54 protein-coding genes (1 of these 54 running past the window's edge) are annotated in these 57,671 nt (G+C 56.0%); 46 read left to right on the forward strand and 8 right to left on the reverse strand.

The window, feature by feature from the left end; all coding sequences use genetic code 11:
* Positions 1-90: 90 nt before the first annotated feature.
* Positions 91-1,116 carry a GNAT family N-acetyltransferase gene (locus tag KCG46_RS11395; protein WP_369410213.1) on the reverse strand — a complete coding sequence of 342 codons (1,026 nt, stop codon included), beginning with the start codon at positions 1,114-1,116 and terminating at the stop codon, positions 91-93.
* Positions 1,117-1,139: 23 nt separating this feature from the next.
* Here KCG46_RS11395 and KCG46_RS11400 point away from each other — a divergent pair, with 23 nt between their 5' ends.
* The 13 genes from KCG46_RS11400 (at position 1,140) to KCG46_RS11460 (ending at position 17,418) form a co-directional block, all read left to right on the forward strand.
* Positions 1,140-2,708, forward strand: coding sequence for an acyl-CoA ligase (AMP-forming), exosortase A system-associated (locus KCG46_RS11400; RefSeq protein ID WP_218405562.1), 1,569 nt, complete (start codon positions 1,140-1,142; stop codon positions 2,706-2,708).
* On the forward strand, positions 2,705-3,937 hold the full coding sequence (locus tag KCG46_RS11405) for a pyridoxal-dependent decarboxylase, exosortase A system-associated (protein WP_218405563.1): 1,233 nt from the start codon (positions 2,705-2,707) through the stop codon (positions 3,935-3,937). The genes KCG46_RS11400 and KCG46_RS11405 overlap by 4 nt, the downstream gene beginning before the upstream one ends.
* A gap of 187 nt (positions 3,938-4,124) precedes the next feature.
* Entirely contained in the window at positions 4,125-4,772 is a 648-nt protein-coding gene (locus tag KCG46_RS11410) for an XrtA/PEP-CTERM system exopolysaccharide export protein (RefSeq protein WP_218405564.1), read from the forward strand.
* Positions 4,773-4,787: 15 nt separating this feature from the next.
* Complete coding sequence (locus KCG46_RS11415; protein ID WP_218405565.1) at positions 4,788-6,311, forward strand: XrtA system polysaccharide chain length determinant; 1,524 nt, start codon at positions 4,788-4,790, stop codon at positions 6,309-6,311.
* A gap of 22 nt (positions 6,312-6,333) precedes the next feature.
* Complete coding sequence (locus KCG46_RS11420; RefSeq protein WP_218405566.1) at positions 6,334-7,326, forward strand: AAA family ATPase; 993 nt, start codon at positions 6,334-6,336, stop codon at positions 7,324-7,326.
* Between the two features lie 2 nt (positions 7,327-7,328).
* A complete protein-coding gene (locus KCG46_RS11425; RefSeq protein ID WP_255551982.1) occupies positions 7,329-8,945 on the forward strand; it encodes a preprotein translocase subunit YajC in 1,617 nt (538 codons plus the stop codon).
* A gap of 19 nt (positions 8,946-8,964) precedes the next feature.
* Positions 8,965-10,134, forward strand: a complete 1,170-nt coding sequence (locus KCG46_RS11430; RefSeq protein WP_218405568.1) for an XrtA/PEP-CTERM system-associated ATPase — start codon at positions 8,965-8,967, stop codon at positions 10,132-10,134.
* Positions 10,135-10,136: 2 nt separating this feature from the next.
* Positions 10,137-11,060 carry an XrtA system polysaccharide deacetylase gene (locus KCG46_RS11435; RefSeq protein WP_218405569.1) on the forward strand — a complete coding sequence of 308 codons (924 nt, stop codon included), beginning with the start codon at positions 10,137-10,139 and terminating at the stop codon, positions 11,058-11,060.
* A complete protein-coding gene (locus tag KCG46_RS11440) occupies positions 11,057-12,118 on the forward strand; it encodes a FemAB family XrtA/PEP-CTERM system-associated protein (protein WP_218405570.1) in 1,062 nt (353 codons plus the stop codon). The genes KCG46_RS11435 and KCG46_RS11440 overlap by 4 nt, the downstream gene beginning before the upstream one ends.
* Positions 12,119-12,129: 11 nt before the next feature.
* A complete protein-coding gene (locus KCG46_RS11445; RefSeq protein ID WP_218405571.1) occupies positions 12,130-13,356 on the forward strand; it encodes a TIGR03087 family PEP-CTERM/XrtA system glycosyltransferase in 1,227 nt (408 codons plus the stop codon).
* Positions 13,346-14,383: an exosortase A gene (gene xrtA / locus KCG46_RS11450; protein ID WP_218405572.1), complete on the forward strand. Its 1,038-nt coding sequence runs from the start codon at positions 13,346-13,348 to the stop codon at positions 14,381-14,383. Before KCG46_RS11445 ends, xrtA begins: the two co-directional genes overlap by 11 nt.
* A gap of 13 nt (positions 14,384-14,396) precedes the next feature.
* Positions 14,397-16,295, forward strand: coding sequence for an XrtA/PEP-CTERM system amidotransferase (locus tag KCG46_RS11455; RefSeq protein ID WP_218405662.1), 1,899 nt, complete (start codon positions 14,397-14,399; stop codon positions 16,293-16,295).
* 199 nt (positions 16,296-16,494) lie between these two features.
* Entirely contained in the window at positions 16,495-17,418 is a 924-nt protein-coding gene (locus KCG46_RS11460) for a crotonase/enoyl-CoA hydratase family protein (RefSeq protein ID WP_218405573.1), read from the forward strand.
* A 3-nt stretch (positions 17,419-17,421) separates the two neighbouring features.
* Here the strand turns inward: KCG46_RS11460 and zapE are convergent, their stop codons facing one another.
* The 3 genes from zapE to KCG46_RS11475 are packed head-to-tail and all read right to left on the reverse strand — an operon-like array spanning position 17,422 to position 19,787.
* On the reverse strand, positions 17,422-18,537 hold the full coding sequence (gene zapE / locus KCG46_RS11465; protein ID WP_218405574.1) for a cell division protein ZapE: 1,116 nt from the start codon (positions 18,535-18,537) through the stop codon (positions 17,422-17,424).
* Complete coding sequence (locus KCG46_RS11470) at positions 18,538-19,002, reverse strand: PaaI family thioesterase (protein ID WP_218405575.1); 465 nt, start codon at positions 19,000-19,002, stop codon at positions 18,538-18,540. It abuts the gene before it with no gap.
* Positions 19,003-19,004: 2 nt separating this feature from the next.
* Positions 19,005-19,787, reverse strand: coding sequence for a succinate dehydrogenase iron-sulfur subunit (locus tag KCG46_RS11475; RefSeq protein WP_218405576.1), 783 nt, complete (start codon positions 19,785-19,787; stop codon positions 19,005-19,007).
* A gap of 161 nt (positions 19,788-19,948) precedes the next feature.
* Between KCG46_RS11475 and KCG46_RS11480 the strand changes: the two genes are divergently transcribed.
* Together KCG46_RS11480 and KCG46_RS11485 are read left to right on the forward strand one after the other, a co-directional pair.
* Positions 19,949-20,683 (forward strand): SDR family NAD(P)-dependent oxidoreductase, encoded by a 735-nt coding sequence (locus KCG46_RS11480; RefSeq protein WP_218405577.1) that lies wholly within the window; start codon positions 19,949-19,951, stop codon positions 20,681-20,683.
* Positions 20,684-20,812: 129 nt separating this feature from the next.
* On the forward strand, positions 20,813-21,415 hold the full coding sequence (locus KCG46_RS11485) for a class I SAM-dependent methyltransferase (protein ID WP_218405663.1): 603 nt from the start codon (positions 20,813-20,815) through the stop codon (positions 21,413-21,415).
* Between the two features lie 30 nt (positions 21,416-21,445).
* On the opposite strand, the gene KCG46_RS11490 is transcribed toward KCG46_RS11485, so the two are convergent.
* On the reverse strand, positions 21,446-24,100 hold the full coding sequence (locus KCG46_RS11490; RefSeq protein WP_218405578.1) for an Rne/Rng family ribonuclease: 2,655 nt from the start codon (positions 24,098-24,100) through the stop codon (positions 21,446-21,448).
* A gap of 444 nt (positions 24,101-24,544) precedes the next feature.
* Between KCG46_RS11490 and KCG46_RS11495 the strand changes: the two genes are divergently transcribed.
* The 8 genes from KCG46_RS11495 (at position 24,545) to KCG46_RS11530 (ending at position 33,977) form a co-directional block, all read left to right on the forward strand.
* Positions 24,545-25,414: an N-acetylmuramoyl-L-alanine amidase family protein gene (locus KCG46_RS11495; protein WP_218405579.1), complete on the forward strand. Its 870-nt coding sequence runs from the start codon at positions 24,545-24,547 to the stop codon at positions 25,412-25,414.
* A 101-nt stretch (positions 25,415-25,515) separates the two neighbouring features.
* Entirely contained in the window at positions 25,516-28,020 is a 2,505-nt protein-coding gene (locus KCG46_RS11500) for a penicillin-binding protein 1A (RefSeq protein WP_218405580.1), read from the forward strand.
* Between the two features lie 93 nt (positions 28,021-28,113).
* Complete coding sequence (gene prfB / locus KCG46_RS11505; RefSeq protein WP_218405581.1) at positions 28,114-29,241, forward strand: peptide chain release factor 2; 1,128 nt, start codon at positions 28,114-28,116, stop codon at positions 29,239-29,241.
* Positions 29,241-30,530, forward strand: a complete 1,290-nt coding sequence (locus KCG46_RS11510) for a caspase family protein (RefSeq protein WP_218405582.1) — start codon at positions 29,241-29,243, stop codon at positions 30,528-30,530. The genes prfB and KCG46_RS11510 overlap by 1 nt, the downstream gene beginning before the upstream one ends.
* Positions 30,527-31,246, forward strand: coding sequence for a class I SAM-dependent methyltransferase (locus tag KCG46_RS11515; protein WP_218405583.1), 720 nt, complete (start codon positions 30,527-30,529; stop codon positions 31,244-31,246). Before KCG46_RS11510 ends, KCG46_RS11515 begins: the two co-directional genes overlap by 4 nt.
* A 104-nt stretch (positions 31,247-31,350) precedes the next feature.
* On the forward strand, positions 31,351-31,860 hold the full coding sequence (fabA, locus tag KCG46_RS11520; protein WP_218405584.1) for a bifunctional 3-hydroxydecanoyl-ACP dehydratase/trans-2-decenoyl-ACP isomerase: 510 nt from the start codon (positions 31,351-31,353) through the stop codon (positions 31,858-31,860).
* Between the two features lie 42 nt (positions 31,861-31,902).
* Positions 31,903-33,132 carry a beta-ketoacyl-ACP synthase I gene (fabB, locus tag KCG46_RS11525; protein ID WP_218405585.1) on the forward strand — a complete coding sequence of 410 codons (1,230 nt, stop codon included), beginning with the start codon at positions 31,903-31,905 and terminating at the stop codon, positions 33,130-33,132.
* A gap of 44 nt (positions 33,133-33,176) precedes the next feature.
* A complete protein-coding gene (locus KCG46_RS11530) occupies positions 33,177-33,977 on the forward strand; it encodes an enoyl-ACP reductase FabI (protein WP_305040803.1) in 801 nt (266 codons plus the stop codon).
* A gap of 27 nt (positions 33,978-34,004) precedes the next feature.
* On the opposite strand, the gene KCG46_RS11535 is transcribed toward KCG46_RS11530, so the two are convergent.
* Together KCG46_RS11535 and KCG46_RS11540 are read right to left on the reverse strand one after the other, a co-directional pair.
* Entirely contained in the window at positions 34,005-35,252 is a 1,248-nt protein-coding gene (locus KCG46_RS11535; protein WP_218405586.1) for an ammonium transporter, read from the reverse strand.
* Between the two features lie 6 nt (positions 35,253-35,258).
* Complete coding sequence (locus KCG46_RS11540) at positions 35,259-36,275, reverse strand: 2-hydroxyacid dehydrogenase (RefSeq protein ID WP_218405587.1); 1,017 nt, start codon at positions 36,273-36,275, stop codon at positions 35,259-35,261.
* Positions 36,276-36,402: 127 nt separating this feature from the next.
* Here KCG46_RS11540 and KCG46_RS11545 point away from each other — a divergent pair, with 127 nt between their 5' ends.
* Positions 36,403-36,888, forward strand: coding sequence for an SH3 domain-containing protein (locus tag KCG46_RS11545; protein WP_218405588.1), 486 nt, complete (start codon positions 36,403-36,405; stop codon positions 36,886-36,888).
* Positions 36,889-36,907: 19 nt separating this feature from the next.
* Here the strand turns inward: KCG46_RS11545 and KCG46_RS11550 are convergent, their stop codons facing one another.
* Positions 36,908-38,104, reverse strand: coding sequence for a thiolase family protein (locus KCG46_RS11550; protein WP_218405589.1), 1,197 nt, complete (start codon positions 38,102-38,104; stop codon positions 36,908-36,910).
* A gap of 156 nt (positions 38,105-38,260) precedes the next feature.
* Here KCG46_RS11550 and KCG46_RS11555 point away from each other — a divergent pair, with 156 nt between their 5' ends.
* From KCG46_RS11555 to KCG46_RS11660, 22 genes are all read left to right on the forward strand, one after another.
* Positions 38,261-39,691: a coniferyl aldehyde dehydrogenase gene (locus KCG46_RS11555; protein ID WP_218405590.1), complete on the forward strand. Its 1,431-nt coding sequence runs from the start codon at positions 38,261-38,263 to the stop codon at positions 39,689-39,691.
* 149 nt (positions 39,692-39,840) lie between these two features.
* Positions 39,841-40,215, forward strand: coding sequence for an NADH-quinone oxidoreductase subunit A (locus KCG46_RS11560; protein ID WP_142789129.1), 375 nt, complete (start codon positions 39,841-39,843; stop codon positions 40,213-40,215).
* A 65-nt stretch (positions 40,216-40,280) separates the two neighbouring features.
* Positions 40,281-40,817, forward strand: coding sequence for a NuoB/complex I 20 kDa subunit family protein (locus KCG46_RS11565; RefSeq protein WP_218405665.1), 537 nt, complete (start codon positions 40,281-40,283; stop codon positions 40,815-40,817).
* Between the two features lies 1 nt (position 40,818).
* A complete protein-coding gene (locus KCG46_RS11570; RefSeq protein ID WP_218405666.1) occupies positions 40,819-41,592 on the forward strand; it encodes an NADH-quinone oxidoreductase subunit C in 774 nt (257 codons plus the stop codon).
* Positions 41,589-42,806: an NADH-quinone oxidoreductase subunit D gene (locus tag KCG46_RS11575; protein ID WP_218405591.1), complete on the forward strand. Its 1,218-nt coding sequence runs from the start codon at positions 41,589-41,591 to the stop codon at positions 42,804-42,806. The genes KCG46_RS11570 and KCG46_RS11575 overlap by 4 nt, the downstream gene beginning before the upstream one ends.
* Complete coding sequence (locus tag KCG46_RS11580) at positions 42,803-42,994, forward strand: hypothetical protein (RefSeq protein WP_218405592.1); 192 nt, start codon at positions 42,803-42,805, stop codon at positions 42,992-42,994. The genes KCG46_RS11575 and KCG46_RS11580 overlap by 4 nt, the downstream gene beginning before the upstream one ends.
* Positions 42,987-43,655: a complex I 24 kDa subunit family protein gene (locus KCG46_RS11585; RefSeq protein WP_218405593.1), complete on the forward strand. Its 669-nt coding sequence runs from the start codon at positions 42,987-42,989 to the stop codon at positions 43,653-43,655. The genes KCG46_RS11580 and KCG46_RS11585 overlap by 8 nt, the downstream gene beginning before the upstream one ends.
* The gene (locus tag KCG46_RS11590) at positions 43,655-43,822 is read left to right on the forward strand and encodes a hypothetical protein (protein ID WP_218405594.1); all 168 of its coding nucleotides are present in this window, start codon (positions 43,655-43,657) and stop codon (positions 43,820-43,822) included. Before KCG46_RS11585 ends, KCG46_RS11590 begins: the two co-directional genes overlap by 1 nt.
* Positions 43,819-44,007 (forward strand): hypothetical protein, encoded by a 189-nt coding sequence (locus tag KCG46_RS11595; RefSeq protein WP_218405595.1) that lies wholly within the window; start codon positions 43,819-43,821, stop codon positions 44,005-44,007. The genes KCG46_RS11590 and KCG46_RS11595 overlap by 4 nt, the downstream gene beginning before the upstream one ends.
* Positions 43,997-45,289: an NADH-quinone oxidoreductase subunit NuoF gene (gene nuoF, locus KCG46_RS11600; protein WP_218405596.1), complete on the forward strand. Its 1,293-nt coding sequence runs from the start codon at positions 43,997-43,999 to the stop codon at positions 45,287-45,289. The genes KCG46_RS11595 and nuoF overlap by 11 nt, the downstream gene beginning before the upstream one ends.
* Positions 45,286-45,918 (forward strand): hypothetical protein, encoded by a 633-nt coding sequence (locus tag KCG46_RS11605; RefSeq protein WP_218405597.1) that lies wholly within the window; start codon positions 45,286-45,288, stop codon positions 45,916-45,918. Before nuoF ends, KCG46_RS11605 begins: the two co-directional genes overlap by 4 nt.
* Positions 45,911-47,929, forward strand: a complete 2,019-nt coding sequence (gene nuoG / locus KCG46_RS11610; RefSeq protein ID WP_218405598.1) for an NADH-quinone oxidoreductase subunit NuoG — start codon at positions 45,911-45,913, stop codon at positions 47,927-47,929. Before KCG46_RS11605 ends, nuoG begins: the two co-directional genes overlap by 8 nt.
* Entirely contained in the window at positions 47,926-48,972 is a 1,047-nt protein-coding gene (nuoH, locus tag KCG46_RS11615; protein WP_218405599.1) for an NADH-quinone oxidoreductase subunit NuoH, read from the forward strand. Before nuoG ends, nuoH begins: the two co-directional genes overlap by 4 nt.
* On the forward strand, positions 48,969-49,457 hold the full coding sequence (nuoI, locus tag KCG46_RS11620) for an NADH-quinone oxidoreductase subunit NuoI (protein WP_218405600.1): 489 nt from the start codon (positions 48,969-48,971) through the stop codon (positions 49,455-49,457). The genes nuoH and nuoI overlap by 4 nt, the downstream gene beginning before the upstream one ends.
* 30 nt (positions 49,458-49,487) lie before the next feature.
* Positions 49,488-50,111 carry an NADH-quinone oxidoreductase subunit J gene (locus KCG46_RS11625; RefSeq protein ID WP_218405601.1) on the forward strand — a complete coding sequence of 208 codons (624 nt, stop codon included), beginning with the start codon at positions 49,488-49,490 and terminating at the stop codon, positions 50,109-50,111.
* Positions 50,108-50,428 (forward strand): NADH-quinone oxidoreductase subunit NuoK, encoded by a 321-nt coding sequence (nuoK, locus tag KCG46_RS11630; protein ID WP_218405602.1) that lies wholly within the window; start codon positions 50,108-50,110, stop codon positions 50,426-50,428. Before KCG46_RS11625 ends, nuoK begins: the two co-directional genes overlap by 4 nt.
* A gap of 6 nt (positions 50,429-50,434) precedes the next feature.
* Positions 50,435-52,429 carry an NADH-quinone oxidoreductase subunit L gene (gene nuoL / locus KCG46_RS11635; RefSeq protein WP_218405603.1) on the forward strand — a complete coding sequence of 665 codons (1,995 nt, stop codon included), beginning with the start codon at positions 50,435-50,437 and terminating at the stop codon, positions 52,427-52,429.
* Positions 52,429-53,976, forward strand: a complete 1,548-nt coding sequence (locus KCG46_RS11640) for an NADH-quinone oxidoreductase subunit M (protein ID WP_218405604.1) — start codon at positions 52,429-52,431, stop codon at positions 53,974-53,976. The genes nuoL and KCG46_RS11640 overlap by 1 nt, the downstream gene beginning before the upstream one ends.
* Entirely contained in the window at positions 53,976-55,454 is a 1,479-nt protein-coding gene (gene nuoN, locus KCG46_RS11645; RefSeq protein ID WP_218405605.1) for an NADH-quinone oxidoreductase subunit NuoN, read from the forward strand. The genes KCG46_RS11640 and nuoN overlap by 1 nt, the downstream gene beginning before the upstream one ends.
* A complete protein-coding gene (locus tag KCG46_RS11650) occupies positions 55,451-56,176 on the forward strand; it encodes a biotin--[acetyl-CoA-carboxylase] ligase (RefSeq protein WP_218405606.1) in 726 nt (241 codons plus the stop codon). The genes nuoN and KCG46_RS11650 overlap by 4 nt, the downstream gene beginning before the upstream one ends.
* A 3-nt stretch (positions 56,177-56,179) precedes the next feature.
* Complete coding sequence (locus KCG46_RS11655) at positions 56,180-56,977, forward strand: type III pantothenate kinase (protein WP_218405607.1); 798 nt, start codon at positions 56,180-56,182, stop codon at positions 56,975-56,977.
* A gap of 22 nt (positions 56,978-56,999) precedes the next feature.
* On the forward strand, positions 57,000-57,671 hold the start of the coding sequence (locus KCG46_RS11660) for a ribonuclease J (protein WP_218405608.1). Its footprint extends 996 nt past the window's final position; only the first 672 of its 1,668 coding nucleotides appear in the window; its start codon is at positions 57,000-57,002; the stop codon falls past the right edge of the window.

Consider the following 57,671-nt stretch of genomic DNA (forward strand, 5'->3'; position numbering starts at 1 on the left):
CGGGCTCATGCCAGTGTAGATCCCTTGCATTCGGCAATGACCGTAGGAATGACGGCAAAGCGCCAAAACCCCGTCCTCGTGGAGCGCGCCTTAGCCAGAGCGGGGTTCGCGTGCAAGTTCCGGCACCTCTGGCGTTCGTAACCGTCCCAATGCGAGCCGGCCCAAATCGATCCACCCTTTAACCGAACGCATGTTGAGGCAATCGATCCGGTAACGAGGCCGGATGCTGTCCATCCAGTCCGCCTTGTAAGGCTGATCACCTGTTCCGAAGTCGACTAGGGTTACACCGTCTTTGTCTATCACGTGCTCAAAGAGCGCCGCTGAAAGCGTGGTGCCCGCGGACAGGTTCTTGTGACTTTCGAGGTGGGCGAGCTTATGAATGTAGGCGATCCCGTTTTCGACAGTCCAGAACTGTGCGGCGATCGGCTCATCTTCGTAGAAGGCGAGCCCCAATCGCAAACGGCCAGCGTTCGATTCTTGATTTGCAAAGGCTTTCAGCATGGCCGGATTGCCCTCAGCAGGTTTCCAGCTTGCTGCATAAATCCGTTCGTATTGGTCCCATGCTTGGGCATCGAACGTGGTCAATACAGAAACGGAGACCTTCTTGGCCTTACGCTTTAGAGTAGTCCGGAGGCGACCGGGGCGCGATGCCCAGTATTCGGCAAAACTCCGCCTGTTCACGAACAAAATGTGATTGGTGTCGCAAGTGGTCACTTCGACACGCCATCCGGCCGCCGCAAACGATCTGGCGAGGCGCGTTGCCGAACCATCCTCATCGGGGACCTGATCAAGTGTAGTTCGGTGAAAGCGAGCTCTTAGATCACGGGCAATCGCTTGAAGCTTTGCATCCTGCAAAGCGTTGTCTGCGATCAGCGGCCGCCAGGTGAAACTGTACCAGTTCCGCAGCGCTGATGCGCGGCCCTCGGTTGCCTGCAAAACAATCGCTGCCGAACCGGTCCCGTCATGTGCCGATACGACAAGAGGATCAAAACCGATGTCCTTGAGCAAGTCAAACCACTCTGGCCGATCAAACGGTGATGCCGCACACGAAGCCACATCTTGCAAAGACGGGCCTTGCAAGACGTTAACGCTATCGTGATACCTAACTTCAATCACCCAAATGTGCTCCACGGAACTTCATGTCTAATCGACCAAAAACGAACGCTATCGAGCCAGATCCAGCACCGCGGCCACTTGATCACCTGGCCGAGTTGGCGGGCGAGGGTGGTTACGGAGCGCGTCCGGCATTGGTCTTACGCGAAGGTGTGCTTAACCACGATGAGTTAAGACTGCGTGTCGAACGGCTCGCAGGTTGGTTGGCCCGCGAACTGCCAGGCAAAGGCGCGAGGGTCGCGACATGGTCTGCCAAAGGCGAGCTGACGTGTCTGATGCCTCTCGCAGCGGCAAGAGCGGGCTTGGTCCATGTGCCCATCAATCCACTCCTCAAACGCGCCCAAGCGGCCCATATTCTCGCTGATAGCGGCGCGGTCATGCTGGTCGGCACCAAATCACGTATTGCTGCGCTCGAAGAAGGGGACGCACCGCCGAGCTGCGCAGTTTGGGAAGAAAGTGAATGTCTTGAGGCAGCGCAGAACGCAAGCTTGGCACATGGACCCTCAGAACGCGATCCGGGTGAGCTCACCGCGATTCTCTACACCAGTGGTTCTACCGGTCGCCCGAAAGGGGTGATGCTGAGCCACGCAAACCTATGGCTCGGTGCCGTAAGTGTCGCGCATTACCTCGGCATTGCGCAAGACGATGTGACACTGGCCGTCCTGCCGCTGTCATTTGATTACGGTCAGAACCAACTGCTGTCGACATGGTTCGCTGGCGGCAGTGTTGTTCCGCTGGATTTCCTGTTTCCGCGCGATGTTGCAAAGGCGTGCGCGAAACACTCGATTACAACCCTCGCGGCTGTGCCTCCGTTGTGGGTGCAATTGACGGAGATCGATTGGCCCGATGATGCAGTTTCATCGATGCGCCGCATGACCAATAGTGGCGGCGCTTTGACAACAGATCTGGTGCGCGATCTGCGCAAAATTTTTCCTGATTCCGATCTTTATGCGATGTACGGATTAACCGAAGCGTTCCGCTCGACATATCTCGATCCTGCGCTTGTGGAAAAGCATCCAACTTCAATGGGTAGGGCGATTCCTTTCGCAGAGATCCTAGTGATCAATGATAAGGGCGAAATTGCCTCTCCCGGATCCGAGGGTGAATTGGTTCACTGCGGTCCTTTGGTTGCGCAAGGATATTGGCAGGATTCGGAGCGAACAGCACAGCGGTTTAAACCTGCTCCGCTCCAGTCCCAATATGGCGGCACCGCGGTTTGGTCCGGTGATCGGGTTAAACGCGAAGAGAACGGATTGCTGTACTTTGTCGGACGCCGCGATGCGATGATTAAAAGCGCAGGCAACCGTATCAGCCCGCAAGAGATTGAAGAAGCCGCCATCGCAACCGATCTTGTTGCCGAAGCGGTGGCTTTGGGGTTGCCCGATGCCCGTTTGGGTCATGCCGTGCATCTCGTTGTGCGCGGCGCTGAAAGCGCCGAAGAACGGTCCGAACTGCCCAAGATATTAAGACAGGAATTGCCCAACTTTATGCAACCGCAAGCAATTCACTGGCGTGATGCGATGCCTCTCAATCCCAATGGAAAGATTGATCGTACGGCTCTTTATCGTGAACTTTCAGGAGAAGAGGCGGTATGAAGACCAAGCCACTTGGACCTATCCCCGCAGGATACATGGCGATTGACGGCGAGCTTGCGATCGCGGGCCGCAAAGCAAGCGAACTTGTCGAGCAAGCGGGCAGGACGCCGCTATTTGTTTATTCGCGCGAGCACTTGGATGCGCGCGTAGCCGATCTGCGAGCGGCTTTGCCGAGCCGCATCGGCGTAAACTATGCGATCAAAGCAAATCCGCATCCCGATGTCGTCCGTCATATGGAGCCGCTGGTGGATGGCTTCGATATTGCATCGTCGGGCGAGTTGGCGATGACGGAAGCTGCGGGAATTGATGCGAAACGTGTCAGTTTTGCTGGGCCGGGCAAGCGCGATGATGAGTTGGAGGCCGCAATTGCAGCTGGGGTCACGCTCAATTGCGAATCAGAGGGTGAGGCAAAACGCTCGCTGATAATCGCCCATCGCATTGGCAAAACACCAAAGATCGCGATCCGCGTAAATCCGTCTTTCGAGCTTAAAGGTTCGGGGATGAAGATGGGTGGGGGCGCAAAGCAATTTGGCGTGGATGCGGACAAAGTCCCTGCGCTCGCCAAGAAAATCACCGCTCAAGGCGCCGAATGGCGCGGCTTGCATATTTTCACTGGCAGCCAGGCGCTGAATGCAGATGCAATCATAGAAGCGCAGTCTAACGTGCTGAATTTGGCGGTGGAACTTACGCAGGAAATCGGCAAGCCCTTGCCCAAGCTTAATATGGGCGGCGGCCTTGGTATTCCCTATTTCCCAGGCGATGAAGCGGTTGATCTAAAGGCAATCGGTGCTGCGCTGCATGAGCGGGTATCCGAACTTCCAGACGAGTTGGCCAATACGGAGCTGTGTCTTGAGCTAGGACGTTATCTGGTCGGAGAAGCGGGTGTGTATCTGTGCCGCGTGATTGATCGCAAAGAAAGCCACGGCACGACCTATCTCGTCACCGATGGCGGATTGCATCATCAGCTTGCTGCATCGGGGAACTTTGGCACAGTTGTAAGGCGCAATTATCCTGTTGCGATTGCGAGCCATTTTGATGCCGAGCCAGACGATGTAGTTAACGTCGTCGGGTGTCTCTGCACACCGCTGGACCGGCTTGCAGATTTTGCGCACCTTCCGCGTGCGGAGGTTGGCGATCTGGTCGCGGTATTCTGTGCCGGTGCTTATGGAGCGACCGCCTCACCCTCGGCATTTCTGGGGCACGGGCCAGCGGCGGAGCTGCTTACCTAGGTTTACGTTAACGCCTGTTAAACCTTTGTCCCGAAACGGGATAGGAAGCGAAATCGGGCGATATCACTAATATTATGTTCACCATTTTCAGCCAGAGAGATCGGGTCATTCGCGTGCCCCGGTACAGCAGGTCGCTCCTGCATCCACGTATCGAGGGCCGCCGAACCAAGGCCAAGGATACGTATCGATGCTTAATTCGCTGTCTCTCACCCGTCTCGCTGCACTTGTCGCGGCTCCGCTCGCGTTAGCCGCGTGCGCTGGAGGTCCAAGCACCCAACTGCCGCCTGCCACGTTCACAACCGGAACGAATGAAGCCCCGACCGAGAATTACATCCTGGGGCCTCTTGATCAGATCACCGTTCATGTTTGGCGGAATCCGGAACTGTCAGCGGAAGATATTCAAGTCCGGCCTGATGGCCGAATCACGATTCCGTTGGTTCAGGACATGGTCGCCGTGGGCAAGACCCCGACACAGCTTCAGGACGATATTAAGGAAGAGCTGAGCGAGTATATCGAGCAGCCAATCGTTTCTGTCATTGTGAATGAGTTCAACGGCGCCTTGCCGCAGCAAATCCGGATCACTGGTGCCGGTGCAGAGCCTGCCGCTCTTGCTTACCGGGCGAACATGACCGTGCTCGACGCGATGATCGCTGTTGGCGGTTTGGGCGAGTTTGCCGCTGGAAACCGGGCCACTTTGACGCGCTTCGACGCGGAGCTCGACAAGAACGTGACATATCGGCTGCGCCTGAAAGATCTCCTGAACAAAGGTGATCCCAGCGCCAACGTCGCTCTGAAACCGGGCGATACCATTTCTATTCCGGAGAGCCGTTTCTAACGGGCGCGCTGATTTATGAACGAGATTATCGAAGAACTGCGCTCGGCGCTCTATTCGGTCTGGCATCGCCGCTGGATCGCAATTGCTGTTGCGTGGGGCGTTTGCCTGCTGGGCTGGCTGGCGGTTTCGACCATTCCCAATTCCTACGAATCGAAGGCGCGCATCTACGTTGACGAAGAAGATGTGCTTTCGGACCAATTGGACATTGCCGGTGATGGTCGTGATGAAATCATGAAGGTTCGCCAAACTCTGGTCAGCACGAAAAACCTGAAAAAGGTGATCAGCTCGACTAAGCTGGGCGAAGAAATCACTGAAACAACGCAAATGGACGCGGCCGTTGCCGACCTTGCGGAGCGTGTCGAAGTTACGAGCCAGCAGGACAACCTGTTTGAAATCGTCGCGACGGTTGGCGAAGGCCGCTTGTCCGACGCAGAGAACGCGGTGCTCGCGCGCAATGTAGTCCAGAAACTGCTCGATATTTTTCGTGAAGAACACATTTCTGGCAGCCGCGCGAGCATCAACAGCGCGATCGCCGAATTAGACGATCAGCTCGAAGAGCGCAGGGCAGAGCTTGAAGCGGCTGAAGAGCGCCGCTTGGCTTTTGAAGCACAGTATCCTGAATTGATTGGCGGCACCACGACCCTTTCTACGAAGATACAGCAAGCACGAACCGAGCTTCGCGATATCGACGCCAATCTAGCCGCTGCGACCAGCTCTTTGGCCGCGATTAATGGTCAGCTTGGGAACACCCCTCGCACCATTGCGGGCGGACCGAATGCCACCGGACCGCGCGCTGCATTGTTGCAGGCGCAAGGCCAACTTGCAGAATTGCGCGGGCGCGGCCTGAAAGACGGTCACCCTGATGTTATCGCCACAACCAAGCAGGTCGTATTGCTGCGTCAACAGGTTGAAAACGCTGGACCTGATTCAGATGCTGGCACGCCAAATCCCGCATATTCATCGCTGGTGGCGATCCGTTCGGACCGCCAGGCATCGGTCGAATCTCTTCAAGCCCGCCGCGCCGCGTTGCAATCGACGGTTGCAACATTGATGGCGAGTCAGGCGAGTGAGCCAGAAGTCGCTGCCGAAGCGAACCGCATCAGCCGCGACTATGAAGTGCTTCAGAAGAACTACGAAGATCGCCTTCAGGATCGCGAAGAGCTTCGCACGCGCGGCAATGTTGAGGACGAGACCAGCCAGTTCAAATTCGACCTGATTGACCCTCCTGTCGTGCCGCAGAAACCCGCTGCGCCCAACCGCCCTCTATTGCTGCTGGGCGTCTTGATTGTGGGTCTCGGCGCGGGCGGGGCTGTTGCCTATGGGCTCGGCCAGCTGAAATCGAGTTTTGCCACACCGCAAAAGCTTGAACGTACATTCGATATGCCGGTGATCGGGTCCATCTCGCTCACCATTTCCGAAGCCGCGCGCTCGCTTCAAAAGCGGCGTTTCAAACAATTCGCCGGGGCCTGTGCAGGGCTTGTCGGAGTGTTTGTGATTCTGCTCGCGATCGAGGTTGTCTCGGTCGGAACAGTCGCGTGATCGGGCTCGGAGGACACAGAGAATGACCGAACAGAGCAAGATCAATAAAGATACCGCAAAGCGGGCTTCACTGTTGGAGCGTGCAGATCGCGTATTTGGGTTGGACAATCTTGGCCCGGCCAAAGTACCGACCAATTTGCCTAAGCCAAGCAGGCCGCAAGTTAAGCCGCAGCCGGCCCAGGCTCAGCCTGCGCCACCGGCTGCGCGCATTCCAACGGGCATGCAAGCTCCTGTAGAGGTCGCCCCGCAAGTGGCCCCTGAACCGGAGCCAGAACCGGCTGTAAGCCTTTCCGGCCCATATCAGGATATCGAACGCTGGAACCTGCAGGATGCGGGCCTGATCGTTCCGGAAAATCCGGTAACAGCGCTTCTCGAAGAGTTCCGTATCGTGAAGCGGGACATCATTGCTGATGCGCGCGTCAGGCGTGACGCCAAACAGCGCCGCATTCTGGTTTGCTCCCCGCATCAGGGCGAAGGTAAAACCTATTGCGCGATCAATCTCGCAATCGCACTTGCCGCCGAACGCGATGCCGAGGTTTTGCTGGTCGATGCAGATGTGATCCGACCTTCTGTCGCCAAACGTTTGGGGATTGAAGCAGGACGCGGCCTTATGGATGCATTGGCCAATCCGTCACTTCGCCCGGAAAAGCTTGCGATCAAGACCGATATCGAAGGGCTGTTTATTCTGCCAGCCGGCACTACCAGCGCGAACGATTCTGAACTGCTGGCAAGCGAGCACACCGGTGAAATTCTTGACCGTCTAACCCGCGGTGCGCCCAACCGTTACGTCATATTCGATACGCCGCCTGCGCTTGCTGCGTCGGCTGCAGCCGAACTGGCAGCGCATGTGGGCCAAACGGTCCTTGTCGTTCGTGCCGATGAAACAAGTCGCGCTGCGCTTGAAGACGCTCAGCAACTTCTTTCGGCCTGCCCGAATATCAAACTGTTGCTCAACGCAACGCATTTCAGTCCGTCCGGTCGCCGCTTTGGCGATTATGGCGAAAGTGAGGAATGATCATGAAGAACATTCGCACCTGCTTACTCGTTGGCGCTGCAAGCGCTCTTTTTGCTACATCAGCCAATGCTCAGGAAGCAGAAGACGCCCCGCGCGTTGTTTCTGTCCAGCCTTACATTGAGGTCAACCAGATCCTGTCCGCAGAATTGCAGCCGGGTGATGACGTTGTAACCTTCACACAGGTCGCTGCCGGCATCGATGTGAATGCTCAGGGCCGCAACAGCGGCGCCTCGGTATCGGTCCGGTATGAGCGCAATATCGGCTACGGCGATGATGCTGTCGATACCAACACTGTCAGCGGTATTGCGCGGGGCTATGTCTCTTTGATCCCGCGGGCTTTGACATTTGAGGCTGGTGGTTTGGCTAGCCGCACCCGCGTTGATGGCGGCGGAGCTGTTTCGCCGAACCCCCAAGTTAGTGAAGACGCTGCTAGTCAGCTTTACAGTGTATATGCCGGGCCTAGCCTGAGCACTCAGGTCGGCTCGGTTGAAGTCTCTGGCCTTGCACGCGTCGGCTATAACCGGTTCGAAGCCGATAACACGGTGTTCGATCAGAACGGCGATCCGGTCGATGTGTTTGACGACAGTGTTACGTACAATGCCCAATTGCGGGCAGGGACGCGGGCTGGCGATCCATTGCCAGTTGGTGTCGGTGTAACGGGCGGCTTCTATCAGGAAGACATTTCCAACCTCGATCAGCGTGTTCGTGACGTATACGTTCGCGGTGATTTGACCTTGCCGGTAACGGACTCGCTCGCTTTGGTCGGCGGTGTCGGTTACGAAAATGTCGAAGTGTCGAGCCGCGATGCACTGCGCGATGTGAACGGTGATCTGGTTCGCGATGCTGCGGGACGCCTTGTCACAGACGAAGCATCACCGCGTATCCTTGCATTTGATGTGGACGGCTTGCTTTGGGACGTTGGCGTGCTCTGGCGTCCAAGTGCGCGCACATCGCTCGCTGCGAGTGTCGGGCGTCGGTACGATTCAACGACCTACTACGGCAGCTTTGCCTACGCACCAAGCAGCCGCAGTTCCTTCAACGTCAATGTTTACGACGGTGTGAGCGGATTTGGCGGACGTTTGAACAACGCGCTTGCCGATTTGGGCACTGACTTTGATGTCTTGCGCAATCCGGTATCAGGTGACTTTGGCGGACTTGTCAGCGGACAAGAAGGCTCTGGCCTCGTCAATTCGCTCGGTTCGGTCCGTTCGTCCGCATTCCGTGGCCGCGGTGTCAACGCCAGCTATCAACGCAACATTGGCACAGCCACTGCCGTGATCGGCGCAGGCTATGACCGCCGCGAGTTTATCGGCGCAGAAGGCACAGTGCTTGAAGCGGTCGATGGCGTGATCGATGAAAGCTACTACATCGCCGGCGGCATCAACCGTCCGATTGGTCGCAGCGCGACCTTTGCGGCCAATGCGTACGTCAACTGGTTCGATAGCGGCACAGACAATGGCGATGCGACAGGCTTTGGCGCTTCGGCGGCCTATGGCCGTTCGCTGACCAACAAGCTGACCGCCCGCGCGGCGCTCTCTGTTGACTACATCGATAGCGACTTCACCGACGAAGATTTCGCCACCGCAACTGCGCTGCTTGGCCTGCGCTACAACTTCTGATCTTTGGAGCTACACACTCATGTACGATCAATTTTACGGGTTTAGCGGACGGCCATTTCAACTGACTCCCGATCCCGAATTCTATTTCGAGAGTTCAAGCCATAGGAAGGCGATGTCGTATCTTGGATACGGCCTCAATCAGGGCGAAGGGTTCGTTGTGATCACTGGTGAGGTGGGCGCGGGTAAATCAACCTTGGTCGCCCATTTGATGGATCGAACCAATCCAGAAGAGATGACCGTCGCGCAAGTCGTGACGAGCGCCTTGGACGGGAATGAGCTGATCCACGTGGTTGCCCAGGCATTTGGCATCCCGGTCGAAGGTCAGGACAAGGCCGCGGCATTGGGTGCAATCGAGCGATTCCTGCAGGACGAGGCCCGCGAAGGTAAGCGTTGCTTGCTGATCGTGGATGAATGTCAAAGCCTTGATCTCACAGCTCTCGAAGAAATGCGGATGCTGTCAAATTTTCAGCTTGGCTCGCATCCTTTGCTTCAGACTTTGTTGCTGGGTCAGCCGGAGTTTCGCCGCACACTCGCGCAGCACCCCGATCTCGATCAGCTGCGTCAGCGGATCATCGCATCGCACCATCTTGAGGCTCTCGATGCTGAGGAAGTGGAGGATTACATTCTCCACCGTCTGAAACATGTCGGTTGGCAAGGGCGACCAACGCTTCGCCCGGGTTTGCTGCCAGCATTGTTCGAAGCGACAGATGGTATTCCGCGCCGCGTCAATCAGGTGATGAACCGGTTGCTGCTGCTTGGAGCGATTGAAGAGCAAGACGCTCTAACGACTGAAATGCTCGATGCAGTAATCGAAGAGATGGGCACGGATACAGCGCGCGGTTCAAGCTCGCAGCCAAGCCCGCTCAGCATTGAGCCATCGGTGGAAACCGCCGAGCCTGCCGAGGAGCAGGACATAGATAGTGTGCCCGCTACCGAAGTCGCCGCATTGCTCGCGCAAAGAGACGAGCGCACTGCCGAACTCGAAGCGGCTTTAAGCGATCTGCAGGCCGCTGGCATCGCACCGATCGCGGAAGCAGCACCGTTCTCGGATGAACCGTCTGAGGCGGAAGTGAATGCTGCACTCAGCCGCATTGAACAGCGTCTGGAGGAGCAGGAACAGTCGTTCCGGCACGTACTCACCATGCTGATCGAATGGCTTGAGAACGATAAATCGCGCGAGGCAGCGTAACGATGAACGGGACCACTCCCGCTGCAATTCATAGCTCCGCAATCGTCAACGGTCTTTCTGTTGACGTGGAAGACTGGTTTCAGGTCGGTGCGTTCGAAAATGTAATCGAACGCAGCGACTGGGACGGTCTGAAGACGCGGGTCGAGGATAATGTGAGCCGGATCATTGATCTGTTCGACGCAGCTGATGTGAAAGCGACATTCTTTACGCTTGGCTGGATCGCAGAGCGCCATCCAGCGCTAATTCGCCGGATCGCGGATGCGGGTCACGAAGTCGCTAGCCATGGTTACGATCACGCTCGGGTGTTCACCTTTGATCAGCCAGCTTTTGGTGCTGACCTCGCGAAGGCGCAGGCAATCTTGCAAGATGCCTGCGGTCAACCGGTCACCGGCTACCGCGCTCCCAGCTTTTCAATTGATCAACGCAACACATGGGCGTTCGCGGAACTTGCCGAGCAAGGTTACATCTATTCGTCCAGCGTCGCGCCGATCACCCATGATCACTATGGTTGGCGCGAAGCACCGCGCTTCGCGTTCCGCCCCCTTTCTTGGTCGGACATGATCGAAATTCCGGTCACCACGGCCATACTGGGCGGGAAGCGTGTTGCCGCGGGCGGAGGCGGGTTTTTCCGCGTTCTGCCTTATGCATTTTCGCGTTGGGCAATCCGCCAAGTGAACAGCCGGGACGAGCGCCCTGCGGTGTTCTACTTCCACCCATGGGAGATAGACCCTGATCAACCGCGCGTTCCCAATGCGCCCCTTCGGTCAAAATTGCGTCACTATACCGGCCTCGAACAGATGGCCGGTAAATTGAGCGATCTCGCTAACGAATTTGCTTGGGGCAGGATGAATGAAGTTGCCGCGCGTGAAGCCGCGCGTGCTGGCCAATTCTTTGTCGATGTGGCTGATAAGGATGTTGCGGCGTGAATGCGCCGGTGAAACTCTCCCACGTAGCGCGTTTTGCTGATCTTCGCGATCCGGCAACCGTTGCGCGGATTGATGAATTCGTCAGCGATCAAGGCGCGAGTGTGTTCCATCGGCCTGTGTGGTTGCAAGCTGTGGAGGCTGGCACCGGCAAAACTGCTACAGGCATCATCACCGAACAGCTCGGCGTGATTACCGGATGGCTGCCGCTGACCGAAGTGCGTTCGCTATTGTTCGCGAATACTTTGGTTTCGAGCGGCTTTGGCGTCGGTGGAGGTATCCTTGCAGAGAGCAATGATGCGGTAAACGCACTCGCCAAGGCAGCGCAGCACCATGCGGCCAATGCAGGTTTTTGCAGCATAGAGACGCGCGGGGGTGCAATTCCTCAGGATTGGCCTCGTTGGGAAGACAAGCATTGCGGGTTCGAACGCGACCTTGCCGAGGATGATGAAGAAGAATTGCTCGCAATTCCGCGCAAGGCCCGCGCCGAAGTTCGTAAAGGTCTGAAAAAAGATCTCGAAATACGCATCGCGCGTGAACAGCGCGATCTTGATGCGCACTATACGGTCTACAGCGAAAGCGTGCGCAATCTTGGTACGCCGGTTTTCCCTCGCAAGTTGTTCAAGGCAATGCTCGATGCTTTTCCGAATGAGAGCGACATCCTGACTGTCTTTAAAGACGGGAAGCCTATTTCAAGCTTGTTCTCGTTTTATCATGGCGGCGCTGTTTTGCCGTTCTGGGGCGGCGGAACGTTTGCTGCGCGAAACGAGCGCGCGAATGAACTCATGTACTACAAGCTAATGCTGCATGCACGTGGGCGCGGCATGAAGCGTTTTGACTTCGGGCGGTCAAAGACCGGAAGCGGACCTTACAATTTCAAGAAAAACTGGGGCTTTGAGCCGGTACCATTGAAGTATGGCGAGTGGACGGCTCCGCGCGAGGAAGGTCGTGATATTGATCCGACTAGTGACGCGTACAGCCGCAAGATCGAGCTTTGGAAAAAGCTTCCACTGCCTGTCGCAAATGTGATTGGCCCGTGGATCGCGCGCGATTTGGCCTGACAGAACTGATAATGGGCGACATTCTTTTCCTGGCGCACAGAGTGCCTTTTCCGCCCAATCGCGGGGACAAAATCCGTGCGCACCATTTGTTGCGCAAGCTTGCCTCTATTGCGCCGGTCCACGCAGGTTGTTTTGCCGAAAGTGATGAGGATCGCATGGGTGAAGCGGAGTTGCAGGCAATCTGCGCGAGCCGTTGCGTTGTAAATCGCTCAAAGCCCTTGGTCCTTGCTGGCGCAGAAGCAGTCCTTTTAAACAAGCCTGTCAGTCTGACGGCATTCCACAGCGCGAAGCTGCAAAGCTGGGTCTGTGAAACGATTGCGGCTCAGAATATTGCAACCATTGTGATCTTCTCTGGTCAGATGGGCCAGTATGTTCCCGATGACTTTGATGGCCGCGTTGTGATTGACCTTTGCGATGTCGATAGCGCGAAGTTTGAAGGCTATGCCGAAGCCGGGGAACGCGTGTGGCTAAACTCGCGGGAAGGGCGCCTATTGGCCGCTGAAGAAGAGCGGTTATGCAAGCGTTCCGACACGACGATCCTTATCACGGAAAACGAAGCCCAGCTGTTCCGCAGCCGGTTGAAGTCCTCAGATGGAACCAACGTGACTGTTCTGGGGAACGGCATTGATGCCGAATTTTTCGATCAGAAGGCTGTCGAAGGCGATGCGAAAATCGCCGCGCGTTCAGGCCCGCATTTTACCTTTACTGGTCAGATGGATTACCGCCCGAATGAGCAAGCCGCTTTGTGGGTGATCGACAATTTTCTGCCCGCTGCACGCACCGTCTACCCTGATGCAGAATTTCATATTGTCGGACGCAACCCGACTGCAAAACTGCTTGCCCATCAAGGTGATCCGGGCCTGACAATTCATGGGGAAGTACCCGATGTCAGACCGTTTATTGCGGCTGCAGACTGCGTTCTTGCGCCTTTGTTGATCGCTCGCGGAGTGCAGAACAAAGTGCTCGAGGCAATGGCGATGGCGAAGCCTGTCTTGGCGACGCCGGAAGCTGCAACCGGCATTCCCGCGGGCGACGGGGAACACTGGATGGTTTGCCCAGCGGATCCTGAGGCAATGATAAAACGTGTCGCTGCGACGGTTATGGATCCGTCAGCAAATGACCGGATGGGGGAAAAGGCGAGGGCTTTCGTGCTGAAGCACCATGCTTGGGATGCGATGTTAGCGCCTTTGGAAACGATGGTTGCTACCGGTCATGCGGAGGCGCGCAATGCCGCCTGAAGCAACTACTCCGCAATCCTCATGGCGTCAGGAAGGTGTACTGGATCACGTTCCTGAAAACTGGCGCGGGCCGCTCGGTTTGTTTGCTCTCTCTTTTCTCGGACTGGGTGTCGTTACCGCGCGTGAATGGGGCGAGATGTTCCATCAATGGTGGAACATAGATACATATTCTCACATCCTTCTGGTGCCGCTTATCCTAATATGGCTTGTTTGGCTGCGCACGGATGAGCTGCAAAAAATCACTCCAAAACCATGGGCGCCGGGACTTTTGCTCATAGCCGCAGGTCTTGGGTTATGGCTGGTCGGAAGGCTGACTGACATCAATCTGTTCGCGCATGCCGGTGCGGTGGGCGCGGTGCAGGGGGCAGTTGTCGCGACGCTTGGGTTGAGAGCTTCAATAGCGCTTGCGCTTCCGCTCGCGTTTGCCACCTTCCTTGTGCCCTTTGGCGATGAATTGATACCGGCATTGCAGATGGTTACGGCTGAAATTGCTATTGCGCTCACGCATTTAAGCGGCATTCCAGCGGTGGTTGATGGGATATACATCGAAACGCCAGTTGGATTGTTCATCGTGGCCGAGGCGTGTTCTGGCGTAAAATTCCTGATCGCCATGATCACCCTTGCCGTGCTGGTTTGTTTCACCCGATTTGATAGCTGGCGCCGCCGGATTGCCTTTCTGGCTGCATCCATCATCATTCCGATCATTGCCAATGGTATCAGGGCATGGGGAACAATCTATATCGCGCAGAGCCAAGGTGTCGAATTCGCGGCAGGTTTTGACCACATATTCTATGGCTGGATATTCTTTGCCATCGTTGTCGTCGTCCTGATCGCCGGGGCTTGGCGCTATTTTGAACGGGAGCCTGACGATCACGGTTGGACTGCTGACGAAATACAAACCTGGCCTTGGCTCGACAAAGCAGAGCAATCCAATACCTCTGTTTCTGCGGCAGCTGGCGCGATTGCGGCGATGGCCCTTGCCGCAGCAATGATCGCGGCGATTGTCGACCCAATGGCGATCAGCTAGGTCCCGAAGCATTATGTGCGGGATTGCCGGAATTTTTCATGCGGAAACGCCTAAGCCGGTCGATCCTGTTCGGGTCGAGCGGATGTGCGACGCGATGGTGCATCGCGGGCCTGACGGAGCAGGGGTCTGGACCGAACATGGTGTAGGGCTTGGCCATCGTCGTCTTTCAATCATCGATCTGGAAGGCTCCCCGCAGCCAATGCATTCAGCAGACGGCCGCGCGGTGATTGTCTTCAACGGTGAAATCTACAATTTCAGAGAGCTGAGAAGCGAGCTCGAGAAAGGTGGGGCCCGTTTCCGGACGCAGGGCGACACCGAGATGATCCTTGCCGCTTGGCAGCGTTGGGGCACCGGCTGCCTGGAAAAGCTCCAGGGCATGTTTTCCTTTGCGCTGTATGACATCGACAAACGTCAATTGCTGCTCGCCCGTGACCGATTTGGTGTAAAACCAATGTTCTTGGCCCGTCTTTCGGATGGCAGTATTGCTTTCGCTTCAGAGCTAAAGGGTCTGCTCGCGCATCCTTTGCTGCGCAGGAACGCTGATCCGGCAGCGCTCGATGCGTATCTGACCTGGGGTTATGTTCCCGACACGCACTCCATCCTTGCAGGTGTTGAAAAACTGCCTGCAGGACATTTCATGCTGCTGGAGCAGGGTAAGCGGCCACAAGGTTCCAAGCAGTGGTGGGACATTGATTTCACTGATCGAAAAACGGGCAGTGAAGCGGACCTTTCGGCTGAACTGGTTCACTTGATGCGAGAAGCGGTCCAGTCTCGCATGGTATCAGATGTGCCGCTTGGGGCGTTTCTTTCGGGAGGCGTTGATTCATCGAGTGTGGTCGCATTGATGAGCGAAGCGAGCACCGATCCCGTCCGAACGTGCTCAATCGGATTTGATGTCGCAGGGCTGGACGAAACCAGTTACGCGCAGCAGATCGCGGAGAAATTCGGGACAGATCATACCGCACGCACAGTCGGCCAAAATGACTTTGGCGCGATAGATGAACTGGCCGGGATGTTTGATGAGCCGTTCGCGGATGCATCGGCATTGCCCACTTGGAGGGTGTGCGCTCTTGCCAAGGAGAAAGTTACTGTCGCGCTTTCGGGAGACGGTGCTGACGAAGCGTTCGCTGGCTATAGGCGCCAGGTCTTTCACCATCATCAAGAGCGCATCAGGTCTGTTCTTCCATCGGGGCTGCGCGAAACGGTGTTTGGCGGGCTTGGGCGGGTTTGGCCAAAGGCAGACTGGGCTCCGCGTCCTTTGCGGGCAAAATCGACCTTTCTTGAACTCGCCCAGGGCGGAGACGAGGGGTATGCGCGCGGACTTTCAGTGATGACGCCGGAGCAACGTCATGCGCTTTATTCCGAAAGTTTTTCTGCTTTGATGCGCACCCACCGCGCTGAGGACGAGCTTGTGGCGCTTATGCGAAGTGCGCCTGCGCAAAGCGGCCTCGACCGCGCGCAATATGCCGATTTGAAATTCTGGATGCCCGGTGACATTCTCACCAAGGTCGATCGCACCAGCATGGCGGTAAGCCTTGAGGCTCGTGAGCCGCTGCTGGATCACCGGCTAGTGGAGTTTGCGGCGCGCCTTCCTGAAAAAATGAGGATCAAAGGTCGAACGGGCAAATTTCTCCTCAAGAAATGCATGGAAAGATACCTTCCAGACGACATTCTTTATCGGCCAAAGCAAGGATTTGTAGCGCCGATTGCCGATTGGTTTCGAGGGCCATTGGCGGATGAGGTGCGCGGTGTTGCAAACAGCTCTTTGCTTGCGGAGACCGGTTGGTTCTCGGCTAAAACATTATCCGAATTGGCCGATGCACACATAGCAGGCCGTAGCGACAATTCGCGAGTACTCTGGCAAATATTGATGCTGGAAAAATCGCTGAATCGGCTTGGAATCTCGGGATAGCTGATTTCGTGGATGCTATACTTTGACTGTATGTTTGACCCAGATTGAGACTCAAGCTGCCGGATAAGTGTAAATTATTGATTGCCAATCAACTCGCCACTCGCTTAACATTCAGAACATAGAGCCTATAGGCCAGTCGCAAGTTAGCTGTTTTAGAGCGGCTTTCATAAAATTCGGGTTGTGTTTGGAGTAATGCGTAATGGATAGCAGCGCGAGCAGAGCAGTCCCGTTAATCGGTGACGAAGAACTGTACGCTGAAAGCGCACTCCATGCCTCTATTCCCGACGCGCTATTCAATCTTACAGAACTTGATGTTTTGTATGAAGACACAACAGCAACCCTTTGGACATACATTAATCCAGAGGGGCGTCCGAGCTTTACTCCAGCGATGCTCAATGACTTCGAAAGCTGGCAGAGCCTTATATCTCAGGGTTTCGGTCGCGATAAAGTGCCGTTGCGCTATCTCGTACTCGGAAGCCGTTCGCCTGATGTGTTCTGCTTTGGCGGAGATCTCGACCTTTTTCAGAAGTTGATCCGAGAGCGTGATCGAGATGGATTGGTCAATTACGGCCATCGGTGCTGCGCGATACTTGATCGGAATATCCGCACTCTTGATATTCCAATGCTCACCGTTGGGTTGGTGCAGGGCACTGCACTGGGCGGCGGTTTTGAAGCGCTCTTGTCGTTTGATTTTATCATCGCAGAGCGGCAGGCCACGTTTGGCCTGCCCGAAATCATGTTTGGGCTCTATCCCGGTATGGGCGCGCATGCGCTGTTGTCGCGTAAGCTTGGTAGCGCGATGGCGGACCGGATTATCATGTCAAACGAGACATACACCGCTGAACAAATGTACGACATGGGAATTGTCCATCAGCTTGCAGAACCGGGCGACGGTTTGAACGCTACCCGCGATTTCATTAAGAAATCCGAACGCCGCCACGCTGGTATGGTCGGCGCGCGATTGGCGACCAAAAAAGTTTGGCAGCTCGAACTCGATGAATTGAACCGGATCACAGAAATGTGGGTGGACGCAGCGCTTGAATTGCGCGAGCATGATTTGAAGGTGATGAGCCGTCTCGTCGCAGCCCAAGCGCGACTGGCTGAGCGGATTGCCGCTGCTTAAGACTTAATGTTCTGCGCCGTGGCCGAGCGCCATGTATTCATCGCTTTGCATTTCATTGAGCCGGCTCGCCGTTCTTTCGAACTCGAAACTACCGTCCCCTGCGGAATACAAAGCGTCGGGACGGGCAGCCGCCGTCGCGAATAGTTTCACCCGGTGTTCGTAAAGCGCATCGATCAAAGTCACAAAGCGCGCTGCTTCGTTGCGCATCTCCGGTCCCATTTCCGGAATTCCAACAATTATAACCGTATGGAACCGCCGCGCTATTGCGAGGTAATCGGGCGCACCGCGCGCTTCTTCGCAAAGCCGTTTAAAGCTGAATACGCCAACCCCTTTTAGCGATTTGGGCACATGCAGGGTGCGGTTTGCACCGACAGCCAATTCCTCTGTCGGAACATGTTCGGCATCCTCCGGCGCAAAGTCAGTTAGACGAAAAAACACCTCGCGCACTTTATCGGTCGAAGCATCGCCCAGCGGCGTATGCCACGTGGCCAACCCGCCAATCCGATCGAGGCGATAATCCGTTGGTCCGTTGAGCCCGACAACATCCAGCTCGCCTTCGATCAGATCAATGAAGGGCAGGAAATGTTCGCGGTTCAAACCGTCTTTATAGAGGTCGCCGGGAGGGCGGTTGGAAGTCGTAACAATCGTGACATTCTGCTCATGGATAAGCTGGGTGAAAAGCCGGCTCATAATCATTGCATCTGCGGAGTTGTTCACGACCATTTCGTCAAATGCGAGGCAGCGGATATTTTCGCCCAGGATCTCTGCAACCTTGGGGATCGGGTCGCCACTTACGCTCTTTCGGGCTTCCCGCATTTCAAGATGCACTTCCTGCATGAAAGCGTGAAAGTGGGCGCGGCGTTTTGCATCCAGACTTAGAGTTTCGTGAAACAAATCCATAAGCATGGACTTTCCGCGTCCAACACCGCCCCACATGTAAACGCCTTTGGATTGTGCCTGCTTTCGACCGAACAATTGCCCAAGCAAACCGCCGGGTCTTTGCGCCTCCATCTCTTTTTGAAGGGCATCGAGTCGCGCAGCGCAGCGCCGTTGATCGGGATCTGAACGCAACTCGCCCGAGGCGATCAGTTGCTCATAGCGCGCCAACAAACCGGCCATCTATGCGCCCTTGCGCGGCACAAACTTGCGGATAATGCCGCTAAAAGCCGCGACGGTGTCGTCATCCTGAAGAACCTCACCGCGAACAAAAACGAGCTTGCCCGTTTCGCGGATGATCTGCGTCACAGCATCGAGTGGCCGCGACGGATCTCCACCGCCGATGAATTGGGTTGACAGTTCCAGCGTCACAGACGGTCCGGCATTCCCCGAGCCGACAACGTGCATGGTCGTGAACATCGAGATGTCGATCAGACCCAGCGAAACTGCACCGTGGATGATGCCCTGCAAATTCTCATGGCGTCGCTCTGGAAACATGCGCAACCGGCACTTGTCGCCTTCACGGCGCGTGATGAGCTTGCCCATCACAGCGCCATTGAACAGCGTTTCGTCTTTGAGATTCCAGCGATGCCATCCCGGATTATCCGGATCAGGCAGATGATCGAAAACGTCGTCTTTAAGCGCCACGATTAGATCGCGCGTTCGGCCATCATCTTCTTGGTCTCTGCGATTGCCTTGGCCGGGCTAAGGCCTTTGGGGCAAACATTCGCACAGTTCATGATCGTGTGGCAGCGATAAAGACGGAACGGGTCTTCGAGCTGGTCGAGGCGCTCACCCGTCATTTCATCGCGGCTATCGGCCAGCCAGCGGTAAGCCTGAAGCAGGATTGCCGGGCCAAGAAATTTGTCGGAATTCCACCAATATGACGGGCACGAAGTCGAACAACACGCGCAAAGGATACACTCGTAAAGCCCATCAAGCTGCTCGCGCTGCTCTGGGGACTGAAGGCGTTCCTTACCCGACGGTGTCGGGCTGACCGTTTGCAGCCATGGGCGGATAGACTCGTATTGCGCATAGAAATGCGTGAAGTCAGGCACGAGGTCTTTGATCACGTCCATGTGCGGCAGCGGCGTGATTTGAACGTTTCCCTTCAGATCTTCGATTGCGGTTGTGCACGCAAGTCCGTTTTTGCCGTTCATATTCATCGCGCATGATCCACAAATCCCTTCGCGGCATGACCGGCGGAAAGTCAGCGTTGGATCAATCTCGTTCTTGATCTTGAACAAAGCGTCCAGAACCATGGGGCCGCATTCATCAAGATCGATTTCAAACTTGTCGTAACGCGGGTTTTTGCCGGTATCGGGATCGTAACGATACACTTTGAAACCCTTGACCCGCTTGGCGTCATCGGCCTTGTGGACTTTGCCGTCCTTCTTGATCTTGGAGTTCTTCGGAAGCGTAAAAGTCGCCATGGTATTCTGATCCCGTTGTCTGTTGCCACCTATCTAACGGCTTGGCGTGTTGAGGCAAGATGCAGAATGTTGCGACATTTGAGATACCCGTTGAAGAACATTCAGCACACACTGTTTTGATTGCTTGGGAACTGGGCGTGTGCTGCCTTTGTTTAGCCAATATGATCAAGACACCTGAATGGCCTCGAACTGCAGCAATCTTTGGCAGCACTGGCGGAATTGGCCACGCGCTGAGCCACGCGCTTGCGGCAAAGGGATGCGAAACGATCTATTGTGGGTCTCGCCAAGGCATTGAGCCCTCCGGCCCGCGCCTTGTGCCATTCGATTTTGATCTGACCGATGAGGCCTCAATCAAAGCTGCGGCTGAGCATATGAAGGAGCGGCCACCGGAATGGGTGATCATCGCGACGGGAATACTGACGTTGCCGGACGGAAGAGGGCCTGAGCGGACGTATAAACGGATTGACGGTGATGCCATGGGCCAGGTGCTGGCACTGAACACAATTGGCCCGGCGATGATCGCAAAATACATTCTACCCTTGATGCCGCGCGCTGATCGATTTGTGTTTTCGGCAATCAGTGCGCGCGTCGGATCAATCAGCGACAATGGATTAGGCGGATGGCATTCTTATCGCGCATCAAAAGCGGCGCTGAATATGTTGCTCAAGAATTTCGCGTTGGAAATCGGACGTACCCATAAGCAAGGCGTAATTGTCGGGCTGCATCCCGGCACGGTGAACAGCGATCTATCGGAGCCATTCCAGACGAATTTACCCGATGGCCAACTCACAAAGCCGTCCGATGCGGCGAACAATCTGCTGGATGTCTTGGCAGGCTTGAGGGCCGAGGACAGCGGGATGGTGTTCGATTTCAAAGGCGAGGCAGTTCCCGCTTGATCTCTGATGCGGTTTTGACCATCGGTCAGGAAAACTGTTTCCCTTCTCGATATCTGCGTTACACTCCGCAAGATTGCTTCGCGAAAAGGAGGGCGCGTGGGACTAAGCCAATGGTATGATGCGCATATAATGCCGCGACTTGTTACCTGCGCTTGCAGCCAGGGACAGGTGATGAAGCGCCGAGCTGAATTGGTGCCGCTCGCAAAAGGCGATGTGTTTGAGTTGGGCTGCGGCGGGGGTATCAACCAACAATTCTACAACGCCCCGGCAATCAGCAGCTATTCCGGTATCGATCCACATGACGGCTTGCTGGAAGAGGCCAGGGCCGCTGCCCAGGAAAAGGGCTGGCCCGCAGATATTCGTCAGGGAATTGGCGAATCGATTCCGTTTCCTGACCGCTTTTTTGACAGCGTGGTTTGTACCTTCACATTATGCTCGGTGCAGGATCCGGCGAAAGTCCTTAGCGAACTCCGACGTATCTTGCGCCCGGGTGGTCAAGCACTGTTTCTGGAGCATGGCCGGGCGCCCGATGCAAAAGTCGCTGGCTGGCAGGATCGGATCGAACCTGTTTGGAAACGGATGGCGGGCGGATGCCACCTGACTCGGCCGATCGGTTCAGCATTCCGCAGTGCTGGCTTTGAAGTGGAGCCAATGGGGCAGGGCTATTTGCCCAAAGCACCCAAATTTGCAGGTTGGAATGAGTGGGGAATAGCGCGCAAGCCGGGGGTCTGATCGACCGCCCGGCTTGCTAGTACGCTTACTTTATTCCCCGAAAGTCCGCTGCCACCAACCGCGCTTTTTACCGCCGGTAGCTTCTTCAGTTTCAGCCGGAGCCTCCGCCGCTTTTTTGGCTGCAGGCTTACGCTTGGTCGCCGGTTTCTTCGCCGGTTTTTCTTCTACTGGTGCTTCTTCGCTCGCCGCGTCGGTAGCAGGCTCTTCTACCTTTTTCTTGCGCGGCGCACGCTTACGCTTTGGCTTTTCGGCAGGTGCTTCCTCGGCGGGAGCCTCTTCCTTGGTTTCAGCCTCAGCAGCGGCGTCAGCTGATTCCTCTGCCTTTTTCTTGCGCGGGGCGCGTTTACGCTTTGGCTTTTCAGCAGGTGCACTTTCTTCCGCCATAGCCGCAGCGGTTTCAGGGGCATCATCCGGTCCAGCGACCACAGTCATGTCTTCTTTGATTTGCTCTGAAACCTCTTCGAGGTTCTTTGCGTCAATTTCGGTCACGCCTTCATCGGTTTTCTTGCGGCGACCACGGCCACCGCGGCGGCGGCGACGTTTCGGCTTATCTTCGCCATTATCGTCTTCACCCGCTGCAGGGGCGTTTTCATCGGAGTTGTCGTTCGACTGTTCTTCCGAGTCTTCGCTATCGTTGTCATGACGTTTCTTGCCACGCCCACGGCCACCACGGCGGCGGCGGCGCTTTTTCTTGTGGCCGTCATCGTCCTCATCAGTTTCGATGTCTTCCGGAATATCGTCATCATCATCGTCTTCGTCGATGATCGGTTCGAATTTGGGTGCTTCAGTAGGGCGCGGACCAGCGCTAGTCACGGTCATTTTCGCACCCTCGTCTTCTCCTTCAGGAGAAACCTCTACGGTGACGCCGTAACGCTGCTCAATCTCGACCAGCTCGCTGCGCTTTTCGTTGAGCATGTAGACCGCCGCTTCGGTGCTGGCGCCCAGTTTGATGACGGTGCCTTTGCCCTTGGCCGCTTCGTCTTCGATCAGGCGCAGTGCCGAAAGACCTGCAGACGAAGCTGTACGAACAAGACCGGTGCCATCGCAATGCGGGCATTCGCGCGTTGTCGCTTCGAGTACGCCCGTGCGAAGGCGCTGACGGCTCATTTCCATCAAGCCAAACCCTGAAATCCGGCCAACTTGAATGCGGGCACGGTCGGTCTTCAAGGCGTCTTTCATAGCCTTTTCGACTTTGCGGACGTTGGAATTGTATTCCATGTCGATGAAGTCGATCACAACAAGACCAGCCATATCGCGCAAGCGAAGCTGACGAGCAATTTCGCGTGCTGCTTCGAGGTTGGTATGAAGCGCTGTCTGCTCGATACCGTGTTCCTTGGTGGAGCGGCCCGAGTTAATATCGATCGAGACGAGAGCTTCGGTTGGGTTGATGATCAGATAGCCGCCCGACTTAAGCTGAACCATCGGGTCATACATCGCCCTAAGTTGATCTTCTGCGCCGTAGCGCTGGAACATCGGCACAGGGTCAGAATAGGCTTTTACCCGCCTCGCATGGCTTGGCATGAGCATTTTCATAAAGCCTTTGGCGAGCTTGTATCCGTCTTCACCCTCGACGATCACTTCTTCAATCTCGCGATTGTATATGTCGCGGATCGCGCGTTTGATTAGGTCGCTGTCTGAATGAACCAGGCTAGGCGCGGTGGAGCCCAGTGTTGTCTGACGAATATCGTCCCACAAACGTGCGAGGTAGTCGAAGTCACGCTTGATCTCTGTTTTTGTCCGGCTGAGACCGGCAGTACGGACGATCAGACCCATGCTTTTCGGCAGGGTAAGGTCGCTTACAACTTGCTTCAAGCGCTTGCGATCGCTGGATGAACTGATCTTGCGGCTAATTCCGCCGCCATGCGAACTGTTCGGCATAAGGACCGTATAACGGCCAGCAAGACTGAGATAGCTGGTAAGAGCAGCGCCTTTGTTGCCGCGCTCTTCTTTAACGACTTGAACCAGAACAACCTGGCGGCGCTGGATTACGTCCTGGATTTTATAACGGCGGCGCAGCGCCATCCGCTTTGCGCGAACCTCGTCAACCTGCTTGGCACGGCTGCGGCCTTTGTTGTTACCTTTGCCGCCTTTACCCTGACGGCGGCGCCCGCGGCCTCGTCCGCGTCCGCGGCGAGGTTTCTTCTCATCAGAGGAATCGTCTTCAGCTTCTTCCTCGTCGCTGTCTTCATCATCTTCGTCGTCCGAATCGTCTTCATCCGAGGCGCCGTCTTCGATTGTCGCGACTTTATCTTTTTCCGACGTATCGATTTCCTCAAGGCCATCTTCGGCAAGGTCTTCGGCCAGCGCTTCTGCGCTTTCATCCTCGGCGTCATACTCGTCGCCCGGAGTGTTTCCATCTTCCTCGTCTTCGTCGCGAAGGCGCGCTTCCTCTTCGGCGGCTTCAGCCTCTTCATCAAGCAATGCCTGACGGTCCTCGGACGGGATCTGATAATAATCAGGGTGGATTTCGTTGAACGCGAGGAAGCCGTGGCGGTTACCGCCAAAGTCGACAAATGCCGCCTGCAGAGACGGTTCGACCCGGGTCACCTTCGCTAGATAAATATTGCCTTTGATCTGCTTGTGTTCAGCAGATTCGAAATCGAATTCCTCAATTCGGTTTCCTTTGAGCACCGCCACCCGGGTTTCTTCCGAGTGGCGCGCATCGATTAGCATGCGCGTTGCCATTAAATTGTCTCCAAACGCCGCGGCCACGCGCAGCCAAAGGCTCGCGCAGGGGGCGTATAATATGTGGTGAAATTAAGCGCGGGTGTGCCGCGCAGTTTGGTTTCTTCGCATCTCGCCGTGTTACCGAGGAGCCTGCGATATTCGTGTCTGCCGTGATCGAGTTGCGGGAAAATACCGCGCTCAGGCTCGCATCTTCGCCAGCACCAAATGGGCGCTGCGAATCTATCTGCGAGGAGAGGCGTCTCGTCACTACATCAACCTGTTGTGCGGGCTCCCGGAGCGTTTGACGCCGGTAAAGAGCCCAATCGGGAGAAACTTTAGGCGGCGAATGCTTAATAAACACCCGTAGAACCGTCGTTTCAGTGTTTTGGGTGGTAGCATCGTGGGTTACGTCCCGCAACTCTATTGCGCTTACATTGCGCAACATCCTAAGCACGTTACGCAATGAGCATACGGACGCTCCTTATCCTCGTGATCGCCATTCCCGCCCTTTTGCTTGGTGGTGCGATTGCGTTCGGCTTCAAAATACCCATTCCGGAATGGGGCCGCGATTATGTTTTGAGCTTTCTGATCGATTCCGAATCCCAGCAAATAGAGTTGCCTGCGATTGCCGGCCCAGAGGAAGAAGACCGACCACTAGTCGTCATTGACGCTGGGCACGGCGGGCGGGATCCCGGTTCTGTTAGCGGTGGGGTCAATGAGAAAGATGTGGTTCTGGCGGTTAGCCTCGCGCTTCGCGAAGCTTTGCTTGAAAGCGGCGGCGTACGGGTTGCGATGACGCGGGAAGATGATCGTATCGTTGCGCTGGGCGATCGTCCTGAAATTGCCCGCCAATTAGGCGCGGACTTGTTTATCTCGATCCATGCCGATTCAGCCGGTGAAGCGAGCGAAGTCGCAGGCGCTAGCATTTATACATTGTCCAACGAGGCCTCTAGCGAAGCAGCAGCCCGTTTCGCAGCTCGCGAGAACAATGCTGACCGTGTGAACGGAATCGAAATTGAAGGCCAAAGCGAGGAAGTAAGCGCGATTTTGGTCGAACTTTCGCAAGCGAGAACTCAGGATGACGCCGCTGAATTCGCTTCGCTGATTGCTCGCGAAGGCGAGGGCAAGCTTCGGTTCCATCCCTCAGCGCGCCGATCTGCTGCATTGGCGGTGTTGCGGGCGCCTGACGTGCCAGCAGTTTTGTTCGAAAGCGGCTTTGTAACCAACGAGGCTGACCGTGCGCGGCTGACCACCGAAGCGGGACGCGCGCAATACGCAGAAGTCTTGTCCCAAGCTATTCGCGTCTATTTTGCGCGCCGCAGCGAAACCTGAGGATATTTCGGCACAATTGCCACGTTCTTCTGCTCCCCGTGTAAATCCGTTGCAAAGGTGCTGGAAAGTCCGATTGAAGTCGTGCTAACCGCATTGAAACGATGACCGAAACAGCCCCAGCCTCCAGCCTCGAATATTTTCGTTACCGCCTGAACCGCGATTTGGGCGGCGTTGCGGGCTGGTTTGCGCAAAAGTGGCGAGCGAGCTGGCTCTTCAAAATCGCGGCAGTTTTGATCGGTTTGGGAATAGTCTTCTGGATCGCGGTTTTCGTATGGCTGGCGAGCGATCTTCCCGAAGCGGAAAGCCTGCTCGAATACGAAACTCCGCTGCCCACGGTGGTGCGCGGTGCGGATGGCGAAATCGTCCATTCCTATGCTCGTGAGCGCCGGGTACAGCTGCAATATCCCGATTTTCCCGAGCGGTTGGTCGGCGCGTATCTGTCCGCAGAAGACAAAACATTCTTTAGCCACGGCGGCGTTGATGTGACCGGCACCGCAAATGCGGTGTTCGATTATGCGACGAAATTCGGCTCAGGCGATCGCGCGGTTGGCGGCTCTACGATCACCCAGCAGTTGGCCAAGATACTTTTGCTAGGTGACGAATATTCGGTCACTCGTAAGCTGAAGGAAATGATCCTAGCGAGCCGTATCGAAGGGGTGTTGAGCAAGCAGGAAATCCTTGAGCTTTACCTTAATGAAATTCCTCTTGGCCGCCGCAGTTTTGGCGTGCAGGCAGCGGCGCGCGCCTATTTCGACAAAGATGTCGGCGATCTGGAATTGCACGAAATGGCGTTCCTTGCGATCCTACCCAAAGCGCCAGAGCGGTATGGCCGCAGAGGGCAGGAAGAAGCGGCTTTAGTCCGCCGCGACTTTGTTCTCAGTCAGATGGAAGAGAACGGCTACATCAGCGCGTCCGAACGCCAGCAGGCTGCAAGCCAACCACTGGGGCTTGCAACACAGCGTACCCAGCGCTCTGTAGATGCTGGCTATTTCCTCGAAGAAGTTCGCCGGCAATTGATTGATCAGTTCGGCGAAAATGCTGAAACAGGCGATAACAGCGTCTATGCAGGTGGTCTTTGGGTTCGCACGTCACTTGATCCCGAAATTCAGGAGGCGGCGCGCGATGCGCTGCGAACTGGGTTAGTCCGCTATCACGGCCGTAGGGGCTGGGGCGGTCCTGTCGCAAATATTGATTTGAGCGAAGGCAATTGGGCGGGGCAGCTCGCCAGCTCTTACATATCGATCGGCTACAAGGATTGGCGTGTCGGCGTCGTTACTCAACGCAGCGGCAGCAGTGCGACAATTGGCTTCGCCGATGGAGAGGAAGCGCCTCTTTCAAGTCTGCCAAATGCCTTGAAGGCTGGCGATGTGATTGTTGTGCGCCCGCAAGGTTCCGGTTTCCGCGTCGCGTCGCTTCCAACAGCCCAAGGCGGTCTGGTTGTTCAAAGCCCGCAGACTGGACGCGTGGTCGCCATGCAGGGCGGGTTCGATCACCGCCTTTCGGACTTTAATCGGGCGACGCAGGCAATGCGGCAACCCGGGTCGACAATTAAGCCGTTTGTCTATGCTACAGGCCTCGACAACGGGATGACCCCTTCGACCGAAATCGATAATACCCGGTTCTGCTATTATCAGGGCAACCGACTGGGCGAGAAATGCATCCGTGGCGGCCGAGCCGGACAATTCCCTATGCGATACGGCCTAGAGCAGTCACAGAACATTATGACGGTCCAAATCGGCATGCAGGCGGGTATGGAAAACGTCGTTGATACGATTGAAGCGGTTGGCATTGGCGAAGCTGATCCCTATGCCGCGACTGCGCTTGGTTCTGAAGAAACAACTGTCCTGCGGATGGTGAATGCGTATTCCGCGTTGGCAAATCATGGTCGCCTGAATCAGCCGACTGTTATCGACTATGTGCAAGATCGCCGCGGCAAAGTTATTTGGCGCGCCGACGATCGCAACTGTAATGGCTGCAACATGGCTGAGTGGGATGGCAATTCGATGCCGCGCTTTGGCATGAAAGGCGAGCAAGTGATGGACGCTCGCACCGCATTCCAGACCATGCATATGCTCGAAGGCGTTGTGGATCGCGGAACCGCCACGGTTCTGAATACTCTTGGCCTGCCGCTTTTCGGCAAAACCGGTACGACGACAGGTCCCAAAGATGTTTGGTTCGTTGGTGGAACTCAACAATTGATCGCAGGCGCATATGTCGGTTTCGACCGACCCAAAAATATGGGTGGCTATGCACAAGGCGGCACAATCGCTGCGCCGATTATCAAAGATCTTATCCAAAACTCACGCGAACGCTGGGTTGACCTCCCCGCGATTGCGCCCGCAGGTGTGCGGATGGTCCGGGTGGATCGGCGCACGGGCAAGCGAGTGTTTGATCGCTGGCCAACCGGTAACGCAAAGTCAGACGTAATTTGGGAGGCGTTCAAACCTGATTCCGAACCGGAACGTTCGACAAGGCAGGATGAGATTGCTGCCAAACGTGATGAAATTCTCGCGCTCATCCGTGCAAGCCGCAATGCGGGACCAAGTGTTGAAAGCAGCGACGGTCAACCTGAAGACTTTGTCGAGGATCAAGGCGGCATTTACTGACAAGTTTGCGGCGGGCAGCTTGATTGCCCGCGCTTTACAATTGTGCCTTCCGCGTTAAGCGAGACTCCAAGACGAGTGTTTAAAGGATAGCTTATGCGGGCCGAGGCCCAAGCCAATATCGACCGGATTGAAGCAGCGCTTGATCTGGTCCGTCAATCGCTCGATTGGGAGCGGGCCTTGCGCCGTCTCGACGAGCTCGATGCGCGTGTGCAGGATCCAACCTTGTGGGACAATCCGAAAGAAGCACAAGCGATCAGCCGTGAGCAAAAGACGCTCGAGACTGCGGTGAATACCGTGCGCGAGATTTCTGCCGAAATGAGCGACGCCGTCGAATTCATCCAAATGGGTGAGGCAGAAGGCGAAGAGGGCATCGTAAATGATGGTCTTAAAAGTCTCTCGCGCCTCGCTGATCGCGCTGACGCTGATAAAGTTCAGGCGCTGCTTTCGGGTGAAGCCGATGGCAATGACACTTATCTTGAAATTCATGCAGGCGCGGGCGGCACGGAGAGCCAGGACTGGGCTGAGATGCTGTTTCGTATGTATGGCCGCTGGGCTGAACGGCGCGGGTTCAAGATCGAAACGGTTGAATATCAGGCTGGCGACCAGGCTGGCATCAAGTCCGCCACGCTACTGATCAAGGGCGAGGGCGCCTACGGCTATTCCAAGACGGAAAGCGGAGTTCATCGCCTCGTCCGGATTAGCCCATATGACAGCGCAGCAAAGCGCCACACCAGCTTTTCAAGCGTGTGGGTCTATCCCGTAATCGACGATGATATCGAGATCGAAATCGATCCATCTGACCTAAAAATCGATACTTACCGTGCATCGGGAGCTGGCGGTCAGCACGTCAACACCACAGACAGCGCCGTTCGTATCACACACCAGCCAACCGGCATCGTTGTTGCTAGCCAGAATGATCGCAGCCAACACAAGAACCGCGCAACCGCGATGAACATGTTGAAAGCGCGGTTGTTCGAACGCGAAATGGCTGAGCGTGAGGCCGCCGCTTCGAGCGACTATCAGGAAAAAAGCGACATCGGGTGGGGCCACCAAATCCGTTCTTACGTTTTGCAGCCGTATCAGATGGTGAAAGATCTACGCACAGGAGTAACCTCCAGTTCGCCTGACAAGGTCCTCGATGGTGAAATTGATGAGTTCATATCGGCTGCACTCGCTCAGCAGGTCACCGGGGAGACTGTCGAGATCGAGGACGTAGAGTGATGAAATTGCGCACCTTCCTTCTTGCTGGGGTGTGCGCAGGCCTCGCGGCGCCTGCACATGCAGATGTCTTGATCGGTCCGCGCGTTGCCTACTATTTTGACAATTCCAACCTGCGCACTTCGAACCAGCGCGGAGTTGAAGATGCCGCACAAATCCGCGATGAAGAGCGCGAAGAGCAGCTTGAACAAATTCTGCAGCTTCCAACCATCCTGACATCAACCGAGCCATCCAGCGCGGTTCTCGCCGACCAGATTGGTTTTCCCATGGTTGGAGCGATGATCAATTTCGGCGATGATCGCGACCGGTTCACGCTCATCGGCATGTATGGTGAAGGGGCAGGTGCATCAAACCTTACCTCGACAAGGCAGATCAGGCTCGTAGCCGGTTTTCAGGACGTTCGTGACCTCGAAGTCAGCAATCTTGTCGGCATCACCGATGTAGAGCGGATTGATCTCGAGGCCACATGGCAACGCCGCTTGAACGAAAATTTCGCGATCACCGCGGGCGTGCGGTATGAACAGCTCGATATTGTCGATACCGGAGAGCTGATCGCCGCCAATTACGAGGCGGCTGAAAACGAGGCTTTGCGCCTTGCCAATCCGCGCGTAGAAGTGGGTCTCGTCAGCTCGGCATTGCGCGGAACGAGTGTTTCGGAACTGACCGTTCTAGAAGAACGCGCCGCGCAAGAATGGCAAGAAGGTCTGGACCTATGGCTCGACACTCTATCGGGCGATGATATCGGTCTTTTCTATTTTGCTGGGCATAGATTTCAGATTGAGGGGCAAAATTTTCTGATGAGCTCTGATGGCAAATCGCTGACCCCGCTGGGCTCACTGGTGACCCAGATAACTGAGCGCGAGCGAGGAGCGATCATCGTGATCAATGCTTGTCGCAACAATCCCTATTTCGACGTTGAGCCAGATGACCAAATTGAGATTGTCGAGATTTCGGGAGCCACCCGCAGCATCAATTATGTGACGTTTTCCGACATCAGCGCTTCATCCGGCGGATTGGAGCAGCTCGGAAATTTGCGAGGACTTTCCGCTGTGGCATTCTTTTCCACTGAGCCGGGCAATGTCGCTGAAGATGGTCCAGCACCGGGTAAGGGAAGCCCATTTGCGATTGAGTTTGCGAAGCAAATCGCCCGCCGCCAATCGCTGGATGAGGTGTTTTGCAAGACAGCGATTGCCGTGACAGAACGAACCGAAAACAGGCAATCTCCGTGGCGTCAGGGTGATTTGGCGTTCAATGTCTTTGTCTCGGGTATGCGGGCGTTGCCGATCCCATGATGCGCTTTGCTACCATATGTTTGATTTCATTTGCGCCGGTCCTTGTCGCCTGCGAACCGATGGTCGACCAGTCCAACCGGCCCGCAACGGCGCTCGAATTCCCGCTGCCCGACCGACCCGTTGCCGAGATTATTTCGAACCAATTCTCCAACGAAGACGCCCGCGATGAGCGCAATGAAGCTCAGGTCGTGATGGACCTTGCCAACATCGAAGAAGGCACCACAGTCGCCGATATTGGTGCTGGTGAGGGGTACTATACCGTCAGATTGGCGCAGCGTGTCGGGGAAGATGGCCGTGTTCTTGCGCAAGACATCAGCCGCGAGGCTTTGCAGCGATTGGGGCGCCGCGTCGAAAGAGAGCGCCTCGAAAACATCTCAATCAAGCTTGGGCAGCCCGACGATCCCCAATTGCCTGTCGACAGTTTTGATCGCATCTTTTTGGTCCACATGTACCATGAAGTGACAGAGCCATATGCGTTTCTGTGGCGTCTCTGGCCCGCTATGGCCGAAGACGGCCAGATCATCGTTGTTGATGTGGACAGGCCGACTGATCGCCACGGCATCCCGCCCAAGCTTCTTTTCTGCGAGTTCGATGCGGTTGGATACAATCTGGTCGAATTTATCGAACGACCGGATATCCGCGGTTACTTTGCGCGATTCGAGCGCAGCGAAGCTCGCACCGATCCTTCGGATATCAAGGCGTGCAGCAACGGGTGATACCGACAGCCCGTGGTGTTCGCGATCATTGCACTGCCTGCTTCGCGACTCTATGGCGCATATTCAAATAGTGAATTGCAAACAGGTGGAGCGTACCAACGCCGATGACAGATTTTCCAACCAGCTTTGACCGTGATGATCTGCTGAAATGCGCGCGGGGTGAATTGTTTGGCCCTGGCAACGCGCAACTGCCCGAACCGCCTATGTTGATGATGGACCGGATTACCGACATCTCGGGCGAGGGCGGTCCCCATGGTAAGGGGCATGTGGTGGCGGAATTCGACATCAAACCGGACCTTTGGTTTTTCGACTGCCACTTTCCTGGCAATCCGATCATGCCCGGCTGTCTTGGTCTAGATGGCCTGTGGCAGCTTACCGGCTTCAATCTCGGTTGGCGCGGGTGGCAGGGCCGCGGTTATGCTCTGGGTGTTGGCGAGGTAAAGCTCACTGGCATGGTGCGCCCTGACCGGAAAAAGCTGACCTATTTTGTGGATTTCACCAAAGCGGTGCAAACCCGGCGTTTGACCATGGGCGTGGCCGATGGCCGTGTTGAGGCCGATGGCGAGGTCATTTATCAGGTTAAAGATATGAAAGTAGCGCTCTCAGAAGCCTAAAGAGGGCAGAAGCGTGAGTGGGTTAGGCGATAGGGGAAAAACATGCGTCGCGTCGTCATTACCGGGCTGGGGATCGTATCCTCGATTGGCAACAATTCATCCGAAGTGCTGGCTTCGCTGAAGGCGGGCAGATCCGGCATCACATTCAACGAAGATATGGCCGAACACGGTTTCCGCTCGCAGATTGCGGGCGCGGTCGATCTTGATCTCAAAGAGCATGTGGACAAGCGCACATTGCGGTTCATGGGACCAGGGGCAGCCTATGCTCATATTGCAATGGGGCAAGCCATTGCCGATGCGGGGCTTGAAGAAAAGGATGTCATCAATCCGATGACCGGTGTGATTGCCGGGTCCGGTGGTCCATCCACTTCCGCTATGTTGGCTGCGCATCAAACAGTGCTGAGTACGGGCGCAACGAAGCGCATTGGGCCGTTTGCCGTGCCGAAGACTATGTCGTCGACCGTAAGCGCTAATCTTGCCACTGCCTATCAGATCAAGGGCATGAACTTCTCCATCACCTCGGCCTGTTCGACCTCGCTTCATTGCATTGGCATGGCGGCGCAGCAGATTGCGCTGGGCCAGCAGGACGTGATGTTCGGCGGCGGCGGCGAAGAGCTGGATTGGACACTGTCATGTCTGTTCGACGCGATGGGTGCGATGTCGAGCAAGTATAACGACACGCCGGAACGCGCGTCCCGTGCTTTTGACGCCGACCGTGATGGTTTCGTCATCGGCGGCGGCGGCGCGATGCTTGTGCTCGAAAGCCTTGAGCATGCGCAGGCCCGCGGCGCTAAAATCTACGCCGAAGTCACCGGATTCTGCGCAACATCGGACGGTGCAGACATGGTTGCACCATCGGGTGAGGGCGGCGAACGCGCCATGCGCGGCGCGATCAAAACGCTCAGCGCCGATCGCAAAGTTAGTTACATCAACGCTCACGGCACTTCGACGCCGGTCGGCGATGTCGGCGAGATCGAGGCAGTGCGCCGGGTCTTTGGCGACGGATCAACTCCGCCCGTTAGTTCCACGAAATCGATGACCGGACACAGCCAAGGGGCCACCGGTGCACAAGAAGCAATCTATTGCCTGCTCGCATTGGAAAATGACTTTATCATTCCATCCATCAATGTCGAAACTCTTGATCCAGCGCTTAAGCCTGAAGAGATCGCCACCGAGCTCGTTGAGAATGCCGGACTTGATACGGTGATGACCAATTCATTTGGGTTCGGCGGCACCAATGGTTCGATGCTGATGTCGAAATTTCACGGGTGAACTGAGAAAACGGCTTTAGGGGCCGCGAGGTGAGGGGTTTGAATATGCCAGCAAACATGGGTGTACTCGCCGGAAAACGCGGCCTCGTAATGGGCGTGGCCAATGATCGGTCTATTGCTTGGGGCATCGCCAAAGCGTGCGCAGATGCGGGGGCTGAGCTCGCTTTCACGTACCAAGGTGAGGCTTTTGGAAAGCGGTTGGAGCCGCTCGCGACAAGCGTTGGTTCAGATTTCATGCTCGATGTGGACGTGACCGATGATGCGTCGCTGGATGCCGCGTTTGCAGGACTTCAGGAACGGTGGGGAAGGCTGGATTTTGTAGTTCACGCGATTGCCTATGCCGATAAGTCAGAATTGTCGGGCCGTATCCTCGATACTTCGCGCCAGAACTTCCAAAACTCACTGGATATATCGGCTTACAGCTTGATCGAAGTGACGCGGCGCGCTCATCCGATGATGGTTGAGCACGGAGGCACGATACTTACGCTAAGCTATATGGGCTCAACCCGTGTTACGCCGAATTACAACGTGATGGGTGTGGCCAAAGCCGCTTTGGAGGCGTCAGTGCGCTATCTCGCCGACGATCTCGGTCCGGATGGCATCCGCGTCAACACGATCAGTCCCGGTCCAATGAAAACGTTGGCTATGTCCGCCATCGGAGGCGCGCGCAGCACCTATCGGCATACCGACACCAATTCACCTTTGCGAAGCAATGCGACGTTGGAAGCAGTCGGCGGAACGGCAGTGTATCTATGCAGCGATGCTGGAGCCTACACGACTGGAGAGATCATCCATGTCGATGGCGGTTTCCACGTTCTGGGCATGCCGCAGTTCGAAAATCTCTAAGGCTGCCGTCTTCGTCTCTCTGAACGGTTAGTCGAGATCCCAACCACGCTCACCGTGGTTTGTCAGATCGAGCCCATCTTGCTCGGCCTCTTCTTCCACTCTTAGCGGGAAAACAATCGAAACCATCAACGCGATGATAACAGTCCCTACCGCGCTCCAAAGAGCGACTGCGCCTATGCCGATCGCTTGCGCACCCAGTTGGCCTGTCATGGTCATATCCCCGAAATATCCGGTTCCGCCGAGATCCGGAGAGATAAAGATGGCGAGCAGCATTGTTCCGAGCAGCCCGCCAACACCGTGAACCGCAAAGACATCTAAGCTGTCGTCGATGTGCCAGCGGTTCTTCACCAGCTGGATCGCTCCATAGCAAACGAGTGCGCCCATTGCGCCAAAGATGATCGCGGCACCGGGTGACACGAAAACAGCGGCGGGCGTAATTGTCGCGAGTCCGGCGATTGCCCCTGTCGCCCAACCGATGCTGGTCGGTTTGCCAAAGCTCAGCTTTTCACAAAGCAGCCAGGTCAAAGCAGCCGCGCTGGCTGCAACGTGAGTAGAAAGGATTGCGCTAGACGCGTTATCGTTCGCGCCGATGGCGGAACCGCCGTTGAAACCAAACCATCCGACCCAAAGCAAGGCCGCGCCGATCATGGTCAGCACTGGAGCATGTGGCAGCATTGGTTTCTGCGGAAAGCCTTCACGCCGGCCGAGCAGCAGAGCGACGACGAGAGCTGAAACACCTGCAGTGGTATGAACCACGAGGCCGCCTGCAAAATCCAAGGTTCCAAATTGGCTAGCCAGCCATCCACCGCCCCATAACCAGTGTGCAACGGGAGCGTATACGATCAACAGCCAAAGTGCGCAGAAACCCAGCACCCAAGAAAAACGTGCTCTTTCAACCCATGCGCCAACCATCAGGGCCGGCGTGATCGCCGCAAATGTCATCTGGAACAGGGCAAAAGTGCTTTCCGGTATAGCGGTTCCGGCTCGCAACGTGCCGAGGTCCATCAGCATCACGGCATTGCCGCCGCCGATCCATCCATTCGTCACTTGGCCGAAGGCAAGTGTATAGCCGACAAAGACCCACAAAATCGATGCAAGCGCTGCGATTGCGCCGCATTGGAGAAGGGCCGAAAGAACGTTCTTCGCGCGAACAAGCCCTCCGTAAAACAGGGCAAGACCCGGCAGTGTCATCAAGAGAACGAGCGCTGAACTCGCCAGAACCCAAGCGGTGTCGCCAGTATCCGGCGTTACCAATGCGGCAGGGTCTGCAATCATCAATATCTATCCGATCAATGCGGTTAAAACTTGGTCTGGCGGTCTGTGGCCATCAGCCCAGAAACGGATATTGGCGATGACCTTCTCGCCAGAGGCCTCGCGCCCCTCTGCAGTTGCGCTGCCGATATGTGGCAAGGTCATCACGTTGGGGTGTCTAAGCAAGCGTTCATCTACATTGGGCTCGTCTGGATAAACATCCAATCCGGCTCCTGCGAGTTTGCCGGCATAAAGAGCTTCTATCAGAGCTTCCTGGTCGATCAGTTCGCCGCGCGCCGTATTGATGACACTGGCCCCGTCTTTCATTAGGCCAATACGGCGACTATCCAACAGTCCTCGCGTATCGTCTGTCAGCGGACAGTGAAGCGTTAGAATATCGGCCTGCGCGATGAGCTCATCGACGTCGGCAACACGTTTTACGCTGAGCATTTGTTCAAGCGCAGCGGGAAGCGGTTTTCTGGTGGAGTAAATCACCTCAAGACCGAATGCGCGTGCACGGTGGGCTACGGCCTGACCGATGCGGCCCATGCCAATAATGCCAAGCGTTTTTCCGCCCAGTTTGCGGCCAAGGAGCCCTGACGGGGCCCAGCCTGACCACTCCCCCTTACGGACCAGAGCAGTGCCTTCACGAATGCGGCGCGGCACGCCGATAATACCTGCCATTGCAATGTCTGCGGTGTCGTTTGTGAAAACGCCGGGCGTGTTCGTGACGAAGATTTTGCGCTTGGCTGCTGCTGCAAGATCAATGTGTTCAGTGCCCGCACCGAAATTGGCAATCAGCTTTAAGCGTTCGCCTGCAGCCTCGATCATTTCACGATCGATCATGTCCGTCACTGTCGGTACGAGGACATCGCAATTTTGCATCGCGGCGATGATCGCATCCCGGCTCATTGGCACGTCTTCGCTGTTTAACGATGCGTCATAGAGCTCGCTCATCCGCATTTCGACGCTGGGCATTAATTGGCGAGTTACGACCACTGACGGCTTGCCAGATGGGAAATGCGGCGGTGTGTGCGTTGCGGCCATATGGCGGGCTAAGGCGATTGGGGCAGGGCGGTCAACCCGCAGGGCACGCCTGCTGCGAACAGTCGTGGAAATCTGTTTACACCTAAGCGACTTGATGCGGGGCGCGTTGCGAGTAATAGTCTCAGCCATGCTCGCTATCCGCTCCTTTCTCCTTGCTGCTCTTGGTGCGTTGGTCCTGACGGCATTTGCTTCAGAGCAAGCGCAAGCGCAGGACCGCGATGTCCCGTATTGGACGTCGCTGCGCTATGATGAAGTGCGGATGAGGGTAGGCCCTAGCCGCGAATACAAGATTGATTGGATTTACCGGCGCAAAGGCATGCCTATGAAGGTGATCCGCCTGCGGGAAGGCTGGCGGCTTGTCGAAGATCCGGAAGGCGAACAGGGTTGGGTTGCGTCCAGCCAACTTACACTGGACCGAGGCGTCTTGGTCACAGGAGACGGACTCGTCGACCTTCGGGCGGCTCCCGGCGTTACCTCTGCATTACGATGGCGCGCAGAGCCCGGTGTCGTGGCAAAGTTGATAGGATGCCGCGAAGATTGGTGCGAGATTAGCGTTACGGGTCGGACCGGATGGGTTCCGGTGCAGCGCCTTTGGGGAACGGGCGAGCCGTAGGGCCCGCCCATATGCCAATTCAGACAAGCTCGATTGCGACCGCTGTCGCTTCACCGCCGCCGATACAAAGACTGGCGACGCCCTTTGTCTTGCCATGCGATTTGAGTGCGTTGAGGAGAGTGACGATTATACGCGTGCCCGATGCACCGATTGGATGACCCAAAGCGGTTGCGCCGCCATTTACGTTGATTTTTTCGTGCGGAATTCCGATGTCACGCATCGCGAACATGGACACGCAAGCGAAAGCTTCGTTCACTTCCCACAGCTCTACATCATCAACGCTCCAGCTCGCGTTTTTGAGTACTTTCTCGATTGCACCGACAGGCGCGACCGTGAAGTCTTTGGGCTCGCGCGCATGGGCTGCCATCGCCACGATCTTTGCAACTGGCGTGGCGCCTTTGTGTTTAGCGACGCTTTCACGTGTTAGAACCACAGCAGCTGCGCCGTCAGAGATCGAGCTGGACGTTGCGGCGGTAATGGTGCCGTCCTTTGCGAAGGCAGCGCGCAATTGCGGAATTTTGTCCGGGCGACCACGACCAGGCTGTTCGTCTGTGTCGACAGTGACTTCGCCTTTACGGGTTGAGAATGTGACAGGGACAACCTCGCCAGCAAATGCTCCGCTTTCAATTGCGGCATTCGCGCGTCGGAGCGATTCGATCGAATATTCGTCCTGCTCTTCGCGGGTTAGCTGGTATTCGTTAGCGGTGTCCTGCGCGAAAGTACCCATCGCGCGGCCTTCTTCATAGGCATCTTCGAGGCCATCAAGGAACATATGGTCATAAGTGGTGTCGTGGCCGATGCGCGCGCCAGAGCGATGCTTTTTAAGAAGGTACGGGGCATTGGTCATGCTTTCCATACCGCCTGCGAGAACGATGTCGGTTGTTCCGCTGGCAAGAGCCTCTGCGCCCATAATTACGGTTTGCATGCCTGATCCACAGACCTTGTTCACAGTGGTAGCCTGAACAGATTTCGGCAGGCCGCCTTTGATCACGGCTTGGCGGGCAGGTGCCTGACCGAGGCCAGCGGGGAGGACACAGCCCATATAGGCGCGGTCAAAGTCGCCGCCGTCAATGCCCGAACGCTCGACGGCAGCCTTTACAGCAGTAGCGCCTAAATCCGTTGCCGAGACATCGGAAAACACGCCTTGCATGCCGCCCATGGGGGTGCGGGCATAGGAAAGGATGACGATCGGATCGGCTTCGGAAAATTGCGGCATGCGGATGGCTCCTGAGAAATATCTGTGTTGAGCGCGATGTAATGCTGCGCTGCGACAAGATCAATTGCCATGCTTAGAGACCGCCTGCGCTTGCATGGAAGCAAGGTTTCGGCCAACCAGATAGCAAATCAAAACCAATTCCTTCGGAGAGAGCCAATGGCTGATGACCGCCGCCAAGAACAAGAAGCGCTTTTGAAACGCCAACGTGATGCCTTCACCGCATCGCGTCCTGAATCAATGGCTATGCGCAAAGACCGTATCAAACGCGCAATGGCGCTGCTCAAAGAACACGCAGAGGAATTCTGCAAAACGATGAGCGCCGATTTCGGCAATCGCGCGATGGAGCAGTCCATGCTGACCGACATTGCTGGCACCGTGGGGGCTGGCAAACATGCGCTAAAGAATATGGATAAGTGGGCTAAACCTGAAAAACGTCCGGTTCAATTTCCACTCGGTCTGCTCGGCGCGAAAGCGGAAGTCCGCTATGAGCCTAAAGGTGTCATCGGTATCCTTAGCCCGTGGAACTTCCCGGTGAATCTGGCATTCTCGCCGCTAATGCAGGTTCTGGCTGCAGGCAATCGCGCGATGATCAAGCCGAGCGAATTCACAGAACGCACCAGCTTGCTGATGGCGGAGTTGGTGGCAGAGTATTTCACGCCCGATGAAGTTGCCGTTGTTACCGGCGGGCCGGAAGTTGCAGCAGCCTTTACCGAATTGCAATTTGACCATCTTGTTTTCACCGGATCGACCCCGACCGGCCGCTTGGTAATGCAGGCAGCGGCGAAGAATCTCGTGCCGGTCACCCTTGAACTTGGCGGAAAATCTCCCGTCATCATGGGCCGCAGCGCCGATTTTGAAAAAGCAGGCGAACGCATTGCTCTGGGTAAAATGATGAATGCGGGGCAAATCTGTCTGTCGCCGGACTACATGTATGTGCCGGAAGACAAGCAGGACGAGGCCGTCGCTGGCGTTTCCAAAGGTGTGGCCAATCTTTACCCGACACTGCTTGAGAATGACGATTACGCTTCGATTGTGTCGGATCGCCATTTTGAGCGCTTGCAAGGCTTGGTCGAGGATGCCCGCGAGCAGGGTGCCGAAGTGATCGAGGTCAATCCGGGCAACGAAGACTTTGCAAACGCAAACCAGCGCAAGATGCCGCTGAACATCGTCAAGAATGTCACCGATGAAATGAAGGTTATGCAGGAAGAAATCTTTGGTCCCGTTCTGCCGGTTAAGACTTACAAGGCCATCGATCAGGCTGTGGATTATGTGAACGAACATGATCGTCCGCTAGGGCTGTATTATTTTGGCGATGACAAGGACGAGCAGGAACGCGTTCTTACTCGCACTATCTCTGGCGGTGTCACAACCAATGATGTGATTTTCCATGTTTCGATGGAAGACCTCCCATTCGGCGGCGTTGGCCCGTCGGGTATGGGCAGTTACCATGCGATCGAAGGCTTTCGTGAATTCAGCCACGCACGCGCCGTTTATCACCAGCCAAAGATCGACATTGCCAAGCTGGGCGGGTTCAAGCCACCCTATGGTAAGGCGACTGTCAAAGCCGCCGCGACCATGATGAAATAGGGGTTTTCGCGCATGAGCCGCCTCCAATGCGGGGGGTGTTCGATTTTCTGCAACAGGAATACCCAGATTTGCCCGAGTCGCGGTCTTGCGCGGCGCAAGCGACACGCCTAGACGCGGGCGCTAGGGATTAATCAGATTTGGACATCGCTGTGATCGACCTCAGCCAGTATCTACCGATACTGATATTCATCTTCATCGCATTCGGGCTTTCAGTGCTCTTTGTGTTCCTGCCCATGGGCGTTTCACGGCTGACAGGCTCGCACAATCCAGACGCTGAAAAGCTCAGCGAATATGAGTGCGGCTTTCCCGCATTCGAGGACGCGCGCAGCCAGTTTGATGTGCGATTCTATCTGGTCGCGATCAGCTTTATTATCTTCGACCTCGAAGCTGCCTTCCTGTTCCCTTGGGCAGTCAGCTTGGGTGAGACCCAGTGGGTCGGATGGATCGGTATGATGACGTTCCTGTTCATCCTAGCAGTCGGCCTTGCTTACGAATGGAAGAAAGGGGCGTTGGACTGGGAATGACAGGCTCTTCGAACAATACAATCATCACTCCGCCAACCGTGCCGATCAGCGCGAGCGAAGCGGCTATGACCATGCCGACAGCCAAGGGCGGCGAAATCAAGCAGCCCGATGCGGATTATTTTAAAGCGCTCCAAACTGAGGTGAGTGACAAGGGTTTCCTCGTCACCTCCACAGAGGACGTGTTCCAGTGGGCGCGTACGGGCTCGCTTTGGTGGATGACGTTTGGCCTAGCATGCTGCGCGGTGGAGATGATCCACGCCAACATGCCGCGTTACGATATGGAACGTTTCGGCGCAGCTCCTCGTGCATCACCGCGTCAGTCTGACCTGATGATTGTTGCGGGCACACTCTGCAACAAGATGGCGCCGGCGCTGCGCAAGGTTTACGATCAAATGTCTGATCCGAAATATGTGATCAGCATGGGAAGCTGCGCCAATGGGGGCGGCTACTATCACTATTCCTACAGCGTAGTTCGCGGCTGCGACCGGATTGTGCCGGTCGACATCTACGTTCCCGGTTGCCCTCCGACTGCCGAAGCGCTGCTTTATGGCGTAATGCAATTGCAGCGGAAAATTCGCCGCGCTGGGACGATTGAGCGCTAAGATGGCTGTTGTGCATTCCGCCCCGAAATTCGCCTCTAATGAAGGCGTTATCGCTGAGCTGAGCGAAAGCATCAGCATCTGGCTCTTATCAGCGAGTGAAAAGCACGGCGAAGTTATTTTCACGGTGCAACGCGACGCGATTGAAGATGTGCTGCGCATTCTGCGTGACGATCACAAATATCAGCAAATGATGGAAATCGCGGGCGCCGACTATCCGGACCGCGCCGAGCGTTTTGAAGTCGTCTACATGCTCCTGTCGCTCACGAAAAACCACCGAATCATGGTGAAATGTTCCACCGATGAGAACACACCGGTTCCGACGGTCACAACGCTTTGGCCCAACGCTGGTTGGTTGGAACGTGAAGTGTTCGACATGTACGGTGTGACATTCGCAGGCAACAAAGACCTTCGCCGCATTCTGACCGATTACGGTTTCGAAGGGCATCCTTTCCGCAAAGATTTCCCGATGACTGGCTATACCGAGCTGCGTTATTCCGAGGAGGAAAAGCGGGTAGTGTATGAGCCGGTCGAACTGCCGCAGGATATGCGCACATTCGACTTCCTCAGCCCATGGGAGGGCTCCGATTATGTCCTGCCCGGCGATGAAAAAGCCGACGGTCCACCTGACGTGGACAAGCCCAAAACTACCGAAAAACCTGCGGACACGGGCGCTGGTGAGGAAGCCGAAGAACTCGCCGAAGAGGGGACAGAAGCTGTCCCCCCTAACATGGTTGAAGTCGAAATCACCGATGAGAAAGAGGAGGGCGGAGCATGACCGGCGGTATGCAAATCGAAGAATCGCCCACCACTGACGGCGAAGTCATCTCCAATTACACGATCAACTTTGGTCCTCAGCATCCGGCTGCGCACGGCGTTTTGCGCATGGTGATGGAGCTGGATGGCGAAGTGATTGAACGGATCGACCCGCATATCGGCCTGCTTCACCGCGGCACCGAAAAGCTGATCGAGCAAAAGACGTATTTGCAAGCGCTGCCTTATTTTGACCGGCTCGATTACTGTTCGCCGCTGTGTCAGGAGCATTCTTATGTGCTCGCGATAGAGAAGCTACTGAACCTCGAAGTGCCGGAGCGCGCGCAATATCTGCGCGTGTTGTTCGCCGAGCTAACCCGTATCTCGAACCACATGCTCAATATGGGCGCGCATGTTCTGGACGTCGGTGCGTTCACGCCGAACCTGTGGATCATGGATCTGCGCGAAGATTGTATGAACTTTTTCGAGCGGGCTTCGGGCGCGCGCATGCACTCGGCATGGTTCCGTCCGGGCGGCGTGCATCAGGATGTGCCGGAAAAGCTGCTCGTTGACATCGGTGACTGGCTCGACAACCGATTCTTCCAGCTATTCGACGACGCGATGAGCCTCGTTATAGACAACCGCATCTTCAAGCAGCGAAACGTCGACATCGCCGTGGTTAGCCGCGATGATGCCGTCGCTTGGGGTTTTAGCGGCCCGATGATCCGCGCAGCGGGCATTCCGTGGGACTTGCGCAAATCGCAGCCTTACGATGTGTATGACCGGATGGAATTCGATATTCCTGTCGGCACCAACTCCGATTGCTATGACCGCTTTATGGTCCGCGTGCAGGAAATTCGCGAGAGCGCGAAGATTATCAAGCAGTGCATCGCCCAAATGCCCCAAGGCCCAATTGCGAGCGACGATGGCAAGGTTTCCCCGCCAAAACGCGGCGAGATGAAGCAGTCGATGGAAAGCCTGATCCACCACTTTAAGCTCTACACAGAGGGCTTCCACGTGCCCGAAGGCGAAGTCTACGTCGCAACCGAAAGCCCTAAGGGCGAGTTCGGCGTGTATCTTGTGAGTGACGGCAGCAACAAACCATATCGCTGCAAAATCCGCCCAACCGCGTTTTCACATCTTCAAGCGATGGATTTCATGAGCAAAGGGCATATGCTGCCCGATGCAACCGCCATTCTCGGCGCGATTGATGTTGTGTTCGGGGAGTGTGACCGGTGACCTACATTAAGAATGTCCTCGCTTCAGTTTTTATCGGCGTTGTCGCGTATTTTATGGTGGTGATAGCTTTGATCGCACTTGGCTTTGCCGACGTGTCGATCGCGAAACCAATTGCGATCATATTTACCTTAGCCGTCGCAGTTGCCTTTGTGATTAGTCAGAAAGCGGAAGGGCAAACCAATGGCTGATCGTACACCCGCACCCGACACGCCTGAGCTCCGCGAACGCTGGGGGTCTTTTGCTTGGTCAAAAGCCAACAAGAAGACGGCTGACTACCATATCGCCAAATACCCCGATGGTCGTCAGAAATCGGCGGTGATGCCGCTGCTCGATTTGGCTCAGCGTCAGGTTGGCGAAGAAACCGATACGCAAGGCTGGTTGCCGCTGCCGGTGATTGAATATGTCGCCGCTTATATCGATGTGCCAGTGATCCGCGTGCTCGAAGTTGCGACATTCTATTTCATGTACAACATGAAGCCGGTCGGGAAATACCATGTGCAGGTCTGCGGCACCACGCCATGCATGCTGCGCGGGTCCGATGACATTATCAGCGCATGCAAATCGCGCGGTATGAAAATGGGCCATGTCTCCGAAGACGGCCTTTGGACGCTGACCGAAGTCGAATGCATGGGCAATTGCGCAACCGCGCCGATGGTTCAGATCAACGACGACAATTACGAAGACCTGACGGTTGAGCGGCTCGATGCCGTGCTCGACGCACTCGCCAAGGGTGACACGCCCAAATCCGGCACTCAGGAGCCAGGTCGTCACACATCCGAGCCAAAGAACGGTGCAACCACTCTCAGAGAGATGGTCGATGCGAACCACGATTATCGGGGCGAGTATTGATGCCAGAAAAGAGAGACAACAAGGCCATCGGCATTACGTTCGTGCTCGCCGGTCTGGGCGTAATTCTTTCGCTTGGCCTCACCGTTGGTTGGGTGTTCGCCCCTGCAGGTGCAGCGTTGGCGATTGTTGGCCTCGTCTATCTTACTCAAAACGGAGAGAGCGAATGAATAGCAGCGTTCTCATTCTAGCTATCGCGGGCCTATTCTGCTTTTTCGCTGGCGCATATCTTGCTGCCACGAACGACAATCGAACCACGGGTATTGTGCTGATGAGTATGGGCCTGCTGTTCCAGGTCGTTTGCCTGCGCCAATTGAAAATGAACAAGACGAAGGATGACGGCGATGCTGGCTGATAAGGACCGCATCTTCACCAATCTCTACGGTTTTCAGGATTGGGGCCTGAAGGCGGCGCAAAGACGCGGCGATTGGGATGGCACGAAAGCTCTGATCGAGCGCGGCAATGAAGCGATCATCGAAGAGATGAAAGCATCCGGCCTGCGCGGACGGGGCGGGGCCGGCTTTCCCACGGGCCTCAAATGGTCATTCATGCCGAAAAGCTCAGCTGATGGCCGCCCAAGCTTTCTTGTCATCAACGCCGATGAATCCGAACCTGGGTCGTGCAAAGACCGCGAGATCATTCGCCACGATCCGCATAAGCTGATCGAAGGTGCGCTTGTGGCCGGTTTCGCTATGCGTGCGCGGGCGGCCTACATCTACATTCGCGGCGAATATATTCGCGAAGCCGAAACGCTTCAGAAGGCAATCGACGAAGCCTATGACGCAGGCCTGATTGGCAAGAATGCATCGGGCACTGGATATGACTTTGACGTGTTCATGCACCGCGGTGCAGGCGCGTATATTTGCGGTGAAGAAACCGCGATGATTGAAAGCCTTGAAGGCAAAAAGGGCCAGCCTCGGCTTAAGCCTCCATTCCCTGCGGGCGCGGGACTCTATGGATGCCCGACCACGGTCAACAATGTCGAAAGCATCGCGGTTGTTCCGACAATCCTGCGGCGCGGCGCATCGTGGTTCAGCAGCTTCGGGCGCGAAGGCAATCACGGTACGAAGCTATTCCAGATCAGCGGTCATGTCGAACAGCCATGCGTTGTCGAAGAAGAGATGAGCATCCCGTTCCGCGAGCTGATCGAGAAGCATTGCGGTGGCATCACCGGCGGATGGGACAATCTTCTCGCGGTGATCCCAGGCGGCTCTTCTGTTCCGCTCGTCCCGGCCGAGCAGATTATGGACGCGCCGATGGACTTTGACGGGCTGAAAGACCTTGGCTCAGGGCTTGGCACAGCGGCTGTCATTGTCATGGACAAGTCGACCGACATCGTTCGCGCGATCAGCCGTCTTTCCTACTTCTATAAGCACGAAAGCTGCGGCCAATGTACGCCGTGCCGTGAAGGCACAGGGTGGATGTGGCGCATGATGGAGCGCCTGCGCACCGGCGATGCCGCAATCGAAGAAATCGATATGCTGCACGAAGTGACCAAGCAGGTCGAAGGTCACACGATCTGTGCGCTCGGCGATGCGGCGGCGTGGCCAATCCAAGGTTTGATCCGTCACTTCCGTCCAGAGCTTGAGAAGCGTATTCACGAGCACAACGCACAGTTTGCGGAGGCGGCCGAGTGAAGAAGTTTATTGCCCTCGGTGTTGCACTTAGCCTCGTCTCTGGCCTTGCCCATGCACAGCCCAAGCGCATGGAACGAGACGTTTCGAAGCAGCGCGGGGCCGTCGCCGCTTGGACTAATTGCATCGCGCAAGAACGCCGTGATGAGGTAAAGTCCGTCTTATTGCTCGACTATAGGGATGATGGTTATAAGAGCGCTTTGAACGAGCTCGCTCAAACCCGTGTCAGCAAGCAGTGTTTTAGAGCGATGCCACGCGCTTATCGGCAAATCCGCTTAACAGGTCTTCCATTCGCTGGCGGTCTTGCAGAACAGCTTATCGAAGATAGCCAAGAATCCTTACTCAGCCGGCTTTCGATGGCTGCTATTGGACGTGATCCGACGACCTTCAGCTATACTGATCAAATTGCGATGTGCACCGTTCGCGGCGCACCACATCTTGCGGCAAAATTGTTTGAAACCGAGTTCGAAACGGAAGAAGAGCAAGCCGCTCTGTCCGCCTTGAAGCCGGTTACCAAAGTTTGCACACAGCGCGGTGCGCCTATTGAGGCTTCGCCGCTCGCTATGCGGTCAATGCTGGCAACAGCATCTTACCGCTTGCTCGCTGCACAGGAAGAAATTGAAGATGCCTAAGGTCACCGTAGACGGCCAAGAAATCGTGGTTCCCGCAGGCGCGACTGTGCTGCAAGCGTGTGAGCTTGCGGGCAAGGAAATCCCGCGTTTCTGCTATCACGAGCGCCTAAGCATTGCAGGCAATTGCCGCATGTGTTTGGTCGAGGTGAAGCCCGGGCCGCCCAAGCCGCAGGCTAGCTGCGCATTGCCCGCTGGCGAAGGTCAGGAAATCCGCACCGACACGCCGATGGTTAAGAAGGCCCGCGAAGGGGTGATGGAGTTTCTGCTCATCAACCACCCTCTTGATTGTCCGATTTGTGATCAGGGCGGTGAGTGTGATTTGCAAGACCAAGCTGTCGCCTATGGCCGGGGTGGCTCGCGTTACGAGCGTGAGGACAAGCGCGCTGTCACCGAGAAGTATATGGGCCCGCTCATCAGCACCACGATGACCCGCTGCATTCATTGCACACGCTGTGTTCGGTTCTCCGAAGAAGTCGCGGGCGTAGACGAGATCGGCGCGCTCTATCGCGGCGAAGACATGCAGATCACGACGTATCTGGAGCAGGCCGCGAGCCACGAGCTTTCGGCGAACGTGATCGATTTGTGTCCCGTCGGTGCTCTCACGTCGCGGCCATACGCATTCGAAGCGCGGCCATGGGAGTTAAAGCGCACGCTCAGCATTGATGTGTCTGACGCCGTTGGCGCCAACATCTCTCTGCATTCGAAGGGCCGCGAAGTCATGCGCGCGCTGCCGCGCATAAATGATGACGTTAACGAGGAATGGTTGTCTGACAAGGCTCGCTATCAGGTTGATGGCCTGTCCAAACGTCGCCTCGACAAGGTGTTTATCCGTAAAGGCGGCAAGCTGGCTGCGGCGTCATGGACCGAAGCATTTGATGCTATATCAAAGCAACTCGGCAAGAAGAAATCGAGCATCGCCGCGGTTGCGGGAGACATGGTTGATTGCGAGACGATGTTTGCCGCGAAGACTTTGTTAAAGGCATGCGGCTCCACTCAGTTGGAAGCGCGGCAAACCGGCATGACGTATGACGTCAGCAATATTGCGGCGGTTAACTTTAACTCGACATTGGCCGGTATCGAGACCGCTGATGCCATCCTGATTGTGGGCAGCCATGTCCGCTGGGAAGCGGCGCTGGTGAATGCGCGCATTCGCAAGGCTGTGAAGGGTGGGGCTAAGGTCTTTGTCGTCGGTCCGGAATGGGAAACAACCTATCCCGCTGAATTCCTTGGAGAAGACCTGAAAGTTCTGAACCGGGTGCCGAAATCGCTAGGCGATAAGATGAAGGCGGCTGAACGTCCTGCTGTGATCCTCGGCGGCGTCGCATTGGCGAAAGGTGCGCTCGCACCGGCGCTTAAGCTCGTCGACAAATTCAAGCTGGTTCGTGATGGTTGGAACGGGTTCAACGTGCTCCACATGAGTGCGGCTCGCATGGGTTCGCTAATGCTCGACTTCACTGTCGATGGAGGCATGGCTGACATCGCTAAACAGGCTCCAAAGGTTCTGCTCAGCCTCGGCGCTGACGAGATGGATTATGAGCCCTTCACCGACAGCCTTAAGGTCTATATCGGTCACCACGGTGATCGCGGCGCGCATATGGCAGATATCATACTGCCTGCGGCGAGCTATGCCGAGAAAGATGGAACATACGTCAACACCGAAGGGCGCGTGCAATTCGCAGAGAAAGCCACGTTCGCACCAGGTGATGCACGCGAAGACTGGACGATCCTGCGCGCACTCGCCGACAGCCTAGGCGTGAAGGTTGGTTTCGACAGCTTTGAAGAGCTGCAAGGCGCTATGATCCAAGCTGTGCCAGCACTCGGCGAGGAAGGTTTGGCCGATTACGGAGAACTGCCAAAAGCCGACAGCAAAGCCAAAACGGAGGGCGAGATTAGCGCCTATCCAATAGCGGATTTCTACCTCACGAACCCAATCGCCCGTGCAAGCGCGGTGATGCAGCAATGTTCGCAAGAGCTGCTGCATGCGGACGAGATTAAGGAAGCGGCAGAATGACCGAATTCTTCCAGTCTTTCGGCATGTCCTATGAATGGGCATGGACTGTGGCGACGCTGGTCGGGATCATCACGATCTCGCTGCTCGTCATGTTCTCGGTCGCGATGGTGATCTATGTCGACCGTAAGGTGCTTGGCGCGATTATGATGCGCCGCGGGCCCAATGTGGTTGGCCCCTTCGGCTTGCTACAAAGCTTTGCCGACGGGCTTAAGGTATTCCTTCAGGAAACGATCATTCCGTCGGCCGCAAACAAGGGTATTTTCCTGCTCGCGCCGATCATTACCTTCACGGTGGCGCTTGCTGCGTGGGCAGTGATCCCGTTCGATGCGGGCGTTGTTGTGTCAGACATCAATGTCGGGCTGCTCTACATTCTCGCGATCAGCTCGCTGGGCGTTTACGGGGTGGTGATGTCCGGTTGGGCGTCAAACTCCAAATACCCGTTCTTTTCTGCCATGCGTGCGGCAGCTCAGATGATCTCTTACGAGGTGTCCATCGGTTTTGTGCTGGTGTGCGTCGTTCTGTTTGCCGGTACGTTCAATATGAGCGGCATTGTCATGGCTCAGCAAGGGCACGGCCTCGGCTTCGTCAACGGATTCTTCTTTAACCCGCTGCTGTTCCCGATGTTCGTGGTGTTCTTCATCTCTGCACTGGCCGAGACCGCCCGCGCACCGTTTGACCTTACCGAGGCGGAGTCCGAGCTCGTCGCGGGCTATCAGACCGAATATTCAAGCATGGCTTTCGCGCTGTTCTGGTTGGGTGAGTATGCCAACATCCTGCTGATGTGCTCGCTGTGCACGCTGCTGTTTATGGGCGGGTGGTTGCCGCCGGTCGAGTGGGCGCCGCTTTACTATGTGCCGGGGATCGTGTGGTTCCTGCTCAAGACGTTCTTCTTCTTCTTCCTGTTCAGCTGGATCTGGGCGACCGTGCCGCGATATCGCTATGATCAGCTGATGCGACTTGGCTGGAAGGTGTTCCTGCCAATGAGCCTGATCTTTGTTGCACTTATCTCCGGCTACCTGATGGCCACGGGGCATTTTTCATGACATCCGCAACCCAGCTCCTCAAATCGTTCACCCTGTGGGAATTTCTCAAGGCGCATGCGTTGACCTTGAAGTATTTCTTCAAACCTAAGGTGACGATCAACTACCCGTTCGAGAAATCGCCATTGTCCCCGCGTTTTCGCGGCGAGCATGCGCTTCGGCGGTATCCCAATGGTGAGGAACGCTGCATTGCGTGTAAGCTGTGTGAGGCCGTGTGCCCTGCGCAAGCGATCACTATCGAGAGCGAACCACGTGAAGACGGCAGTCGCCGCACCACGCGTTATGACATCGATATGACCAAGTGCATCTATTGCGGCTTCTGCCAGGAAGCCTGCCCGGTGGATGCCGTGGTTGAAGGACCAAACTTCGAATACGCCACCGAAACACGCGAAGAGCTGCTTTATGACAAGGCGAAGCTGCTCGCGAATGGTGACAAGTGGGAACGGGCCATCGCGGCTAATCTTGAAGCCGATGCGCCCTATCGTTAAGGGCGCGCACGGGACGGAAAAACAGGGATCATGATTCAAACCTTAGCCTTCTACCTGTTCGCAGGGCTGGTCATCGCAAGCGCGGTGATGGTCATCATGTCGCGCAATCCGGTGCATAGCGTGCTGTGGCTGATCCTCGCGTTTTTCAACGCGGCGGGCCTGATGGTTCTCGTCGGCGCGGAGTTCATCGCGATGCTCCTTGTCATCGTATACGTGGGGGCAGTCGCCGTGCTGTTCCTCTTCGTGGTGATGATGCTCGACATTGATTTTGCCGCCATGCGCGCAGGGTTTATCAAGAACTTCCCGCTGGGGATTGCGGTTGCGCTGATCCTGTTGGCGGAACTGATCCTTGGCCTTGGCGCATACAATGCTGGCGGGCTTGAGCTTGCCACTGCTGACGGCGCTGCGGCGCAACGTGTAGGCCAAAGCAACATCGAGGCAATAGGTGTGCTGCTCTATGGCCGCTATATCTTCTTGTTTGAAGTAGCGGGCATCATCCTGCTCGTGGCTATGATCGGGGCGATTGTGTTGACGTTCCAGCCTCCGAAGCCGGGCGCTCGTGGGCGTCAGGATATTGGGAAGCAGATCGCGCGCCGGCCCGAAGATGCAACCGTACTGAAGAACCCGGAAACCGGGCAAGGGATCGAGCTATGACTAATTTAGGCGGGGTCGGCATTGAACACTACCTTGTTGTCGGCGCGATCCTGTTCGTGCTGGGCGTGCTCGGCATTTTCCTGAACCGGAAGAATGTAATCGTTATCCTGATGGCGATTGAGCTTATTCTGCTCGCGGTGAACATTAATCTGGTCGCTTTCAGCGCCTTTATGAATGACCTTGTGGGTCAGGTGTTCGCGATGCTCGTTCTGACTGTTGCGGCCGCCGAGGCTGCAATCGGGCTCGCTATCCTAGTCATCTATTTCCGAGGTCGCGGCACAATCGCGGTCGACGATGTGAACCGGATGAAGGGATAAGCACCGGTGCAAACCCAAATCCTTCTTATCGTTTTCCTCCCTCTGCTCGCATCGATCGTAGCAGGGTTGGTGAACAAGAACGCGCCGAGCGTTTTTGCGAAGTCGATCACAACTGGCGCGCTGTTTGTATCGGCGGCTCTTAGCTGGCCAATATTCCTTGCGTTCTTGAATGGCAGCGCGATTGCAGAGGTCGTGCCGGTGCTCAAATGGGTCGAATCCGGCTCTATGAGTTTCGACTGGGCGCTGCGTGTCGACACGCTGACAGCGATCATGCTGGTCGTCATCAACAGCGTTTCCGCGCTCGTGCATCTCTATTCGTGGGGATACATGGAGGAAGACCCGGATCAGCCGCGCTTCTTCGCATATCTGTCACTTTTCACATTCGCGATGCTGATGCTCGTGACTGCAGATAACCTCGTCCAGATGTTCTTTGGCTGGGAAGGGGTGGGCCTTGCTTCGTATCTGCTGATCGGTTTCTGGTTCAAGAAGCCAACCGCCGGTGCCGCCGCGATCAAAGCATTTGTGGTCAACCGGGTGGGTGACCTCGGCTTTATGCTCGGTATCTTCGGCACGTTTCTGGTTTTCCAGACCACGTCAATCACAGAAATCCTTGAAGCCGCGCCAGCTATGTCAGGCACGACAATCGGCTTCCTCGGCATGCGCCTCTACACGATGGATATTCTATGTATCCTGCTGTTTGTGGGTGCGATGGGTAAGTCTGCGCAGTTGTTCCTGCACACTTGGCTGCCGGACGCGATGGAAGGGCCAACGCCTGTTTCTGCGCTGATCCACGCGGCGACGATGGTCACGGCGGGCGTGTTCATGCTTTGCCGCCTCTCGCCCATGTTTGAGACCGCCCCGGCAGCGTTGATGATCGTCACGGTTGTGGGCGCGGCAACGTGCTTCTTCGCTGCGACCATCGGCACAACCCAGTGGGACATCAAACGCGTCATTGCATACTCAACGTGTTCGCAGTTGGGCTATATGTTCTTCGCTGCCGGGGTGGGTGCGTACAATGTCGCGATGTTCCACCTGTTCACGCACGCTTTCTTTAAGGCACTGCTGTTCCTTGGCGCGGGCTCAGTCATTCATGCAATGCATCACGAGCAAGACATGCGGTATTACGGCGGTTTGCGGAAGCAAATCCCGTTGACGTTCTACGCTATGCTGGCGGGTACGCTCGCGATTACCGGTCTGGGTGTTTACCACCTCGGCGTTGGCTTTGCGGGCTTCTGGTCGAAGGATGCTGTGCTCGAAGTCGCCTTTGCACGCGGAACAGAGATTTCGGTTATGTCCTTCTGGCTCGGCGTGATCGCTGCGCTGCTGACGAGCTTTTACAGCTGGCGCCTCATGTTCCTTACATTCTGGGGCAAGCCGCGTTGGATTGAGAGCGAGCATATTCAGCACTCGGTTCACAAAACACCCGAAGAAGCGGGCGAAGACACAACCGGCGGATATCATCCGCATGAAAGCCCGATTGCGATGCTGATCCCGCTTGTCCTCCTGACAGTTGGAGCGATCGCCGCTGGTCAGGTTTTTGCGCCAAGTTTTCTTGATGATGCTACGTTCTGGGCTAGCTCTATCTTCTACAATGAAAACCTCATGCACGCGATGCATGCAGTGCCTTATTGGGTGAAGTACTCTGCTCTGGTCGTAATGATCCTCGGCTTTGCAGGGGCTTATCTCGCCTACATCGCCAAGCCTGAACTTCCCGCGAAGTTTGTCGCGGCTGTGCCGTGGCTGCACCGCTTCGTGTACAACAAATGGTATTTCGATGAGCTCTATGATCGTATCTTCGTAAAGCCTGCTTTCTGGTTTGGACGCCAGTTCTGGAAGCTGGGCGATATCGGTACGATTGACCGCTTTGGCCCCAATGGCATCGCTTGGGTTGTTGAGCGCAGCTCGGGCGCGACCAAGTCGATCCAGTCGGGCTATCTCTATACGTACGCGTTGATCATGCTGCTCGGCCTGATCGCGGCTATTACCTGGGTGCTCCTGTAATGGACGGCTTTCCGATACTCACCACCATGATGCTGGTGCCGCTTGCTGGCGCGATCCTTTGCTTGTTCTCAGGCGGAGCCGCCGCACGTGGCATCGCATTGGCAGCAACGCTGGCGACATTTGCTTTGGGGGTGCTGCTCTGGATGAATTTCGAGATTGGCGGGCCGCAGTGGCAGTTTACCGAGCGTGCGGAGCTGTTTGAAGGCTTCGCGTATGCTCTGGGCATCGATGGTATATCGTTGATGCTGATCATGCTCAGCGTGTTCCTAATGCCGATTTGTATCCTTGCCAGTTGGACTTCGATCAACAAGCGGGTTGGCGAATACATGGCGGCCTTCTTGTTTATGGAAGTGTTGATGATCGGCGTTTTCGCCGCGCAGGATCTGTTCCTGTTTTACATCTTCTTTGAAGCTGGCCTGATCCCGATGTATCTCATCATTGGTGTGTGGGGCGGAGATAATCGCATCTACGCCAGCTATAAATTCTTCCTCTACACGCTGTTTGGTTCGGTTTTGATGCTGATCGCGATGTTCTGGATGGTTGGCGCTGCCGGCACGTCAGACATACCGACACTTATGCAATACAACTTCGATGGCGATGCGCAATTCTGGCTGTTCCTCGCATTCTTCGCGAGCTTTGCGGTGAAAATGCCCATGTGGCCGGTTCATACGTGGCTGCCGGATGCGCACGTTCAGGCACCGACGGCGGGCTCTGTCATCCTTGCTGGGGTCCTGCTGAAGCTGGGTGGTTACGGCTTTATCCGGTTCAGTCTGCCGATGTTCCCTGAGGCGAGCGGCGAGCTTGCATGGATGATTTTCGCTCTGTCGATGGTGGCAGTGGTCTACACCTCGCTCGTCGCGCTGGTTCAGCACGATATGAAAAAGCTGATCGCATACTCTTCGGTCGCACACATGGCTCTCGTCACAGCCAGTCTTTTCGCATTCAACGTTCAAGGCCTTGAAGGCGCGATGATGATCATGCTCGGCCACGGCCTCGTATCCGGCGCGCTATTCCTGTGCGTTGGAGTTATCTACGACCGACTGCATACGCGCGAGATTAGCCGTTACGGCGGGCTCAGCATCAACATGCCGTATTACGCGACATTCTTCCTGCTGTTCACCATGGCCAGCATCGGTCTGCCAGGCACCAGCAACTTTGTTGGCGAATTCCTTGCGCTCGCAGGTATTTATCAGGTGTCAACGTGGGTCGCATTTGTGTGCACCACGGGCATTATTTTGGGCGCTGGCTACATGCTTTATCTCTATCGCCGCGTTGCCTTTGGTGCGCAGAACAATGAAGATGCGGCAGCAATGCCGGATATGGATGCGCGCGAATGGAGCATGATGGCCGCCATCGCAGCCGTGGTGCTGTGGATGGGCGTCTATCCTGAAAGTTTCCTTGCACCGATGCGGGCCGACATTGCCGCACTGGACGCAAGGATTGCCTCGGCGGCTCCGGCTGATGACAGCCAGTTGGCAGATGGTCCTGCTCGTGAGAGGGCGGCGAACGCTATCACCTTTGAAGCGCATGAAAGGGGAGACCACTGATGGACTTCGCAGCTTCCTTTGCGCTGATCGTGCCCGAACTTATCCTGACCGGCGCGGGTCTTGTTCTGTTGATGGTTGCCGCTTGGGGCGGTGACAAATCGGCTCGGTTTATCGCGATTGCTGCCGCCACAGCGTTTTTCGCTGCCGGATTGATGCTCGTTCCTGGTCTCCATTTCGGCACTGACGGACCTGAAGTCATCGCTTTTGGCGGCTTAATGCGGGTGGATACATTCGCGCTGTTTGCCAAAGCATTGATCTATCTTGCTGCCATCGCTTGCCTAATGGTTGCACCTGCCTTCTTCAGCGGTCCGGCCGCGGGAGCAGAGCGCGGGATGCGGGCTGAATTTCCAATTCTGATCCTGTTCGCGGCTCTGGGCATGAGCATCATGGTATCGGCCAGCGACTTTATGACGCTGTATCTCGGGCTAGAGCTAAACAGCCTCGCCTCATATGTCCTCGCAGCAATCCTGCGCCGTGATGGGCGCTCTGCGGAGGCGGGCCTGAAGTATTTCGTCCTCGGCGCTCTCGCATCGGGTATTCTCCTTTACGGCATGAGTCTGCTTTACGGCTTCACAGGTGGGACCGACTTTGCGACGGTTCGCGCCGGATTGACCGGCGAATTGGCAACCGGCGCAATGTTTGGTCTGATCTTTGTTATGGCTGGCCTAGCTTTCAAAATCGCGGCGGTTCCGTTCCATATGTGGACGCCGGACGTGTATGAAGGGGCGCCGACACCGGTCACGATGTTCTTCGCCACAGCCCCTAAGGTTGCCGCCGTTGCATTGACCGCGCGCGTCGTAATCGAAGTGTTCGGCGCACAGGTGCTCGCTTGGCAGCAGATCGTGATGTTCACCGCGCTTGCATCGATCATCTTCGGCGCATTGGGCGCCATCGGTCAGGAAAACTTGAAGCGGTTGCTCGCGTATTCCTCTATCAACAATGTCGGCTTCATCCTGTTGGGCCTTGCCGTGGCAGAACAAGCAGGCGTCAGTGCGATGCTAGTTTACCTGTTCGTATATGTTGCGATGAGCGTTGGCGCATTCGCCGCGTTGTTGATGCTTCGCGGTGAGGACGGAACTTTATACGAGACGTTCTCTGACATTCGCGGCCTATCCGTTACAAAACCTGCGATTGCATGGTGCCTGCTCTTCACGATGTTCAGCCTCGCCGGAATCCCACCATTGCTTGGTTTCTACGGCAAATTCGTAATTTTCCAGGCGACAGTTGACGCCGGATTGATCGTATTCGGCGCGATCGCTATTGCCGCCAGCGTGATTGGGGCGTTTTACTACATCAAGTTTGTCAAAGTGATGTTTTTCGACGAGCCTGAAGACGTGGTAAAAGGCAGCAGCGGAGCCGCGCATTGGGCGCTGCTGTTCCTGACCGCGGCGATCATCTCACCGCTTGGTTATCTGCTTACGCCATCAATTTCTGACCTCGCTGATAAGGCAGCCTCGGCGCTGTATCTCGCGGTTTGATCGAAACGATTGAGGTCACTGGTTCCACCAACGCTGATCTAATCGATAGGATCGGCAATGGAGAAGCCGTCTTAGAAGGCAAATGGCTTCAGGCAGAACGCCAAACTGGCGGGCGAGGGCGACTGGGCCGAAAATGGGAAAGCCCGAGCGGCAACCTTTTTTGCAGCACAGTAATTGATGTCCGTGAGGGTGATCCGCCCGCCCACAGCCTTTCGTTTGTCGTCGGTCTTGCTGTATCCGACGCACTCAAACGGAGCCTCCTACCACGGACCCCTACTGTGCTGAAATGGCCGAATGACGTACTCGTTCGCGGTGCGAAGATCGCGGGCATTCTATTGGAACGGGTGGGGGATAAGGTCGTCGCGGGCGTGGGTGTAAACGTTTGCCACGCGCCAGAGCTACCGGATCGTGAAACCACATCTGTCCTGTATGAGAATGGCAAACATGGAGGGAACCCGGGGCTCGTTCTGTCGCTGCTCGCTGATGCTCTTGTCCAACGCGTCAGCAATTGGCGTCAATTCGGATTACCGGCCACACTTGATGCATGGACAGGCGCTGCGCATCCAGTAGGGACTGCGCTGTCTATCAAGTCAGGTGATGAAGGTGAAGTGCGAGGCAGCTTTGCCGGATTGGATCAGAACGGCGCATTGCTACTGTGCTTGGCGAATGGCGCCTTGCGGACTATCCATGCTGGTGATGTTGCGATGATTGCGGAAGGATAATTGATGCTGCTCGCTGCCGATGTCGGAAACACCAATGTGGTATTCGCCCTGTTCGAACCTGACGGGAAGGGAGGGCTATCCACACGCGCCCGCTGGCGCATCGCAACCGATCCGCGCCGGACCGGGGATGAGTATGCGGTTTGGCTTCTACAATTGCTCGAAATCGAAAATGTATCGCGCGATGCAATTGAGCAGATTGTCTACGCTTCTGTTGTCCCGCGTGCTGATCACAATCTCAGCGTATTGGCGCAAAAATATTTCGGGATCACACCTCTAAAGGCGGGTGAGGGCAAAGCTGCGTGGCAGTTTGCGATTGATGTCGACCAGCCAAGCTCGCTTGGCGCGGACCGCGCTCTCAATATCCTCGCCGCCCATAAAAATTATGGCGGCGATTTGATCGTGATCGATTTCGGCACCGCGACCAAGTTCGAGGCGATTGATTTCAATGGTGCGTATAAAGGCGGGTCGATTGCTCCGGGGATCAATCTGTCGCTCGATGCATTGGTGGGTAAGACGGCTAAGCTCCCTCGCATTGCTATCCGCGCTCCCGAGAGCAAAAGCGTGATTGGTCGCAACACCGAAGATCAAATGCTGATTGGTGTGTTCTGGGGCTATGTCGCGATGATGGAGGGCATAGTCGAACGTATGAAGGCCGAGATTGGTCGCCCTGCGAAGGTGGTTGCAACAGGCGGTCTCGCGATCTTGTTCGACGATGCGACCGATATATTTGACCATGTCGATGCCGATCTAACGATTGAAGGCCTCGCCATCCTTGCGCAGCAGGCCGCTGACGCGGACTGAATTTTACCAGAATAGAGATTACGTGAAAAACAACTTTACCCCCGAAAACGAACTGCTTTTCCTCGCCCTGGGCGGCTCCGGAGAGATTGGCATGAATGTCAATTTATACGGCTGTGATGGAAAGTGGTTGATGGTCGATCTCGGCATGACTTTTTCAGGCAATGAATATCCTGGCGTCGATCTAGTCTTCGCGGACCTGGAGTTCATTGAAGAGCGCACACGCGACCTGCTTGGTATTGTCCTAACTCACGCGCATGAGGACCATATTGGCGCTGTCCCGTATTTTGCAGGTGAGCTCGGTGTGCCGCTTTATGCGACCCCATTCACGGCCGATCTGGTCGCGCGAAAGCTTGAAGAGGCTGGTTTGCTGGGCAAGGTCGAGCTGAACATTATCGAAGAAGATCACGGACAGATCGACATTGGTCCCTTCAGCGTGACGTATTTGCCGCTTGCTCACTCTATTGCAGAGGGCAATGCGCTGCTTATCGACACGCCTTATGGCAAAGTGTTTCACACCGGTGATTGGAAGTTGGACGAGGAGCCGATCATCGGCGAGCCGACTACCGAGGAGGAGCTGCGCGCGATTGGCGATGACGGCGTGCATACACTTGTTTGTGACAGCACGAACGTCTTCAACCCCAACCCTTCAGGTTCGGAAGGGGCAGTGCACACGGGCCTGATGGAGGAAGTGGCG

Source organism: Erythrobacter crassostreae, assembly GCF_019204045.1.
GTDB lineage: Bacteria > Pseudomonadota > Alphaproteobacteria > Sphingomonadales > Sphingomonadaceae > Erythrobacter > Erythrobacter crassostreae.

What these genes read in the sequence shown, in the direction of transcription:
- KCG46_RS11510 (WP_218405582.1), top strand. Translation starts at nt 29,241, where the DNA reads ATGAAATTGCGCACCTTCCTTCTTGCTGGGGTGTGCGCAGGCCTCGCG.
- KCG46_RS11405 (WP_218405563.1), top strand. Translation starts at nt 2,705, where the DNA reads ATGAAGACCAAGCCACTTGGACCTATCCCCGCAGGATACATGGCGATT.
- nuoI (WP_218405600.1), top strand. Translation starts at nt 48,969, where the DNA reads ATGACATCCGCAACCCAGCTCCTCAAATCGTTCACCCTGTGGGAATTT.
- nuoH (WP_218405599.1), top strand. Translation starts at nt 47,926, where the DNA reads ATGACCGAATTCTTCCAGTCTTTCGGCATGTCCTATGAATGGGCATGG.
- KCG46_RS11495 (WP_218405579.1), top strand. Translation starts at nt 24,545, where the DNA reads ATGAGCATACGGACGCTCCTTATCCTCGTGATCGCCATTCCCGCCCTT.
- KCG46_RS11455 (WP_218405662.1), top strand. Translation starts at nt 14,397, where the DNA reads ATGTGCGGGATTGCCGGAATTTTTCATGCGGAAACGCCTAAGCCGGTC.
- KCG46_RS11550 (WP_218405589.1), bottom strand. Translation starts at nt 38,104, where the DNA reads ATGCCGCAATTTTCCGAAGCCGATCCGATCGTCATCCTTTCCTATGCC.
- KCG46_RS11480 (WP_218405577.1), top strand. Translation starts at nt 19,949, where the DNA reads ATGATCAAGACACCTGAATGGCCTCGAACTGCAGCAATCTTTGGCAGC.
- KCG46_RS11445 (WP_218405571.1), top strand. Translation starts at nt 12,130, where the DNA reads ATGGGCGACATTCTTTTCCTGGCGCACAGAGTGCCTTTTCCGCCCAAT.
- nuoF (WP_218405596.1), top strand. Translation starts at nt 43,997, where the DNA reads ATGCTGGCTGATAAGGACCGCATCTTCACCAATCTCTACGGTTTTCAG.
- KCG46_RS11555 (WP_218405590.1), top strand. Translation starts at nt 38,261, where the DNA reads ATGGCTGATGACCGCCGCCAAGAACAAGAAGCGCTTTTGAAACGCCAA.
- KCG46_RS11500 (WP_218405580.1), top strand. Translation starts at nt 25,516, where the DNA reads ATGACCGAAACAGCCCCAGCCTCCAGCCTCGAATATTTTCGTTACCGC.
- fabB (WP_218405585.1), top strand. Translation starts at nt 31,903, where the DNA reads ATGCGTCGCGTCGTCATTACCGGGCTGGGGATCGTATCCTCGATTGGC.
- KCG46_RS11425 (WP_255551982.1), top strand. Translation starts at nt 7,329, where the DNA reads ATGAAGAACATTCGCACCTGCTTACTCGTTGGCGCTGCAAGCGCTCTT.
- KCG46_RS11430 (WP_218405568.1), top strand. Translation starts at nt 8,965, where the DNA reads ATGTACGATCAATTTTACGGGTTTAGCGGACGGCCATTTCAACTGACT.
- KCG46_RS11515 (WP_218405583.1), top strand. Translation starts at nt 30,527, where the DNA reads ATGATGCGCTTTGCTACCATATGTTTGATTTCATTTGCGCCGGTCCTT.
- KCG46_RS11595 (WP_218405595.1), top strand. Translation starts at nt 43,819, where the DNA reads ATGAATAGCAGCGTTCTCATTCTAGCTATCGCGGGCCTATTCTGCTTT.
- KCG46_RS11625 (WP_218405601.1), top strand. Translation starts at nt 49,488, where the DNA reads ATGATTCAAACCTTAGCCTTCTACCTGTTCGCAGGGCTGGTCATCGCA.
- KCG46_RS11590 (WP_218405594.1), top strand. Translation starts at nt 43,655, where the DNA reads ATGCCAGAAAAGAGAGACAACAAGGCCATCGGCATTACGTTCGTGCTC.
- zapE (WP_218405574.1), bottom strand. Translation starts at nt 18,537, where the DNA reads ATGGCCGGTTTGTTGGCGCGCTATGAGCAACTGATCGCCTCGGGCGAG.
- KCG46_RS11535 (WP_218405586.1), bottom strand. Translation starts at nt 35,252, where the DNA reads ATGATTGCAGACCCTGCCGCATTGGTAACGCCGGATACTGGCGACACC.
- KCG46_RS11400 (WP_218405562.1), top strand. Translation starts at nt 1,140, where the DNA reads ATGTCTAATCGACCAAAAACGAACGCTATCGAGCCAGATCCAGCACCG.
- KCG46_RS11435 (WP_218405569.1), top strand. Translation starts at nt 10,137, where the DNA reads ATGAACGGGACCACTCCCGCTGCAATTCATAGCTCCGCAATCGTCAAC.
- KCG46_RS11485 (WP_218405663.1), top strand. Translation starts at nt 20,813, where the DNA reads ATGCCGCGACTTGTTACCTGCGCTTGCAGCCAGGGACAGGTGATGAAG.
- KCG46_RS11540 (WP_218405587.1), bottom strand. Translation starts at nt 36,275, where the DNA reads ATGGCCGCAACGCACACACCGCCGCATTTCCCATCTGGCAAGCCGTCA.
- KCG46_RS11640 (WP_218405604.1), top strand. Translation starts at nt 52,429, where the DNA reads ATGGACGGCTTTCCGATACTCACCACCATGATGCTGGTGCCGCTTGCT.
- KCG46_RS11475 (WP_218405576.1), bottom strand. Translation starts at nt 19,787, where the DNA reads ATGGCGACTTTTACGCTTCCGAAGAACTCCAAGATCAAGAAGGACGGC.
- KCG46_RS11655 (WP_218405607.1), top strand. Translation starts at nt 56,180, where the DNA reads ATGCTGCTCGCTGCCGATGTCGGAAACACCAATGTGGTATTCGCCCTG.
- xrtA (WP_218405572.1), top strand. Translation starts at nt 13,346, where the DNA reads ATGCCGCCTGAAGCAACTACTCCGCAATCCTCATGGCGTCAGGAAGGT.
- KCG46_RS11460 (WP_218405573.1), top strand. Translation starts at nt 16,495, where the DNA reads ATGGATAGCAGCGCGAGCAGAGCAGTCCCGTTAATCGGTGACGAAGAA.
- nuoK (WP_218405602.1), top strand. Translation starts at nt 50,108, where the DNA reads ATGACTAATTTAGGCGGGGTCGGCATTGAACACTACCTTGTTGTCGGC.
- KCG46_RS11490 (WP_218405578.1), bottom strand. Translation starts at nt 24,100, where the DNA reads ATGGCAACGCGCATGCTAATCGATGCGCGCCACTCGGAAGAAACCCGG.
- KCG46_RS11410 (WP_218405564.1), top strand. Translation starts at nt 4,125, where the DNA reads ATGCTTAATTCGCTGTCTCTCACCCGTCTCGCTGCACTTGTCGCGGCT.
- prfB (WP_218405581.1), top strand. Translation starts at nt 28,114, where the DNA reads ATGCGGGCCGAGGCCCAAGCCAATATCGACCGGATTGAAGCAGCGCTT.
- KCG46_RS11585 (WP_218405593.1), top strand. Translation starts at nt 42,987, where the DNA reads ATGGCTGATCGTACACCCGCACCCGACACGCCTGAGCTCCGCGAACGC.
- KCG46_RS11570 (WP_218405666.1), top strand. Translation starts at nt 40,819, where the DNA reads ATGGCTGTTGTGCATTCCGCCCCGAAATTCGCCTCTAATGAAGGCGTT.
- KCG46_RS11530 (WP_305040803.1), top strand. Translation starts at nt 33,177, where the DNA reads ATGCCAGCAAACATGGGTGTACTCGCCGGAAAACGCGGCCTCGTAATG.
- fabA (WP_218405584.1), top strand. Translation starts at nt 31,351, where the DNA reads ATGACAGATTTTCCAACCAGCTTTGACCGTGATGATCTGCTGAAATGC.
- nuoN (WP_218405605.1), top strand. Translation starts at nt 53,976, where the DNA reads ATGGACTTCGCAGCTTCCTTTGCGCTGATCGTGCCCGAACTTATCCTG.
- KCG46_RS11415 (WP_218405565.1), top strand. Translation starts at nt 4,788, where the DNA reads ATGAACGAGATTATCGAAGAACTGCGCTCGGCGCTCTATTCGGTCTGG.
- KCG46_RS11545 (WP_218405588.1), top strand. Translation starts at nt 36,403, where the DNA reads ATGCTCGCTATCCGCTCCTTTCTCCTTGCTGCTCTTGGTGCGTTGGTC.
- KCG46_RS11420 (WP_218405566.1), top strand. Translation starts at nt 6,334, where the DNA reads ATGACCGAACAGAGCAAGATCAATAAAGATACCGCAAAGCGGGCTTCA.
- nuoG (WP_218405598.1), top strand. Translation starts at nt 45,911, where the DNA reads ATGCCTAAGGTCACCGTAGACGGCCAAGAAATCGTGGTTCCCGCAGGC.
- KCG46_RS11575 (WP_218405591.1), top strand. Translation starts at nt 41,589, where the DNA reads ATGACCGGCGGTATGCAAATCGAAGAATCGCCCACCACTGACGGCGAA.
- KCG46_RS11565 (WP_218405665.1), top strand. Translation starts at nt 40,281, where the DNA reads ATGACCATGCCGACAGCCAAGGGCGGCGAAATCAAGCAGCCCGATGCG.